The following is a 53,964-nucleotide window of genomic DNA, read 5'->3' on the forward strand; positions in this document are numbered from 1 at the left end:
GCAGCGAACACGGTCAGCAGATCGCCGGCCAGCGCTTCGCGGCGCAGCGCGCGCCACGCGTGACGCAGCAGCTTCATGCCTGCGCCCCGCGCTCGACCGGCAGCAGGCGGCCGTCATCGATGCGGTGGATGTACTGGCAGCGCTGGGCCAGGCGCAGGTCGTGGGTGACCAGGACGAGGGTGGTGCCGCTGCCGGCGTTGAGTTCGAACAGCAGGTCGCTGATGTGCTGGCCGGTGGCATGGTCGAGCGAGCCGGTCGGTTCGTCGGCGAACAGGATGCGCGGGCGGGTGACGAAGGCACGTGCCAGCGCCACGCGCTGCTGCTCGCCACCGGACAGCTGGCGCGGGTAGTGGCGGGCGCGATGGGCCAGGCCGACCTGGGCCAGCACCTGGTCCACCCGTGCGCGGTCCTCGCGTCCGGCCAGTTCCAACGGCAGCGCGACGTTCTCGGCGGCAGTCAGCGCCGGCAGCAGGTGGAAGCTCTGGAACACGAAGCCGACCTCGCGCGCGCGCAGCTGGGCCCGAGCTTCCTCATCCAGGTCGCCCAGGTTCTGGCCCGCCAGCGCGATGTGGCCGCAGCTGGGCAGGTCCAGTCCGGCCAGCAGGCCGAGCAGGGTGGTCTTGCCGGACCCCGAGGCACCGACGATGGCCACACTGGTGCCTTCATGGACGGTCAGGGTGATGTTGTCCAGTATGTGGACTTCACCCTCCGGGCCCTGCACGGACTTGCCGACCTGGTCGACGGCGATGGCGACGGGCGCGCTGCGGGGGGACAGGCTGTCGATGAGGAGACTCCAATGCGCAAGACGGGATGGAGCCGGCGAGCCGGCGCGATGATGGTGCTGCTGCTGGGATTGCTGCTGCCCGGGCTGGCCGGAGCCAAAGGCCCGGCGGGCACGGTGCTGGTCCTCGGCGACAGCCTCAGTGCTGCCCACAATATCCCCGCCGACGCCGGCTGGGTCAGCCTGCTGCAGCAGCGGGTCAGGCAACAGTCGAAAACGCCGCCGCGCATCGTCAATGCCAGCATGAGCGGAGAGACCACCGCCGGCGCGCTGACCCGCCTGCCGGGCCTGCTGGCGAAGGAAAAGCCGACGGTGGTGGTGATCGCGCTGGGCGGCAACGACGCGCTGCGCGGGCTGACCCCGGCACAGGTGCAGGGCAACCTGGAAAAGATGGTGCAGGCCAGCCAGAAGGCCGGCGCCAAGGTGCTGCTGCTGGGCATCGACGTGCCGCCCAACTACGGGCCTGCTTACCGCCAGCGCCTGGCTGCGGCCTACAAGGCGCTGGCCACGCAGTACAAGGTGCCGCTGCTGCCGTTCCTGCTGGAAGGCGTGGCCCTGCAGCCGGGCATGATGCAGGCCGATGGCCTGCACCCCACGGCGCAGGCGCAACCGAGGGTGCTGGACAACGTCTGGCCGCTCCTGCGGCCCCTGCTCTGAACGATTTACAACCCTCTTGACGGAACTTCACATCGCGTCCACCGTCGATCCGGCATGTTTCACAAAGCTGAAGTTAGAGGGAATCACATGCGTCAGACGAAGGAGACCTCCGGCTTGGTGCTGGTGGTCGAAGACAACCGCAACATCTCCGAGATGATCGGGGAATACCTGGAAGGTCGCGGCTTCGAAGTCGACTATGCACAGGACGGCCTGGATGGCTACCGCCTTGCGGCGGAGAACAGCTATGACGTCGTGGTGCTCGATCTCATGTTGCCGCGCCTGGATGGCATCGAAGTATGCCGTCGCCTGCGCAACGATGCGCGCAAGTCCACACCGGTGCTGATGCTCACGGCACGCGACACGCTGGACGACAAGCTCACCGGCCTCGGTTTTGGCGCCGATGACTACCTGACCAAGCCCTTCGCGATCCAGGAGCTGGAAGCCCGCCTGCGCGCGCTGATTCGTCGCGAACGCCGCCAGGTCGGTTCGGAAGTGCTGAAGGTCGCCGACCTGGTGCTCGACCCGGTCAGCATGCGTGCCACCCGCGCCGGCACCGAGCTGCAGCTGTCGCCGATCGGCCTGCGCCTGCTGACCATCCTGATGCGCGAATCGCCGCGCGTGGTCACCCGCCAGGAGATCGAACGCGAGATCTGGGGCAATGGCCTACCGGATTCGGACACCCTGCGCAGCCATCTGTACAACCTGCGCAAGATCATCGACAAGCCGTTCGACCGTCCGCTGCTGCACACCGTGCAGAGCGCCGGTTACCGCATTGCCGATATCGCCCAGCCGATGGCCTGATCGGGGCCAGGCCGGTGCAGCATCAGGCCCGGCCGGGCAACGACCCCGCACCGGGCACGGATGACCGGCCGGCGCTGCCGCCGGTCATCCTCCGTGCACGACTACGGCGCAGCGCGCTGCCTATAATCGCAGCGCTCTGACCGGGACCCCGCAATGCCGCACGGCCTGCCGCGCAAGATCCGTATCGCCTTCATCCTGCAGGCAGTTCTGGCCAGCCTGGGCATCCTGCTCGGTGCCTGGCTGGTTTCGCTGGTGATCAAGCACAGCCTGGTCGGCGCCGCCCTGCGCGAGGAAGCGGCCTATTACTGGACGCTGCACGAAGCCTCGCCGGTACAGCCACCGCCCAACACCCAGAACATCCGCGGCTACCTGCTGGAAAGCGGGCAGTCGGCGCTGTCGTTGCCGGCCAACCTGCGCAACCTGGAGCCGGGGTTCCACGAGCTGCGCGGGGACGACCAGCTGGTACTGGTCGATGTACGTCCGGCCGGCCGCCTGTACCTGGTGTTCCTGCGTTCGCGTGCGGAGATGCTGGCGTTCTGGTTCGGCATCGTGCCGGTGCTGCTGACCCTGTTGGCGGTGTATGGCGCCAGCTGGGTCACCTACCGTGCCTCCAAGCGCCTGGTGTCGCCGGTGAACTGGCTGGCACGGCGCGTCTCGCGCTGGGACCCGGGCCACCCCGAAGCGGCCGATCTGGAGCCGAACAAGCTGCCGGCGGACATGCAGGGCGAGACCCGGCAGCTGGCGGCCGCCCTGCATTCGCTGGCCAACCGGGTCAGCGCGCACGTGGCCCGCGAGCGCAACTTCACCCGCGATGCCAGCCACGAGCTGCGCACGCCGTTGACCGTCATCCGTGTGGCCAGCGACATGGCGTTGGGCGATGAGACCCTGCAACCACGCCTGCGCCGCAGCCTGCAGCGCATCCAGCGTGCCGGCCGTGACATGGAAGCGGTGATCGATGCGTTCCTGATCCTGGCGCGCGAGGCCGATGTCGAACCGCAGATCGAGCTGTTCGATGTCAACGACATCGTCCGCTACGAGGTGGACAACGCCAACGAACTGCTGGGCAACCGGCCCGTGTCGGTGCACCTGCACAGCGAAGGCCCGGTGCAGCTGCACGCACCGCCACGGGTGCTGCAGGTGGTGGTCAGCAACCTGGTGCGCAACGCCTGCAGCTACACCGACGAAGGACGCATCGACGTGCACGTGCTCAACGATCGCGTGGTGGTGCGCGACAGCGGCATCGGCATGTCCGCCGAGGCGCTGTCGCGCGCGTTCGAGCCGTTCTACCGCGCCGTGCCGAGCCGCCCGCAGGGAACCGGCCTGGGCCTGTCGATCGTACGCAGGCTGTGTGATCGCTTCGGCTGGAAGGTCAGCCTGGCCAGCGAGCCAGGGCAGGGCACCGAGGCCACGGTGATCTTCCGCTGATCCCCCGACCCCATTGCCCGTGATTCGGTAGATCCACGCCATGCGTGGATGGGGTTGCGGTAGCGCCGGGCCATGCCCGGCGTCCGCAGTCCCTCAGTTGCAGTTGACCTTCGGCGCCAGCGCCTTGGTCCAGATCGCGTAGCCGGCCGGGGTCATGTGCAGCATGTCTTCGCGGAACAGTGTCGCATCCGGCTGGCCGTCGGCGCCGAGCATCGGCGTGTAGATGTCGGTGAAGCCGGTGTTGGGCAGCCTGGCCAGCGCAGCCTTGATCAGCGCGTTGGCTTCCTTGATCGCCGGCAGCAGGTGCGCGCGCGACGGGCTCGGCTTGATGGACAGGTATTCCACCCGGGTCTTCGGCAGGTCGCGGTGCACGCGCTGCACGAAGGCGACCACATCGTCGCGCACCTGCACGGCGCTGCGGCCGCTGTTGAGGTCGTTGTCACCGGCGTAGAAGAACACCTTGCACGGCGCATACGGCACCACGATGCGGTCGGCATACCAGGTGCTGTCGCGCACTTCCGAACCGCCGAAGCCGCGGTTGAACACCGGCTGGCCGGGGAAATCGGTGGCCAGGCTCTCCCAGAAGCGGATGGAGGAGCTGCCGATGAACTCGATGCCACCGCGCGGCGGCGGGTTCGCCTGGTCCGCGCTGGCGAAGTGGGCCATGTCGCCGGCCCAGGCCACGTTGGAGACCTGTTCGGGCACCTGCGGCGGCCTGGCCGGGCCCAGGGCCTGGGCAAGCGGTGCGGCAGTCAGCAGGCCCAGCATCAGCAGGCAGGTGTGGCGACGGGACATCAGGCGCTCCAGCAGGCAAGGGAAGACCCATCATAGGAGCACGGCGCGGCCCGGTGCTTGCCCCTGGCAGGCCATTCGCCCGGGCCGCCGGGGATAGGGCCGGCGGCCTTGTGGCAAAATGGCGGCCGTCTGCCTATTCCTGTGCACCCATGATTCCCTGCCGTGCGTCTGAGCGGTTGCTGCGCCGCGCCCCTGTTGCTGGACGTTCCACCCGTGGCTGATCAGTTCGGTCATCTGCCGCGCGGCCCTCGCCGCATCTTCCAGGCCGCCCGCTGGTCCTGGCAGGGCCTGCGGGCCGCCTGGCTGCACGAGTCGTCGTTCCGGCTGGAGGTGTACCTGCTGATCCTGCTGACGCCAGCCGCGGTCTGGCTGGGCCAGACCCCGGTCGAACGCGCGCTGCTGATCGGCTCGATGCTGCTGGTACTGGCCATGGAGCTGGCCAACTCGGCCATCGAAGCGGTCATCGAACGCTACGGCAGCGAGATCCACGAACTGGCCGGCCGTGCCAAGGACATGGGCTCGGCGGCGGTGTTCGTGCTGATGATGAACGTGCTGCTGTGCTGGGCGCTGGTCGTGGTTCCGCACGCGCTGGCCGGCAGCTACGGCTGAAACCCCATTCCCCCACTGCCTTGAAGAGTTTCCATGTCCTTTGAGTTCCTCGCCGACCCCAATGCCTGGGTGACCCTGTTCACGCTCAGCGCGCTGGAAATCGTGCTCGGCATCGACAACCTGGTGTTCATTTCCATCGCGGTCAGCAAGCTGCCGGAAGAGCGTCGTCCGTTCGCACGCAAGCTGGGCATCGCGGTGGCCTGCATCACCCGCATCGGCCTGCTGGTCTCGCTGGCCTACCTGGCGCACATGGCGGCCAACCTGTTCACCGTGGCCGGCATGGGCATCTCCATCCGCGACCTGGTGCTGATCGTCGGCGGCCTGTTCCTGATCATCAAGGGCTGCATGGAGATCAAGGAGCTGATCAGCGGCGGCGAGGATGAAGACCCCAGCACCACCAAGGCCTCGGCCGTGTTCGGTTACGTGATCGCGCAGATCGCGGTGATCGACATCGTGTTCTCGCTGGACTCGGTGATCACTGCCGTCGGCATCGCCGACCACATCCCGGTGATGGTGGCCGCCATCCTGCTGTCGGTGCTGGTGATGCTGCTGGCCGCCAACCCGCTGGGCCGCTTCATCGACGCCAACCCCACCGTGAAGATGCTGGCGCTGGCCTTCATCCTGATGATCGGCGCGGTGCTGATCCTGGACGGCCTGGACGTGCACGTGCCCAAGCCCTACATCTACGCTGCGATGGGCTTCTCGGTGCTGGTCGAGTGGCTGAACCTGCTGATGCGCCGCCGCGCCCGCGAGCACAACGTGCCGGGTGCCGGCAACTGGTAAGCACGCCACCGGCGTACACGTTTCCCCCAGAACCCCCGGCCCCGGCCGGGGGTTCTGCGTTGTGGGGGCCCCGGCTCTGCAACCGCCCAGGGGTTTTTGCACGGATGGCGGATTTGCGGGGTCCACTTGTGAATCAGGATCAACAGTGTTTTCCCGGGCCGAGGCTTAATCCGGCGCAGCAAAGCGCGCAGGCTACGCACTCCCGATTCCCGCCCCCCAGGAAACCCCCATGAATTCCAGAGCCGCCTTGCTGGCGCTTGCCGTTGGCGCCTTCGCCATCGGAACCACCGAGTTTGCCCCGATGGGCCTGCTGCCGGTCATCGCCGACGGCGTGGGGGTGTCGATCCCCACCGCCGGCATGCTGATCACCGCCTACGCCGTGGGCGTGATGCTGGGCGCGCCGGTGATGACCCTGCTGATGGGCCGTTTCGGCAAGCGCACCGCGCTGATGCTGCTGATGTCGATCTTCGTGGTCGGCAACCTGCTGTCCGCGCTGGCCCCCAACTACGGACTGCTGCTGCTGTCCCGCCTGGTCACCAGCCTCAACCACGGCGCGTTCTTCGGCATCGGTGCGGTGGTCGCCGCCAGCCTGGTGCCGAAGGAAAAGCAGGCTGCGGCCGTGGCCACCATGTTCATGGGCCTGACCATCGCCAACATCGGCGGCGTGCCCCTGGCGACCTGGGTAGGCCAGCAGCTGGGCTGGCGCCTGTCCTTCGCGGGCACTGCGGCGCTGGGCCTGATCGCGATCACTGCGTTGGGCTTCGCGCTGCCGGCGTCCGCGCCGGGACCGCGCCCCGACGTGCGCCGCGAACTGAAGGCGATCCTGCAGCCGCAGGTGCTGCTGGCGATGGCCACCACCGTGCTCGGCGCCGGTGCGATGTTCACCCTCTATACCTACGTCGCACCGGTGCTGACCGAATTGACCGGCGCCTCCAATGCCTTCATCGCGATGTCGCTGGCACTGATCGGCATCGGCTTCACCTTCGGCAACGGCATCGGCGGGCGCATGGCCGACTGGTCGCTGGATGGCGCCACCCGCATCCTGCTGGCCGTACTGGCGGTGCTGATGTTCGTGCTGCCGCTGGCCTTCATGAGCCACGCCACTGCGGCGCTGGGCGTACTGCTGTTCGGTGCGGCGACCTTCGCCCTCGTGCCGCCGCTGCAGATCCGGGTGATGCAGGTGGCCAGCGAGGCGCCGGGCCTGGCGTCGTCGATCAACGTGGGGGCGTTCAACCTGGGCAATGCGGTGGGTGCGGCGCTGGGCGGTGCGGTGATCAGCTCGGGCTTGGGCTACGCCGCGATTCCGGTGGCCGGTGGCCTGCTGGCGGCATCGGGCCTGCTGCTGGCATGGCTGGGGCGTCCGCGCACTGCGGTGGCCGAGGCCTGCTGAGGGGGGGGGGGCCGGGGGGGGGGGGGGGGGGGGGGGGGGGGGGGGGGGGGGGGGCCGGCAGGGCTTGCAGCCCTGCACCCGCTACAGGCCAAGGCAACGGCCGAAGCAACAGCAACCGCAACAGCCGGCGCTGGTTTTCTGAGGGTTGGGCGGGGCGGTGTGGGTTGGCAGGACACGCCGTGAACCCATCCATGGGGGCTCGATGGCGCCATCCATGGCGCCAACGGTCCTGCCAACCCACACCGCCCCACCTCCGACAGATTGCCGCGATCGGTCGGAACGGCGTCCCGCTCTGGCAGGTGTCGACCTTGATCGACTCGAATGCCTGAAAAACCGGCTTTTGCTTTTGATTTTTTCTTTTGATCTTCCCGCGGTGTGCAGGAAATTGTCCGTGGCCGGGAGGGTGGGTTGGCTGGGGGCGTGAGCGCCATGGATGGCGCGACCGAGCCTACATGGACGTATTCACGGCGTCCCCCAGCTAACCCACCCTCCCGGCCGATCCCGATAGCGCTTCCTTGCCAACCACCGCGGAGGGGGCGGCGCCCGATGGCCGGTCTTTCACCCGGACCATGGCATGCTCGGCGCCAAGCCCACCCGGAACCTCCGCCATGCGCCTGTTCACCCGTGTCCTGCCCCTGATGCTGCTGGCCTCCCTGCTGTCCGGCTGCGGCTACAACGCCATCCAGCAGAAGGATGAGGCGGTCAAGGCCAGCTGGTCCGAAGTGCTCAACCAGTACAAGCGCCGCGCCGATCTGGTGCCCAACCTGGTGCAGACGGTGAAGGGCTTTGCCAGCCAGGAAGAGCGTGTCCTGACCGAAGTCACCAACGCCCGTTCGCGCGTCGGCCAGATCAACGTCAACGCCGACGACGAAGCCTCGCTCAAGCAGTTCCAGCAGGCCCAGGGTGAACTCGGCAGCGCGCTGTCGCGGCTGCTGGTGGTCACCGAGAACTACCCGGTGCTGAAGTCCGACCAGAACTTCCGCGACCTGCAGGCCCAGCTGGAAGGCACCGAAAACCGCATCACGGTCGCGCGCGGCCGCTACATCCAGCAGGTGCAGGACTACAACACCTACATCCGTTCGTTCCCGCAGGTGGTCACCGCCAAGATCTTCGGCTACAAGACCAAGCCGAACTTCACGGTGGACAACGAAGCGCAGATCTCCAACGCACCAGCGGTCGATTTCGGCAACGCGCCGCAGCAGCAGCCGGCACCGCAGCCGGGCCACTGACCGATGCGCCTGGCCACCGCGCTGCTGGCCCTGCTGCTGTGGCTGCCGCTGGCAGCGCAGGCACAGCCGCTGGCGCCGATCCCTGCGCTGGACTCGCCGGTGGTCGATACCACCGGCACGCTGGACGCCACGCAGAAGCAGGCGCTGGTGCAGCAGGCGATCGAGCTGCAGCAGCGCAAGGGCAGCCAGCTGCAGCTGCTGGTGGTGCCCACGACCCAGCCGGAGGACATCGCGCAGTACACCACGCGGGTCTTCGACCAATGGCAGATCGGCCGCAAGGGCGTGGATGACGGCGTGCTGCTGGTGGTGGCCAAGGATGACCGGCGCGTGCGCATCGAGCCGGGCTACGGTCTTGAAGGCGCCATCCCCGATGCCATCGCCAACCGGGTCATCCAGGAATACCTGGTCCCGCGCTTCCGCAGCGGCGACTATGCCGGCGGCATCACCGATGCCACGGCGGTGCTGGTCAAGCTGATCGACGGCGAACCGCTGCCGGCACCGGTCAGCGGCCATCGCGGGCGCGAGCCCGGCGCTGGCGGCGACACCTGGTTCCTGGCGCTGTTCATCGGCGTGTTCGCCGGCAGCATCCTGCGCGGCGTCTTCTCGCGCGTGCCGCGTCCGCTGCGCGGCCTGCTCGGCGGCGCGGGTGCGGCGCTGGCGGCGTTCCTGTTCACTTCCACGCTGCTGGCCAGTGGCCTGGCCGGCGTGGTCGGCCTGATCGTGGCGATGCTGTCCGGGCACCCGGGCCGCTTTGCCGGCGGTGGCGGTTGGGGCGGTGGCAGCTGGGGCGGGGGAGGCGGTTTCGGCGGAGGCGGTGGATTCGGCGGCGGTGGCGGCTGGGGCGGCGGCGGTGGCCGTTCCGGTGGCGGTGGCGCTTCGGGAGGCTGGTGATGATCCAACGTCTGTTCCGCCATGCATTCTCGCCCTCGGTGCGGCGCGCGTTCCCGCCGGCCACATTGCAGGCGATCACCGAGGCCATCGCGGCCGGCGAGCAGCGCCACGGCGGGCAGGTGATGTTCGCGGTAGAAGCGGATCTGCCGCTGGCAGCGCTGTGGCACAAGGTCACCCCGCGCCAGGCCGCCGAGCAGGCGTTCGCCCGGCTGCGCACCTGGGACACCGCCCACAACAACGGGGTGCTGATCTACCTGCTGCTGGCCGACCACGCGATCGAGATCGTCGCCGATCGTGGCCTGCACGGCCGGGTCAGCCCGGCGCAGTGGCAGCGGGTCTGCACCCACCTGCGCGAGGGCCTGCGCGGCGCCCATCCGGTCGAGGCATTGCAGGATGCGATCGACGAGGTCTCCAGCCTGATCGAAGGGCACTTTCCCGCTTCGACGCGGTCAGACGATGACGGCCTGCCCAACACGCCCCAGCTCCTTGGTTGAGCCGGGGCGGCACTGGCCCGAGAATAGGCGTTCAACCGCAAGGCACCTTCCATGATCTATTTCCACGACATCGACCCCATCGCCCTTTCGCTGGGGCCGATCAAGGTGCATTGGTACGGCATCATGTACCTGCTTGGCTTCACCGCGGCCTGGCTGCTGGGCCGCACGCGCATCGCCGCGGGGCGCCTGCCGGGCGTCGATGCCAACGGATTCTCCGACCTGCTGTTCTACGCCATGCTCGGCGTGGTGCTGGGCGGCCGCATCGGCTACATGCTGTTCTACGCGCTGGGTGATTTCCTGCACAACCCGCTGCTGCTGTTCAAGGTCTGGGATGGCGGCATGAGCTTCCACGGCGGCCTGCTCGGCGTGCTGGGTGCCTGCTGGTGGTGGTCGCGCAAGCACCGTCTGCACTTCTTCGACACCATGGATTTCATGGCGCCGCTGGTGCCGCTGGGCCTGGGCTTCGGCCGCATCGGCAACTTCATCGGTGCCGAGCTGTGGGGCAAGTACACCGACGGGACCTGGGGCGTGGTGTTCCCGTCGGGCCTGCCGGCCCCGCTGAACCAGCTCGACACTGCCACCCTGCAGGCGCAGTTCGCCACCGGCGCATTGAACCCGTACGCCCGCCATCCGTCGCAGTTGTATGAAGCGTTCCTGGAAGGCCTGGTGATGTTCGTGGTGCTGTGGACGGTGTCGGCCAAGCCGCGCCACCGCTATCTGGTCGGCGGCCTGTTCGCGCTGATGTACGGCCTGTTCCGCTTCGCCGTCGAATTCGTGCGCATGCCCGACAACGGTGTCTACGTGGCCTTCGGCTGGCTGACCCGCGGCCAGATCCTGAGCCTGCCGTTGATCGCCTTCGGCCTGGTGCTGCTGGTGATGTCGCGCCGCGCGCCGGTGCTGCAGCCGCAGCCGCCGGTGGCCGCCGGGGGCAAGGCATGAAGGCCTACCTGGACCTGCTGGCGCACGTGCTCGAGCACGGCGCCGAGAAGAGTGATCGCACCGGTACCGGCACCCGCAGCGTGTTCGGCTGGCAGATGCGCTTCGACCTCAACGATGGTTTCCCGCTGGTCACCACCAAGAAACTGCACCTGCGCTCGATCATCCACGAGCTGCTGTGGTTCCTGAAGGGCGACACCAACATCGGCTACCTGAAGGACAACCAGGTGCGCATCTGGGACGAGTGGGCCGACGCGAACGGCGACCTCGGCCCGGTCTACGGCAAGCAGTGGCGCAGCTGGGCCACCGCCGACGGTCGCGAGATCGACCAGATGCAGTGGCTGGTGGACGAGATCAAGCGCAACCCCGATTCGCGCCGGCTGGTGGTCAGCGCCTGGAACGTGGGCGAGCTTTCGCAGATGGCGCTGATGCCGTGCCACAACCTGTTCCAGTTCTACGTGGTGGACGGCAAGCTCAGCTGCCAGCTGTACCAGCGCAGCGGCGACATCTTCCTCGGGGTGCCGTTCAACATCGCCAGCTACGCGCTGCTGACCCACATGGTGGCGCAGGCCACCGGCCTGGGCGTGGGCGACTTCGTGCACACCCTGGGCGATGCCCACCTGTATTCGAACCACTTCGAACAGGCGCGCGAGCAGTTGTCGCGTGAACCGCGCGCGCTGCCGACGCTGTGGTTGAACCCGGAGGTGACCGACCTGTTCGGCTTCCAGTTCGACGACATCCGCATCGACGGCTACGACCCGCACCCGGCCATCAAGGCGCCGGTGGCGGTATGAGTGCCCTGAAGCTGTCGATGATCGTGGCGCTGGACCGCAACCGTGGCATCGGCCAGGGCAATGCCATGCCCTGGCACCTGCCGGATGACTTCAAGCACTTCAAGGCGCTCACCCTGGGCAAGCCGATCCTGATGGGGCGCAAGACGGCCGAGTCGATCGGTCGCGTGCTGCCGGGGCGGACCAACCTGGTGCTGACCCGCAGCGGCCAGGTGCCGTTCGAGGGCATGCGCGCGGTGGCGTCGCTGGACGAGGCGAAGGCCATTGCCGAAGCCGAGGGCGCCCGCGAGCTGTGCATCATCGGTGGCGGCGAGATCTTCCGTCAGCTGCTGGACCAGGCCAGCGACCTGTACCTGACCTGGGTCGATGCCGAAGTCCCCGCCGATACCCATTTCCCCGAAGTGGACGTGCAGGACTGGCAGGAAGTGAGCAGCGAGCCGCACCCGGCCGACGCACGGCACGCCCATGCGTTCCGCTTCGTGCACTACGTGCGCCGCTGATCGCGGAAGCAACGAAAACACCGACGGGGTAGAGTCGACTGTCAGTCGACTATCGCGCGCAGCGCGGGGTTTTCAGGGGGCGTCAGGAGCAGTCGACTAACAGTCGACTCTACCGGGACTGTCGCTGCGGCATCCGGTAATGCCCGATGATCGCGTGCTGGAACAGCAGGTTCTCTTCGCGCGTGCCGCGCGCGATGTTGTGCAGCACCAGCGGTGTGCCATTGGCCAGGCGCCGGTCAGAAACGATGCCCACGTGCAGCAGGCCGTTGCCATTGAGCTTCCAGGCAACGATGTCGCCGGCCGCGTAGTCGGTGGCGAGGGCCGTGACCGGTTGCTGCCAGCCCTGGCGCTCGAACCAGCGCATCAGGTTCGGTACACGACGATGATCGATGTTGCGGTCCGGCCGTGACAGGCCCCAGATCGCCGGATAGGCACTGAAGCTGCCGCGCATGTCCTCATGCACGCGTGCCTGCAGGTCCAGGCCCAGATCGCGCAGGGCGCGCACCACCACGTCCGTGCACACGCCGCGATCCAGTGGCACGTCGCCGCCGGGATAGGCCAGTACCTGGTAAGCAGGATCGTAACGGGTGGTGACGCCGATCTGCGCGCGGGCTGCGGCCACCAGTGGCGGCGAAGGGGCCTGCGGCTGCGTCGGCGCATGTGCAGCACCATCCGCAGCCGTGGGAGCAGGCGGCGAGCCGGGCTGGCAGCCGCTGGCCAGGGCCAGCGTCAGCAGCACCGTCCCTGGTGCCCAGCCGCGCCGCGTCACGCCTGCGGCGGGGGACTGTTGTTGGTGGCGCCACCCGCGCCGCCCCCACGGCGGCGACGTCGGCGCGGGCCACGGCTGCCGGGGTTTGCAGCGGCGGCGTTGCCGCCGCCCTGTTCCTTGCCCTGCGTCGCAGCGCCGGGGCGCTCGTGCGCCGGTCGCGCGGGTGGGCGGGCGTTGGGCACTGGTGCCGGTACATCGCGGCCCGGGACCTGCACCACGCGCAGCTCGTCGGTATCCAGCTGGAGCGCAGTCAGCTTGCCGCCCCAGACCGCGCCAGTGTCGATGGCGTGCACGCCCTGGGTGATGGTCAGGCCCAGCGCCGACCAGTGGCCGCAGACCACCTTGAGGTCGCGCTCGACCCGGCCCGGCACTTCGAACCAGGGATACAGCCCCTGTTCCTGCGTGCCCGGCGTGCCCTTGTCCTCGATGCCGATGCGCCCGCGCGGGGTGCAGTAGCGCATGCGGGTGAGCACGTTGATGATCGCGCGCGAGCGGTCGTAGCCGGACAGGTTCGGGGCCCAGCTCGGCTTGTCGCCGTACATGTTGCGGAACAGCTTGCGGTAGCCGGCGCCATGCAGCTGCACCTCGACCTCGGCGGCATGCTTCTCGGCCATCTGCGTGGTCCACTTCGGCGCCAGGCCGGCGTGCACCATCATCCAGCCCAGCTCGCGGTCCACGTGCACCAGCTTCTGCAGGCGCAGCCAGTCCAGCAGTTCGTCGCGGTCCTCGGCCTGCACGATGCGCAGCAGGTCCGGGTTGACCTTGCGCTGTTCCTCTTCGGTACGCGAACCGACGGCCAGCAGCGAAAGATCATGGTTACCCAGCACCACCACGCTGTGCTCGCGCAGCGAGTGCACCAGCCGCAGCGTTTCCAGCGACTGCCCGCCCCGGTTGACCAGGTCGCCGCAGAACCACAGGGTGTCCTGCGCCGGGTCGAAGCGGATCTTCTCCAGCAACCGCTGGGTGACGTCATAGCAGCCCTGCAGGTCGCCGATCGCCCACACACTCATCGTTCGGCCTCCGTGTCAGTGCAGGGTGCGCGGGACGGCCAGCACGAACGGTGCGACCGGCGCGGCGAATTCGGTGCCATCGTCGGCGACCATGTCGTAGTGCCCCTGCATGGTCCCGTGATCGGTCCCCAGCATGACACCGGACGTGTAACGGAAGTCTTCACCGGGGCGCAGCCGTGGCTGCTCGCCGATCACCCCGTCGCCGTCAACGTGCTCGACACGGCCATTGGCATCGGTGATGCGCCAGTGGCGTGCGACCAGGCGTGCAGCGACCCGCCCCTGGTTGTGGATGCGGATCGTGTAGGCGAACGCGAAGCGACCGTCTTCCGGGGCGGATTGATCGTCGAGGAAGCGCGGCGCGACTTCGACGGAGATGGCATATACGTCAGCGTCTTCCATACCGGCAGTGTAATCAGGAGGCATTGGCCAAAGCGATGAATTCAGCCACGTCCAGCTGTTCGGCGCGGGCATCGGGACGCACGCCGGCGGCGATGAACTGCTCGGCGGACACCACGTTGTTCAGGGCATTGCGCAGGGTCTTGCGGCGCTGCCCGAAGGCGGCCTTGACCACCTCGGCGAAACGCTTGTGGTCGTTGATGTTGATCGTGGCCGGGTCGCGCGGCACCAGCCGCACCACGGCCGAATCGACCTTCGGCGGCGGCCGGAACGCGCCCGGCGGCACCACGAACAGCGAGGTGACCTGGCAGTAGGCCTGCAGCATCACGCTGAGGCGGCCATACACCTTGCTGCCGGGGCCAGCGGCCATGCGGTCGACCACTTCCTTCTGCAGCATGAAGTGCATGTCGCGGATCACCGCGGCATGCTCCAGCGCATGGAACAGGATGGGCGAGGAGATGTTGTAGGGCAGGTTGCCGACCAGGCGGATCGGCTGGCCGCCGGCCAGTTCGGTGAAGTCCACGCGCAGCACGTCGCGGTGGACGATGGTCAGCTCGCCCAGCGGCTCGGCGGCGGCGGTCAGTGGCGCGATCAGGTCGCGGTCGAACTCGATCACCGTCAGCTTCGGGTGCACGCGCAGCAGCGGCAGGGTGATCGCGCCCTGGCCGGGACCAATTTCAACCAGGCGGTCGCCATCTTTCGGGTTGACCGCCATCACGATCTTGTCGATGTAGTGGCGATCGGCCAGGAAATGCTGGCCAAGCTGCTTCTTGGCCGGGGCGGTGAACACCGGGCCGGAGGGGGAATGCGGGGAATTCATGCGCTCAGTGTACGTTGCCGCGCAAGCTGCGCACACAGCGTCGCTGCCGCCTGCAGGCTGGAAGGATCGGCGATGCCACGCCCCGCCAGGTCCAGCGCGGTGCCATGGTCCACCGCCACGCGAGGGTAGGGCAGGCCCAGGGTCAGGTTCACGGCCTGTTCGAACCCTGAGTACTTCAACACCGGCAGGCCCTGGTCGTGGTACATCGCCAGCACGGTGTCGAAACCGGCCAGCTTGGCCGGCAGGAAGGCGGTGTCGGCCGGCAGCGGCCCGACCAGGTCCAGGCCCTCGGCGCGCAGCCGCTGCAGCAGGGGAATGACCAGGTCCAGTTCCTCGCGGCCCAGATGGCCGTCTTCGCCGGCGTGCGGGTTCAGGCCGAGTACGGCGATGCGCGGCGCGGGCAGGCCGAACTCGCGGCGCAGTGCCGCATGCACGGTGCGCAGGGTGTGCTCCAGGCCGGGGGCGGTGATCGCATCGGCCACCTCGCGCAGCGGCAGGTGGGTGGTGGCCAGCGCCACGCGCACGATGTGATTGGCCAGCATCATGACCACCTTCACCCCGGCTTGGTCGGCCAGCAGTTCGGTGGTACCGCTGTAGGCGATGCCGCCTTCGTTGATGACTGCCTTGTGCACCGGGCCGGTCACCACACCGTGCAGTTCGCCGGATAGGCAAGCCTGGCCGGCGCCAAGCAGGGCGTCGATGACCGCGCCGGCATTGGCCGGATCGGCCTGGCCGAAGTGGCTGGGCGCAGCGTTGCGGACGGCGCGCAGGCGCAGATCGCCGGGCACGCGTGCTTCGGCGTCCTCGGGCAGCAGTTGCAGCGGCAGGTTCAGCGCGGCCGCGGCCGCGCGCAGGGTGTCCGGGTCGGCAAAGGCCAGCAGCCGGCAATCCTCACGTGGCTGCTGGACGAGGCGGACACACAGTTCCGGGCCGATCCCGGCGGGCTCGCCCGGTACCAGCGCGAGCTCGGGGCGCATCGGTCAGGACTGCGGCGGGGTGGCGGTGTTTTCCGCGCGGTCGCCGCTGCGGAAGCTGACGTAGGCTTCGCCACGCAGTTCCTGCAGGAAGCGGTTGTACTCGTCTTCCAGCTTGCGGCGGCCGATGGTCTCGCGGACCTGGGCACGCTGGTTGTCGGTGGTCACGTCGGTCTGGCGGGTCGCCACGCGCTGCACGATGTGCCAACCGGCGTCGGTGCGGAACGGCTGGCTGACGCCACCGTCCTGCAGGCCTTCGACCTGCTGGCCGAACGCCGGACCGAACGCGTCGGCCGGGAACCAGCCCAGATCACCGCCCTGGCCCTTGCTGTTGTTGTCCTCGGAGGACTCCCGGGCCACGGCCTGGAAGTCGGCACCGCCGGCAATGCGGGCACGCAGGGTGTCGATCTTGGCCTTGGCGGCGGCGTCGGTCTGGTGGTCGTCCACGCGCACCAGGATGTGGCGGCCGTGGAACTCGGTGACCGTGTGCTCACCGGTGGCGGCGCTGGCATCGCGCACTTCCACCAGCTTCAGCAGCTGGAAGCCGCTCGGGCCGCGGATCGGGCCGACCACTTCGCCGGGCTTCATCTTTTCCATCAGCTGGGCGAACGCGGTGGGGATCTCGTCCAGGCTGCGCCAGCCCAGGTCGCCGCCTTCCAGTGCGTTCGGGCTGTCCGAATAGCGCACGGCTGCAGCGTTGAAGTCCAGCTCGCCCTTGTCCAGCAGGGTCTTCACGCCATCGGCCTTCTTCTGGCCGGTGGCGATCTGGTCTGCATTGGCGCCGTCGGGCAGGGCGATCAGGATGTGCGCCAGGTGGTACTGGTTGCCCACCGTGGCCTGCTGCTTCAGCGCGGCGTCGACTTCACCCTCGCTGACGCTGATGCGGCTCTGCGCGAAGCTCTGGCGCAGGCGCTGCACGGTGATCTCGTCACGCACCGAAGCGCGGAAGTCGTTGAAGTCGATGCCGTCATGGGCCAGGCGCTGGCGCAGGGCGTCCAGGTTCGACCCGTTCTGTTGGGCGATGGAATTCATCGCCTGGTTCAGCTCCTGGTCGCTGACCCGGATGCCGCTGCCCTGGGCGCGGGCCACCTGCAGCTTGACCAGCACCAGGCGCTCGAGCACCTGGCGGCTGAGCACGTCTTCCGGCGGCAGCTGGTTTTCACGGCCGGCGTACTGCGCCTTGATGTTGGCGATCGCACGCTGGAGCTCGCTCTGCAGGATCACGTCCTCATCGACGACGGCGGCGATGCGGTCAAGCGGCTGCGCCTCCTGGGCAAGCACCTGCAGGGGGGCGGACACGCTGGACACCGCCAGCAGCGAGGCGAGAAGAACGGGGAAGCGCTTGGTCATGGGATCAGGTTCGGATCGTAGTCATCCCGGGTCGCCCCGGTGTTGCTCGGCGGCACGAGATAGAGGTCGTCGCGGTTGTAGCCGAGGATAGCACGGCGCAGGGTACGGTCCGTGTCCTGGCCCAGGGAGCTCAGACCCTTGAGCACGAACTCCAGCTGGATGGCGTTGTTCATCTCGCCTTCGCGGTTGCGGACGTAGCGGCGGGCGACCGCACGCACGGCCAGGCAGCAGCTGTCCCACTGGACGCCGGCGATGATTTCCAGCGGTTCCTTGTCCTGCAGCGAGTAGTAGTAGCGGCCGACCAGGCTCCAGCGCGCATTCAGCGGGTACAGGAACGACAGGTCGGCCTGTTCCAGCAGCGTGCGGTCATGCTTGTTGGCAGTGGCCGGCGCGCCGGAGTTGATGCGGTAACGGTAGCTGAGGTTGATCACGCCATCGTTGGGCATCAGGTATCGCGCACGGACGCTGGCCAGATCCTCGCGCTTGTACTTGGGGTCCCACTGGTAGGTGGCGCCCAGGGTCCAGCGGTCGTTGATCATGTAGTTGCCGTCGGCGATCCACGCCGACTTGCCCTTTTCCACCGGCGCACCGCCCGGGAGTGTCACCCGCGACTCGTCGAAGTACTGGATCTGGCCGATGGCGGCCGAGAACCGTTCCTTGCCGGTGTTCTGGTCGATGAAGCGGGTACCCAGTGCCAGGGTCAGCTGGTTGGCATCGTTCTGGCGATCAGCGCCGGTATACCGCGAGTCGCGGAACAGCTGGCCCCAGCTGAAGGTGAAGTCACGGGTATCGAAGATCGGCAGTTCGTCCTGGTTGCGGTACGGCGTGCGCAGGTAGAACAGGCGGGGTTCAAGGGTCTGCAGGAACGACTTGCCGCCGATCCTGGTCTCGCGATCGAAGAACAGGCCGGCATCGATGCTGCCGATCGGCAGGCTGCGGCTGGGCGAGGTGTTGCCGCGCAGCTGTTCCGGTGTGGCGGTGGCCGGGTCGATGCCCTCCGAACGCAGGATCTGGCCGCGGATGCCGTCGACGCCGTCGGCCAGCCCGCGATCCAGCTGGTAGGCCGTATAGCGGTAGGCCAGGGTCGGGGTGACGTACCAGGCTGCACCGCTGATCGGGAACGACACGTAGGGCTTCAGGTCCAGGCGTGAACCACCGCTGACATTCAGGCCCTTCGTCTTCCGATCACCATTGCGCGTGTACTGAAGGTCCGTACCGGCGCTGGCGTCGTATTTGTAGTTGATGTCGTCGTGGGTGAAGCGCACGGCTTCGGCGTAGATGCCGGTTTCCAGCCACGGCAGGACCGGTTTGTCCCAGTTGAAGTACAGGCGCGGCTGGCGGTTGTACGGCAGCGCCCCTTCATTGAGCGTGTAGTCGGTCAGCTGCCAGCGGTCGGCCATGATGCCGGCCGTCCAGTTCTTGCCGGTGCCGTACAGGCCCACGGTGCTCTGCAGGTTCGAGGCGGTCACCCCGACCAGGCGGTTGGCGAAGTCCTCGACATAGCGCTCGTCGCTGACCCAGGCCAGGTTGGCGCGTGCCTGCCACTGTTCGTTCACGTTGTGGTAGCCGCTGAACATGACGCGGCCGCGGTCGCGGTCGCGCAGCTTGTCGTTGGGGATGTAGGCGGTCAGCAGCTCGCCGCGGCCGCCGTTGTAGAGGTAGCGGAACTCGTTGTCGAGCATCAGGCCACGCCGGCTCATGTAGCGCGGCATCAGCGTGTCGTCGTAGTTCGGCGCCAGGTTCAGGTAGATCGGCTGGGTGTAGTCGAAACCGTTGCGGCCGGACATGCCCAGCTGCGGGAACAGCAGGCCGGTCTTGCGGCGGTCATCGATCGGGAACTTGAAGTACGGCGCCCACAGCACCGGCACCTTGCCGATGCGCAGCACGGCATTGCGCGCGGTGCCGAAGCCCTCGTCGTTGTCCACTTCGATCTGCGGCGCCGACAGCTTCCACACCGGCTGCGACGGGTCGCAGGTGGTGTAGGTGGAGCGGTGCATCTGGCCGACCGCACCCTGCAGGTCGACCGACTCGGCATCGCCGTTGCCGCGGCGCGACACCAGCTGGTACTTGATGTCGGTGATCTTGTGGGTATCGCTTTCCTGGTTGCCCTCGGCGCGCTTGGCGACCATGCGGATCGAGGAGTCCTGGTAGCGGACATTGCCGTCGGCGATGTAGTTGCCGCTCTCGGTATCGAAGCTCAGCTTGTCGGTGCCGACGAACTGGTCGCCCCGGCGCAGTGCCACGTTGCCTTCGTACTGGGGCACGGTGGTGGTGCCCAGCAGCTGGTCGCCCTCGATGTCGGTCGGCTGCTGCTCGCGCGCCGCGCTGGCGGCGGCCTTGTCCTGCCCGGGGACCGGGGTGGGGGCATCGGTGAACGCGGGAATCACGTCGGTAGCCGGGCACAGGCCCCAGTTGAGCGGCTTTTCATCGGCCATTGCCGGCAGGCAGATGGCGATGCTCAGAGGCAGGGGAAGCAGGCGGAGGGCTCGGCGCACGCGGTTCGGATTCGGGCGAAAACGGACGGTAGCTTGCCCCATCCCTTGCATAGGGGCAATGAAGGCGGACGGATCCCGCCGGTTCGGGTTCATCCGGCGGCGGTCCCGGCAGGGTCCGGCATCAGGGCCCGGACATGGGCCACGCTGCATTCGGCAAGGGCCTGCAGGTCGTAGCCGCCTTCTAGCATCGAGACCACCCGGCCGGCCGCATGGCGACGCGCCAGCGCATGCAGTTCGCGGGTGATCCAGGCGAAATCGTCGGTTTCCAGCATCAGGTCGGCCTGCGGGTCGCGCAGGTGGGCATCGAAGCCGGCCGAGATCAGCAGCAGCTGCGGGCGGAAGTCGTCGATGGCCGGCAGCATCTCGTCGGCCCACACATTGCGGAAGCGGAAACCGCCGCTGCCCGGGGGCAGCAGGATGTTCATCAGGTTGCCCGCACCGCGGTCGCGGCGCAGGCCGGAATTGGGGAACAGCCCGGCCTGGTGGGTGCTGTAGTAGGACACCCGGGCGTCGTGCTGGAAGATGTCCTGGGTGCCATTGCCATGGTGGACATCGAAATCGACCACGGCGATCCGCTCCAGGCCGTGGCGGTCACGGGCGTGGGCGGCGGCGATGGCGATGTTGTTGAGCAGGCAGAAGCCCATCGCCGTGCTGCTGGTGGCGTGGTGGCCCGGTGGCCGCACCGCGCAGAATGCCAGCGGGTCCCCGCCCAGCATCACCGCGTCGACCGCCGCCACGCCGGCGCCGGCGGCATGCACGGCGGCACTGGCCGAGCCGGGCGAGGTCCAGGTGTCCATGTCGAGCTGGCGCAGCGGCGCGGTCTGCGGCTGCAGCACGAAGTCGAGCAGGGCGCTGTCGTGGACGCGGGTCAGATCGCCGAACTTGGCCGGCGGCGCCTCGCGCCAGTCCAGCTGGCCGGGGAACGCGGCGTGCAGGGCGTCCAGCACATGCTGCAGGCGTTGCGGGCATTCCGGATGACCGGCGCCGGGGTCATGCAGCAGGCAGGACGGATGGGTGAAGACCAGCATCGTGCCGACTCAGCGCTGGCGCTGCTGCGGCTGCCACAGCGCTTCGCCGTGGCCATCGGCGCGGGCCAGCACCCGGGCCAGCACGAACAGCAGGTCCGACAGCCGGTTGAGGTACTGCAGCGCCTCGCTGCGCACGGCCTCGTGGCGGGCCAGGGTGACCGTCTCGCGCTCGGCGCGGCGGACGATGGTGCGGGCCAGGTGGCAGCGGGCGGCGGCCTCGCCGCCGGCCGGCAGGATGAATTCCTTCAGCATCGGCAGGCCGGCGTTGTAATGGTCCAGCTGCTGCTCCAGGGCGGACACGTCGGCGGCGTGGATCGCGGCGTGGCCGGGAATGCACAGCTCGGCGCCCAGGTCGAACAGCTGGTGCTGCAGATGCACCACCAGCGCCCGCACGTCGTCGGGCAGCGCCGTGGCCAGCAGCAGGCCGAGCGCGGCATTGGCTTCGTCGACGGTACCGTAGGACGCCACGCGGGCGTCATCCTTGGCCACGCGCTGGCCGTCGCCAAGGCCGGTGCTGCCGTCGTCGCCGGTGCGGGTGTAGATGCGCGAGAGGCGATGGCCCATGGCGTGGCTCAGTGACGGATGTCGCGGCGGGCCTGCTGGAGCTTCAGTACCTGCTCCACGGCCAGCTGCAGGGCGGCGGCCAGCGCCACGTAGATCGCCGTCGTACGCAGGTACGGCCCGAACCACTGCGCGTAGTTCTGTGCCCAGCCGGCCAGCGTCGGTTCGGCCACGTTGCGGCTGGTCCAGTAGAAGCCGCCCTGTGCCAGCAGGTGACAGACCGCCACCGAGGCCACCAGCAGCAACGTGCCCTTGGCCAGCACCGGCCAGCGTGCGCCCTGGTAGTTGCGGCCCAGCAGCATGCCGCCGGCCCACAGCGAGAAATACGCCGGCAGCAGCAGCCAGTAGCCCGGCGACACGCAGTAGTGCTGCCAGAAATCCAGGCCGCTGCTGCGGATCACGATCCAGTCCACCAGCACGGCGAACACCATCAGCAGCGGGAAGGCCCAGCGCGTCCAGGTGGCCAGGTAGAAGCCACCGATGAAGAACACGGCCCAGGAGGCATCGGGGATCGCCGCGAAGTGGTTGACCCGGGTCGCCGCCAGCACCAGCACGAGCACGGACAGGACGAAGGCGCGGTTGGCGGTGGCGGACATGGCAGCGGGCCCGGAGCGGATTCAGGTTTCATTCTAGCCCGCCGCGCCGGTTGGCGCAGGTCGGGCGCCGTTGGGTGTTCGGGCGGGGCGAGCGCGTATCATGAACACCATGAGTGAACGACATGACGTGCTGATCGTCGGTGGTGGCCTGGTCGGTGCCAGCCTGGCCATCGCCCTGGACCGGCTGGGCCGCGACGTGGGCCTGCTCGAAGCCAGCCCGGCCGGCGAGCTGCCGGCGGTGTTCGACCAGCGCAACCTCAGTTTCGCCGCTGCCACGGTCAACGCACTGACCGCCCTGGGGGTCATGCAGAAGCTGGCGATGGCGCCGGGCCCGATCCGCCGCATCCATGTCAGCCGTGCCGGCGATTTCGGCCGCGTGCAGCTGGAGGCGGCCGACTACGACCGGCCGTGGTTCGGCCAGGTGGTGGTGGCGCGTGACTTCGGCCAGGCGCTGGAAGCGCGCCTGCAGGAGCTGCCGCGACTGCGGCGCTACCGGCCGATGCGGTTCCTGGGCCTGGGCGAGGTGGTCGACGGTTACCGCCAGGTGCGGGTGGCCGACGAGGCCGGCGAGCGCGTGCTGCAGGCGCGGCTGGTGGTGGGGGCCGATGGCACGACCAGTGGCGTGCGCGACGCGCTGGGCATCGAGGTCGATCGCCATGATTTCCAGCAGACCCTGTTCGTGGCCCGGGTGCGCAGCCAGCGCGCGCCGGACGGCACCGCCTGGGAGCGCTTCACCGATACCGGCCCGACCGCGTTGCTGCCGCGGGGTGACCGTCATTTCGGCTGCGTGCACGGCGTGGCACGCGAGCAGGCCGATGCGGTGATGGCGCTGGACGATGCCGCCTGGCTGCAGCGCCTGCAGAACGCGATCGGCTGGCGTGCCGGTCGCTTGCTCGAATCCGGCCCGCGCAGCGCGTATCCGCTCATCCAGGTGCTGGCGCGCGCGCTGGCCGGTGAACGCACGGTGCTGCTCGGCAATGCTGCGCAGACCATCCATCCGCTGGGCGCGCAGGGCTTCAACCTGGGCCTGCGCGATGCACTGACCCTGGCCGAACTGCTGGAGGATGCGCAGGACGATGCCGGCAGCGATGCTCTGCTGCAGGCCTACGTCGCGCGCCGCGAGGAAGACCGCCGGCAGACGGTGGCGTTCTCCGGTGGACTGGCGCGCCTGACCAGCAATCCGGCGCCGCTGATGCGGCCGTTGCGCAGCCTCGGCCTGGTGGCCGCGCAGCGCGCGTCGGTGCAATCGATGCTGGTCGGTGGCGCGATGGGCTTCCGCGGCGAAGTGCCACGCCTGTGCCGCGGAGAAGCCGCATGAGCCGGCGCGCCCGTCTTGATGTGGCCGTCGTCGGCGGTGGCGTGGTCGGTGCCGCGTGTGCGCTGGCGCTGGCCGATGCCGGACTGTCGGTGGCGCTGGTCGAGGGCCGCGAACCGGCGCCGTGGCAGGCTGCACAGCCGGACCTGCGCGTGTTCGCCTTCGCCGCTGACAATGTTCAGCTGTTGAACCGCCTCGGCGTGTGGCCGGCCATTGCCCAGGCCCGTGCCTGGCCCTACCGGCGCATGCAGGTGTGGGACGCGGCCGGTGGCGAGGATCTGCTGTTCGATGCCGATCGCTTCGGTCGACGCGAGCTGGGCTACATCGTCGAGAACGGCCTGCTGCAGGATCGCCTGTGGTCGGCATTGCCGGCGGCGGGCGTGCAGCTGCACTGCCCGGCACGGGTGGACGCGCTGGAGCAGGACGAGGACGGTGTGCGCCTGCGCTTGGATGACGGGCGTCGCCTGGAAGCGGCGTTGGCGGTGGCCGCTGACGGCGCCGAATCGACCCTGCGCCAGCTGGCCGGTATCGAGGTCGAGCGCCACGACTACCACCAGCGAGGCGTGGTGGCCTACGTGGACAGCGATCTCCCCAACCAGGCCACGGCCTGGCAGCGCTTCCTGCCGAGCGGGCCGCTGGCGCTGCTGCCGGTGGCCGAGCGCCGCAGCTCGATCGTCTGGACCCTGCCCGAGGACGAGGCGGCGCGCGTGCTGGCGTTGGACGAGGACAGCTTCAACCGCGAACTGACCCGCGCCTTCGCGGCACGCCTGGGTGAGCTGCGCTTGGCATCGCCACGTGCGGCATTCCCGCTGCGCCGCCAGTTGGCCCGTCACTACGTGGCCGGTCGTGTGCTGGCATTGGGAGACGCCGCCCATGTGGTGCATCCGCTGGCCGGGCAGGGCGTGAATCTGGGGCTGCGCGATGTCGCCGCCCTGCAGCAGTGGCTGGCGCCATCGGCAGAGCGTCGTGGCCAGCCGCGGCTGTCACCGCAGCGCCTGCAACGCTGGGCACGCGAACGCCGCAGCGACAACCACGTCGCTGCCTACAGCTTCGATGCGATCAACCGCCTGTTCTCCAACGACGAAATGCACCTGACCCTGGCGCGCGGCCGCGCGCTGGGCTGCGTCGGCAAGTGGCCGCCGCTGGTGCAGGCGTTCTGGAAGCGCGCCGCCGGCGTCTGAAGCAAAAAGGGGACGGAGGGGATTAAGTCGTATGTGCACATGCGACTTAATCCCCTCCGTCCCCTTTTTTCAGTCAACCAGCCATCCGGCCAGGTCGGTGCGGTCCAGCTTGCCGCGATGCCTGCGGTCCAGCGAGTTGAATTCGTCGGCCAGCGCTGGGTTGGCCTGTGCTTCCTCGCGGCTGATGAAACCATCGCCGTTCACGTCGAGGTCGCTGAAGCGGATGCGGTACTGGCCGACCACGCTGCTGGGCTCCAGCGAGCGCACGGTCACCTGGGCCTCGCCGGCCGGCTGTGCAATCTCGACGCTGCCGGTCACCCGCCCGGCATCCAGCGGTTGCTGGCGGATGGCACCGCCGGTCGGGCCCAGCGGCTGGCTCTGCGCGGGGGTCGATGGGCCGTGCTGGGCCATGGCCGGTACCGCAGCCAGCAGGGTGGCTAACAGCACGGCGGAACGTGGAATGTCCATGACAGGCTCCTTGCCAAGGGGTACCGGGAGCGTACTCCCGGCACCCTGTGCCGCCGATGACGGATCAGCGCAGCGGCGAGGCCAGCACGGTGATCTCTTCACGATCGTGATAGAGCTGCTTGGCGCGCACCACCAGCGGCTTGCCGGCCTGGTCCTGGAACAGGTCCAGGCACAGCCGGGTTTCGTCCCAGCGCTTCTTCATCGGCAGCTTCAGGTTGAAGATCGCGTGCCGGCACCAGCCTTCGCGGAACCAGGTGGCCATGCGTTCGGCGACGCGACGCGGCTGCTCGACCATGTCGCAGACCATCCAGTCCAGCGGTTGTTCCGGGTGCCAGTGGAAGCCGTCGGCGCGCAGGTGCTCGACCAGGCCGGTGTCCAGCACGTGCTGGCGCAGCGGGCCGTTGTCGATGCTCAGTACGTGCATGTGCTGGCGGGTCAGCACCCAGGTCCAGCCGCCGGGGGCGGCGCCCAGGTCGGCCGCGCGCATGCCAGGCCTGGCTAGCGCCTCGCGTTCCTCCGGCGTCAGCAGGGTCAGCAGTGCTTCGTCCAGCTTCAGCGCCGAACGCGAGGGCGCTTCGGGCAGCAGTTTCAGGCGCGGAATGCCCAGCGCCCACGGCGCGCTGTCGGCCGGGTCGGCCACGCAGACGAACGCGTGGGTGCCATCGACGAACACCACGTGCAGGCGCGGCAGGCGGTTGTTCGGCTTGTCGCTGAGCTTGCCGGCCTTGCGCAGCGCCGGGCGCAGTGCATTGCCGAAGGCTCGCGCCAGCCCGGACAGCGGCTTGCCGGCGTCCGAATCGGGGTTCTCCACCCACAGGTCGCCGAAGCGCGGCGCATCGGCCAGCACCTCCAGCATCGGGGTGATGCGATCGCTCGGGTCCAGCTGCGGCAGCTCGGCCAGCACGACCAGCTTCTGCCGCGCGAAGATCAGTTCACGCCAGCGCAGGCGTGGCGCCAGTGCTGCAGCATCGTCGCACATGAAAAGCACATAGCCGTCATTGCGCTGGGTGCGCGCATAGCCAGCGAAACCGGCTTCACCGGCGCGGAACTGCAGCTCGCCGGCCAGCTCGGGTTCGAAGCCCTGCCGGCACAGGCACAGCAGGCCGATGCCGGTCTCAGTAACGGGCGCCATCGCTTTCCCCATAGGTTCGCAGCACGCTGCGCGCGGCGTCGCGGTCCAGGCCCTGCACCACTTCGATGCCGCGCTTGTTGAGTTCGCCCACCCAGTCGGCCGGCAGCGGGCCTTCGTCGAACGGCGTCAGTTCCTCGACGTCGGCCGCACTGGCACCGATCAGCAGCCGGTCGATGCCGGCCCAGACGGTGGCGCCGTAGCACTGGCAGCAGGGCTGCGAGCTGGTGGCCAGGGTGACCGGCGACAGCACCGCGTTCAGGCGCGGGGTCTGCAGGCGCTGCTGGGCCAGCATGTAGGCCATGTTCTCGGCGTGCGCCAGCGAGGTTGCGTGCGGCATCACCCGGTTCACGCCTGCGGCGATCACCTTGTCATCCGGACCGAACACCACGGCGCCGAACGGGCCGCCGCTGGCGTGTTCGACGTTCAGCCGCGACAGCTCGATCGCCAGCGCGACCTTGGCCTCATCGCCTGGATATCGACGATCCAGGTCGATCTGGTCGTGGATCCAGGCGGGAAGGGTCAGGTGGACTTGCGCGTACAGCATCGCGGGGGTGCCTCGTAGGGATGGAAGAAGGTGCGGTTGCTTGGGAAACCGGCGCGCAGTGTAGCTGCACCGGCCTGTATCGGGTGTGGCGGTGGGTCAGCCCGGCGAGCCAGTGCGGATCACCACGTACTGCTTGCGGAACTCCAGCCCGGCCTGCGGCCAGCTGGCCGCGTAGGCGCGCAGCAGGGGCAGGGCGGCGGCGAAGTCGTGGCCGTTGACCCGGCAATCGGCCTCGCACAGGCCATCGGCATCGCGCGAGGCGAACAGGCGGATGGCCAGGAAAGAACGCGTCTTCAGCAGCGCATCGAATGCATCGATGCTGCGGGTGAACAGGCAGCAGGGGCAGGAGCCATGATCGTCTTCGCTGCGGGGGCCGGTGTCCATCTCATGCTCGCGGTAATGCGCCAGTGGACCGAGCACCACGGTGCGTTCGAGTTCCTGGCCGTCATCGCCAGCCGGATAGGTCAGGCCCATCATCGGCAGCCCCTGCGCGTCTTCGGCGCCGATCGCGGTCTGCAGGGTCGCAAGGTCTACCCGTACCCAGGCCTGGAAGCCGGACAGCAGCGATGCCTGCTCATCGGTACCGTTGGCATGCTGGTACTCGAACAGGCCATCGGCGAACAGCACGGGATGCTGGCTCTCGATGACGGTGGAAGTCTGCCAGCCGCCGTTGTCGCGCGCGTGCGCGGCCACCGCATGCGGGGTCAGGCGCAGGCCGCTGTCCAGCAGCAGCGCGCCGCCGTCGACGCGGCTGGCGGTGCCGGCGTCCTGCAGGACCTGCTGCAGCAGCGGGAGGAGGGCGGCGGAGGTCGTGGTCATGTCAGGCCTGTGGGTGGATGGGGTGGAGCATCCAGGCAGGGCCTGGGGATCTAGCGGTCGAGCGCGTCGAGTTCGGCGCGATATCGCTGCGCGTCGGGTTGCTGCTGCGGATCGTTGCCGTGGTCGCGCAGCCAGCTTTCCAGCTCGCGGCGATAGGCGGCGCGGAACTCGGCATTGCCCGGGCTGAAGTGCAGCTTGCGCGCCGCCACCTCCACCCGCTCGCGCGCGCTGGCCCGGGCCTGGGCCAGCCCGTGCGGGGATTCGTTGGTGAGGATGACGAAGTTGCGCGGGAAACCCGGCGTGTACTTGACCACGAACGGCTGCTCGCGCGCCGGGATGCGGATGGCGTTTTCCAGCGGCCACAGCGAGGCGGTGTTGGTGTGGAACACCACGTCCACATCGCGGCCCTCGGCGGTACGCAGCACCCCTTCGTAGCGCCAGATGTACTGTTCGTTGAGCGTGGAGCTGGTCCGCTCGGCCTTGACAATCACCGCTTCACCGCGCTCGCCCACCATGTTGAGGAAGGTGGCGTTGAGGAAGTGGCCGAGGAACATGTTGAGCATCGCCAGCGGGAACACCACGATGGCGTAGCCCGGAAAGCGCCGCCACCACGAGACCAGCCCGGCCAGCACCATCGCTGCAAAGAACGTCAGCAGCGGATGCTGCGAGATGAACCAGAGCAGGACGGAAAGGGCGGTGATCATCGTCGCGGTCGTGCGGGCGCCATCCAGGCGCCCGCGCAGGTCCTCAGGCCGACCAGGTGTCGCGCAGGGTCACGCTGCGGTTGAACACCGGCTTGGCCTCGCTGTGATCGCGGCGGTCGGCAACGAAGTAGCCGGTACGTTCGAACTGGAACGACTGCTCCGGCGCGGCGCTGGCCGCGGCCGGCTCGACATAGCCGGTGACGGTACGGCGCGATTCCGGATTGAGGTAGTCGCGGTAGGTCTTGCCTTCCGATTCGTCGTCCGGGTTCGGGACCGAGAACAGGCGGTCGTACAGGCGGATCTCGGCCGGCACGCCATGCACGGCGCTGACCCAGTGAATGGTGCCCTTGACCTTGCGGTTGGCGCCTTCCATGCCCGGGCGCGATTCCGGATCCAGCCAGCCGCGCAGCTCGGTGATGGTGCCATCGGCATCCTTGATCACTTCGTCGCAGCGGATGATGCCGGCGCCGCGCAGGCGCACTTCGCCACCCGGCACCAGGCGCTTCCAGCCCTTCGGCGGCACTTCGGCGAAGTCCTCGCGGTCGATCCACACCTCGCGTGCGAACGGCACTTCGCGGCTGCCGAAGCTTTCGTCCTTCGGGTGGTTGCTGAAGGTCAGCTGTTCTTCGTGGCCTTCCGGCAGGTTGGTCAGCACCAGCTTGACCGGATCGACCACCGCCATGCGGCGCGGCGCGGCGCTGTCCAGGTCTTCGCGCAGCGCGCCTTCCAGTACGCTGAAGTCGATCAGCGAATTCTGCTTGCTGATGCCCACGCGCTCGGCGAACAGGCGCATCGCGGCCGGGGTGTAGCCGCGTCGGCGCAGGCCCTGCAGGGTCGGCATGCGCGGGTCTTCCCAGCCGTCCACCAGCTGTTCGGTGACCAGCGCCATCAGCTTGCGCTTGCTCATCACCGTGTAGTTGATGTTCAGACGCGAGAACTCGATCTGGCGCGGCTTGGCGGCTTCGCGCGGCAGGCCGGCATCGACCAGCGGCTGGGTCAGCGCGTCGTCATGGGCGAAATCGACGTTGTCCACGCACCAGTCATACAGCGGGCGGTGGTCTTCGAACTCCAGCGTGCACAGCGAGTGGGTGATGCCCTCGATCGAATCACCCAGCGCGTGGGCGAAGTCGTACATCGGGTAGATCGGCCACGCATTGCCGGTGTTCTGGTGCTCGACGTGCTTGATGCGGTACAGCGCCGGGTCGCGCAGGTTGATGTTGCCGCTGGCCATGTCGATCTTGGCGCGCAGGGTGCGCGCGCCATCCGGGAATTCGCCGGCGCGCATGCGGCGGAACAGGTCGAGGTTCTCCTCGACGCTGCGGTCGCGCCACGGCGACGGACGGCCCGGCTCGGTCAGGGTGCCGCGGTAGGCGCGCACTTCCTCGGCCGACAGGTCGCAGACATAGGCCTTGCCCTGCTCGATCAGCTTTTCGGCGGCCAGGTAATAGGCCTGGAAGTAGTCCGAGGCGTGGCGCAGCTCGTTCCACTCGAAGCCCAGCCAGCGCACGTCGTCCTGGATCGCAGCCACGTATTCCGGATCTTCCTTGGCCGGGTTGGTGTCGTCGAAGCGCAGGTTGCAGACGCCGCTGAACTCACCGGCGATGCCGAAGTTCAGGCAGATCGACTTGGCGTGGCCGATGTGCAGGTAGCCGTTCGGCTCGGGCGGGAAGCGGGTCTTGATCGCCTGATGCTTTCCACTGGCCAGGTCCTCGCGCACGATCTGGCGGATGAAATCGCGCTTCTCGTGGCTGTCGGCGGGGGTCTCGGGGCTGGCGGGGGTGTGCTCGGACATGAGTCGGCGAAAAGAAAGGCAGAAAGACCAACAGTCTAGCGCGTACGGGGCAGGGCTGCCCGGTGGCGGATGGGGATGTAGGCCAGCGGCACACTACCCGCCCATCTTCCGGTAGTGCCGCCGCCGCGGCGGAATGTGGATCGACGCGCAGGTCGGTAGCGCCGGCCGCTGGCCGGCGGAAATGTGGATCGACGCGCAGGTCGGCAGTGCCGGCCGCTGGCCGGCAGAATGGCCATGCGCCGTCACCACTACCATTCAGCCCCCGGGCGTATGCTGGAACCCTGTCCCACGGAGCCGCCGCATGCACATCGTGTACAAGGCCGACAACCTGTTCGACGCCCATCTGGTCAAGCACGCGCTGGAAAACGCCGGCATCCCGGCCTTTGTGTTCGGAGAGCAGCTGCTGGGCGGCATGGGCGAGCTGCCGTTGTTCGGCGTGCTGCGGGTCGGCATCCCCGACGCGGCGCGGCCGCAGGCGGAGGACATCATCGCCGCGCTGGACTTGGGCCCGGCCGCGGACGCCCCCATTTCCGATGCAGACGATTGGGCCGGACAGCCGGCGTAGGAGTGCATCATGTTGGGAATTGGCCAGGGCATCCTCGGCATCGGGGCCTTCAAGCAGCGCCTGCCGCGCCCGGAAGAGGCACTGCCGGGACGCGAGCAGCCGCTGCCGCTGCACAGCAACCAGCACTTCGTGAACAGCCATCCGCTGAAGGACCGCTTCGCCGGCCTGCAGCAGATCCGTTTCGCGCTGGGCTGTTTCTGGGGCGCCGAGCGCAAGTTCTGGACCGAGCCGGGCGTGTACAGCACCTCGGTCGGCTACGCCGGCGGCATCACCCCGAACCCGACCTATGAAGAGGTCTGCTCGGGCCTGACCGGCCACACCGAAGTGGTGCAGGTGGTGTTCGACCCGGCGGTGGTGAGCCTGGAACGGCTGCTGCAGCTGTTCTGGGAAAGCCACGACCCGACCCAGGGCATGCGCCAGGGCAACGACACCGGCACCCAGTACCGTTCGGCGATCCATGCCACTGACGAGGCACAGTACGCCGCTGCGCTGGCCAGCCGCGAGGCCTACCAGGCACAGCTGGATGCGGCCGGCTACGGCCCGATCACCACCGAGATCGTGTACCCGGCACCGGCGTACTACTACGCCGAGGACTACCACCAGCAGTACCTGGCGAAGAATCCGAACGGCTACTGCGGTATTGGTGGCACCGGCGTGAGCTGCCCGATCGGGCTGGATGTGGAGGCGCCGCGCTGACGCGCGGTGGTCCGCCTGCGGCGGGCATAAGCCAAGGCCAAAGCCAAAGCGGCTCTGGGTTGCTGATGGTTGGGCGGGACGGGGGCGGCCGGCAGGACACGCCGTAAACCCGTCCATGGGGGCTCGATGGCGCCTTGCTCGTGTGCGCTGTCCTGTGCACACGGCAAGACCTGGGTTGGGCGTCCTGCCCAACCCGCCCGAGGCATGCCTCGGGCCCATGGCGCCAACGGTCCTGCCAGCCGCCCCCGTCCCACCATCGACAGTTTCCCGGTGACGGCGGGCAAGAGCATGGGTTACTGACGACTGAAGGAAAACAAAAAGGACGCGGCCTTCGCCGCGTCCTTTTTGTTTGGTCCTGCAGCGCATTCTGTAGAGCGGAGCCATGCTCGGCTCCGAGCGAGCGAAGCGCGCGACCCGCTGTTGCTCTTCTTTCTTTCTTCCGTGGCGGGCGGCCACAGGAAACTGTCAGAGGGCGGGCGGGTTGGGTTCGCGGGAGTGTCCGCCGCATGGATGCGGCGGCCAAGCCTCCAGGGATGGATTCACGGCGTCTCCTGCGAACCCAACCCGCCCGACCCAGCACGGCTGTTGCTTCATGCCTTTCGCGACCAACCGACCCGCCACGAGGGGCTCAGCCGTTGGCCGGAATCACAGTGCCGCGCGGATCCGCTCGCGCAGTGCTTCCAGATCCTTGGCAAACGCCTCGATACCCGTCGCCAGCTTCTCGGTGGCCATCGGATCGGCCGCCAGGTCCGCCGCGAACGTCGCCGCGTCGATCAGGGTCACCGCCGCGCCATCGGCGGCGCCGGCCACCAGCTTGCGCGGCAGCTCGCCGTGGTCGGCGTCCAGCTTCTCCAGCAGGTCCGGCGAAATCGTCAGGCGGTCGCAGCCGGCCAGCGCTTCGATCTGCGCGGTCGAACGGAACGAGGCGCCCATCACCACCGTCTTCGAACCACGGCGCTTGAATTCGGCATAGACGCCGCGCACGAACTTCACGCCCGGGTCTTCGTCGATGGTGGCCGGGGTCTGGCCGTTGGCCACGTACCAGTCCAGGATGCGGCCGACGAACGGGGAGATCAGAAACGCGCCGGCCTCGCTGCAGGCCAGCGCCTGGGTCGGGTTGAAGATCAGGGTCAGGTTGCAGTCGATGCCTTCGGCCTGCAGCACGCGCGCGGCTTCCACGCCTTCCCAGGTCGCGGCGATCTTGATCAGGATCTTCTCGCGCGGCACGCCGGCATCGGCGTACATCTGGATGAACTGGCGCGCCTTGGCCACGGTGGCAGCGGTGTCGTGGGCCAGGTCGGCATCCACCTCGGTGGACACCCGGCCCGGTACCAGCGTGCTCAGCAGCGCGCCGACGCCGATGGTCAGGCGGTCGGCCACCGCGTGCACCACGGTTTCACGGTCGCCACCCTGCTGGCGGCCCCAGGCCAGTTCACGTTCGATCAGGTCGGCATAGACCGGCAGGTCCAGCGCCTTCTTCACCAGGGTCGGGTTGGTGGTGCAGTCCACCGGCTGCAGGCGCTTGATCGCCTCGTAGTCACCGGTATCGGCAACGACCACGGACAGTTCGCGCAGCTGGGACAGTTTGGACGGGGTACTCATTACGGCTCCTGGTGCAAGGGAATCGAATCGCGCGCGGTGCGCAGCGGTAATCAGGGGTGATCGTTGTGGACAGCCGTCACGCGCAGGCGCAGCTTGCGGCCGCCGGGCGCGTTCCAGTCGATGCTCTGGCCGATCGACAGGCCCAGCAGGGCGGTGCCGACCGGGGCCAGCACGGAGACCTTGCCTTCATCGACATTGGCTTCGCGGGGGAAAACCAAGGTCAGGACGTGCTTTTCGCCCGACACTTCATCTTCGCACTCCACGCGCGAATGCATCATGACGATGCCTTCGGGAATCTGGTCCGGCGCCAGCACGGTGGCCCGGTTGAGTTCTTCAGCAAGCGCGAGCGCGGCAGGCGTCTGGCTCAGCGCAGGGGACTCGAGCATGGCGTCCAGGCGGTCCATGTCGAAGGAAGAAACGGTGATCGACGGCGGCAGGCCGCTGGCGGTGTTCATGGTGAAGCTCCTTGGTTGAAAGCCATGCAAAAGGCGGCACCTGCTGGCGCCGCCTGTCTGTATTGTGGGGACAAATGCGGCCGGAATCGACTCCTGCCGATTCCGGGCCGGTGCTGCGGGGGCTCAGCCGTTCAGCGCGGGGCCGGGCAGGGCTGCCGCATCGGACGTGGCGTGCAGCGCGTCCAGGGTGAACAGTGCCTGCGGCAGGCGCTTGAACTGGTCGGCCAGCTCCATCAGGAAGTCGTTCATGGCCGAGCTGCGGCGCCAGATCATGGCGATGCGGCGGCTGGGACGGCCCTCGCCGGTGAAATCGAGCAGGCGGATGTTGTTCGAGCGCGGCACCGGCGGCTGCACCGACAGGCTCGGCAGCAGGGTGATGCCGACGTCGGCGGCGACCATCTGGCGCAGGGTTTCCAGGCTCGTGGCGCGGAATTCGGACTTCTCGTTGGCGCCGAACAGGCGGCAGACTTCCAGCGCCTGGTCGCGCAGGCAATGCCCGTCTTCCAGCAGCAGCAGCTTCTGCGTGGCCAGCTCCTGCACGTCCAGGTGTTCGCGACGGGCCAGCGGGTGGCGCCCGGAGACGGCCAGCAGGAACGGTTCCTCGAACAGGAACTCGGCATGCAGCTGGTCATCGATCACCGGCAGCGCCAGCAACGCAGCATCCAGCTTGCCTTCGCGCAGGCGGTCCAGCAGCACGTCGCTCTTTTCCTCGACCAGCAGCAGTTCCAGCTCCGGGAAGCGCTCACGGATGCGCGGAATCACATGCGGCAGCAGGTACGGGCCGAGGGTCGGGAAGATGCCCAGGCGCACCGTGCCGGCTTCCGGGTCGCGGCTGCGTCGCGCCGCTTCCTTCAGTTGTTCCACTTCGGACACGATCACCCGTGCCCGTGCCGCCGCTTCCTGGCCGGCCGGGGTCAGCATCACCTTGCGCGGCGCGCGTTCCACCAGCGGCAGGCCCAGTTCCTCTTCCAGCTTGCGGATCTGGGTGGACAGCGTGGGCTGGCTGACGAAGCAGGAGGCGGCAGCCCGGCCGAAATGCTTGTGGTCGGCCAGGGCTACCAGGTACTTCAGATCACGTAGGTTCATCCTTACACCCCAAGGGTAACGGACCGGCTGACGGCGTGGTTACCCGACAGGCAGACAATGTTCCCGGTGATCTGGGAACGGTGGATCAGGCCGCTTCAGCAACGGCACCGCTGCTGTTGCTCACCGACGAGCGGATCAGGTGGTCGAACGCGCTCAGTGCGGCGGTCGAGCCGGCGCCCATGGCGATGATGATCTGCTTGTAGGGCACTGTCGTGCAATCGCCAGCAGCGAACACACCCGGCAGGTTGGTCTGGCCGCGGTCGTCGATGACGATTTCGCCACGCGGCGAAAGCGCCACCACATCCTTCAGCCACTCGGTGTTGGGCAGCAGGCCGATCTGCACGAAGATGCCTTCCAGCTCGACACGGTGGGCATCGCCGCCGATGCGGTCCTTGTACACCAGGCCGGTGACCTTGCTGCCGTCGCCCAGCACTTCGGTGGTCTGTGCGCTGGTCAGCACCGTCACGTTGGCCAGGCTGCGCAGCTTCTTCTGCAGCACTTCGTCGGCACGCAGGCTGGAATCGAACTCCAGCAGGGTTACATGCGACACGATGCCGGCCAGATCGATGGCCGCTTCCACGCCGGAATTGCCACCGCCGATCACCGCCACGCGCTTGCCCTTGAACAGCGGGCCATCGCAGTGCGGGCAATAGGCCACGCCCTTGTTGCGGTACTGGTCTTCGCCCGGCACGTTCATCTGCCGCCAGCGCGCGCCGGTGGACAGGATCACCGAACGCGACTTCAGCACCGCGCCGTTCTCCAGCTGCACCTGCACCAGGCCGTCTTCGCCGGCCGGCACCAGCGCGCTGGCACGCTGCAGGTTCATGATGTCCACGTCGTACTCGCGCACGTGCTGTTCCAGCGCCGTGGCCAGCTTCGGGCCCTCGGTCTCCTTCACCGAAATGAAGTTCTCGATGGCCATGGTGTCCAGCACCTGTCCACCGAAGCGCTCGGCGGCGATGCCGGTGCGGATGCCCTTGCGCGCGGCGTAGATCGCCGCTGCCGCACCGGCCGGGCCACCGCCGACCACCAGCACGTCGAAGGCGTCCTTGGCGGCGATCTTCTCGGCGTCGCGCTTGCCGGCATTGGTGTCCAGCTTGGCCACGATCTGCTCGAGGGTCATGCGGCCCTGGTCGAACACTTCACCGTTGAGGTACACAGTCGGCACCGACATGATCTCGCGCTTCTCGACTTCGTCCTGGAACAGGGCGCCGTCGATGGCCACGTGCCGGATGCGAGGGTTGAGCACCGCGGCCAGGTTCAGCGCCTGCACCACGTCCGGGCAGTTCTGGCAGGACAGCGAGAAGTAGGTTTCGAACGCGTACTCGCCTTCCAGGTTCTGCACCTGCTCGATCAGCTCGGCGGTGGCCTTGGACGGATGACCGCCGACCTGCAGCAGCGCCAGCACCAGCGAGGTGAATTCATGGCCCATCGGCAGGCCGGCGAAGGTCAGGTGGATATCCTGGCCCGGCGTGCCCAGGTCGAAGGACGGCACGCGGCCCTGGCCATCGCGCAGGACCTGCAGCGAGATCTTGTCCGACAGGCTTTCCAGGGTCTGCAGCAGCTCCAGCATTTCCTGCGACTTGGCGCCGTCGTCGGCGTGCGCGGTGATCTGGATCGGGCGGGTCACGCGCTCCAGATAGGTCTTCAGCTGCGACTGCAGGTTGGCGTCCAACATCGGTCTTCTCCTGGCTTCAGGCAAACAGGGGGCGTGGCACCGCTGTACAAGGTAGCGGACCAGCTGGGGGTAGGGGTGAACCCAAGACAGCGACCGTGGAAGGGGCTGGCTGGCCAAGGCGGGCGAGCGTTGGCTGTCTTGGGTTCACCCCCACGCCGGCAGAGCACCGGCATGGGGATGAAGGGCGCGCCGTGGCGTGGGGCCATGGCAGGCCGGTACCGCGTTAGATCTTGCCGACCAGGTCCAGCGACGGGGTCAGGGTCTTCTCGCCTTCCTTCCACTTGGCCGGGCACACCTGGTTCGGGTTGGCGGCGGTGAACTGGGCAGCCTTCAGCTTGCGCAGGGTCTCGGAGACGTCACGGGCGATCTCGTTGGAGTGGATCTCCAGGGTCTTGATCACGCCTTCCGGGTTGATGATGAAGGTGCCGCGCAGGGCCAGGCCTTCTTCCGGAATGTGCACGCCGAAGGCGTTGGTCAGCTGGTGGGTCGGGTCGCCGACCAGCGGGAACTGGGCCTTGCCGACGGCCGGCGAGGTTTCGTGCCACACCTTGTGCGAGAAGTGGGTATCGGTGGTGACGATGTAGACCTCGGCGCCGGCCTTCTTGAACTCGGCGTAATGGTCAGCTGCGTCCTCGATCTCGGTCGGGCAGTTGAAGGTGAAAGCGGCCGGCATGAAGATCAGGACGGACCACTGGCCCTTCAGGCTGGCGTCGGAAACCTTGATGAACTCGCCGTTGTGGTACGCGTTGGCTTCGAACGGCTGGATCTGGGTGTTGATGAGAGACATCATTTTTCCTCTTGGTGAAGGGGAGCGGGTGAATCGACAGGAGCTAGGTTACCCATTCGCTCGCGATAAGAACAATGCATTGAGTGCATCTATTTAATAGACGTAGTCTATCATTAGGCCATGAGCAGGCACTGAACCTTGCCGTGGCCATCTTGCAACTGACTGTGTGCCAAGGAAAATCTTCCGCAGCAGGGGAAGACGGCCGATAGCCCGTACTTATCCCGTGGACGGGAACCTGAACGGATTCCGGTTTTGTGGAGCCGAGCCCGTGCCCGGCTGCTCCAGAAGCAGCCGAGCACGGGCCCGGCTCTACAATTGCGGAATGTCCTTCCAACCCGAACCCTCCCTGCGTCAGGTCGTGGCCGACGCCAGCGCCCGCCTTGGCGGCATCGACGCCCGCCACGAAGCCGAACTGCTGCTGCTGCATGTGCTGGAACGCCCACGCAGCTGGCTGTTCGCGCATGCCACCGATCCGCTGGCTGCCGCCGACCAGGCCGCCTTCGAAACGCTGTTGGCCCGCCGCATGGCCGGCGAGCCGGTCGCCTACCTGACCGGCCGCCGCGGTTTCTGGACGCTGGACCTGGAAGTCGACCCGGCCACGCTGATTCCGCGCCCGGAAACCGAGCTGCTGGTCGAGCTGGCACTGGAGCGCTTGCCGTCAGACCAGTCGCTGCAACTGGCTGACCTCGGCACCGGCAGCGGTGCGATTGCACTGGCACTGGCCAGCGAACGGCCGCAGGCGCAGGTGCTGGCCACCGACGCCAGCCCGGGCGCGCTGGCGGTGGCTGCGCGCAACGCGGCACGCCATGAACTGCGCAACGTCCGCTTCGCCGAGGGCGGGCACGACTGGTATGCGCCGCTGCAGGGGGCACGCTTCGACCTGATTGCCAGCAATCCGCCGTACATCGCCAGCGACGACCCGCACCTGGAGCAGGGCGACCTGCGTTTCGAACCGGCCTCTGCGCTGGCCTCGGGCGTGGACGGCCTGGATGACATCCGCCGCATCGTCGACGGCGGCCAGGCGCATCTGCGGCCCGGTGGCTGGTTGCTGATCGAGCACGGATGGGACCAGGGCGCGGCGATCCGCGCGTTGTTCGACGCCGCCGGTTTCGCGGAGGTGCAGACTGCGCAGGACCTTGAGCAGCGCGATCGCATCACCCTGGGCCGGCGACCGGCCTAGAATGGAGGTTCTCCTGCCCCGGCAGGGCATCACCCTGGAGCTGCAAGCATGCGTACGCTGTACCCCGCCATCACCCCCTACGACGTCGGCACCCTGAAGGTCGACGACCGCCACACGCTGTACTTCGAGCAGTGCGGCAACCCGGACGGCAAGCCGGTGGTGATGCTGCATGGTGGCCCGGGTGGCGGCTGCAGCGACAAGATGCGCCAGTTCCACGACCCGTCGAAGTACCGCATCATCCTGTTCGACCAGCGCGGCGCCGGTCGCTCCACCCCGCACGCGGATCTGGTGGACAACACCACCTGGGACCTCGTTGCCGACATCGAGAAGCTGCGCGAGCACCTGAAGGTCGATCGCTGGCAGGTGTTCGGCGGCAGCTGGGGTTCGACCCTGGCCCTGGCCTACGCCGAAACCCATCCGCAGCGCGTGACCGAACTGGTCCTGCGCGGCATCTTCATGCTGCGTCGCTGGGAGCTGGAGTGGTTTTACCAGGAAGGTGCCAACCGCCTGTTCCCGGATGCGTGGGAGCACTACCTCAAGCCGATTCCGTCGGTGGAACGCCATGACCTGATCTCGGCCTTCCACCGCCGCCTGACCAGCGAAGACGAAGCCACCCGCCTGGAAGCGGCCAAGGCGTGGGCAGTGTGGGAAGGTGCGACCAGCTTCCTGCACGTCGATGACGACTTCATCAACAGCCACGAAGACCCGCATTTTGCGCTGGCGTTTGCCCGCATCGAGAACCACTACTTCGTCAACGGCGGCTTCTTCGAGGTGGAAGACCAGTTGCTGCGCGACGCGCACCGCATCGCCGACATCCCGGGCGTGATCGTGCACGGCCGCTACGACGTGGTCTGCCCGCTGGCCAACGCCTGGGACCTGACCAAGGTATGGCCGAAGGCAAAGCTGGAAATCACCCCGGCGTCGGGCCATTCGGCATTCGAGGCCGAGAACGTGGACGCGCTGGTGCGCGCGACCGATAGCTTCGCCTGATCGGTAGTGCCGGCCGCTGGCCGGTAACGCCTTACCTGTCCGTTCCGCCGCTCGCCGGCCAGCGGCCGGCGCTACCCGACAGCCAAGGCGTCGGGCCATTCGACGTTCGAGGCCGAGAACGTGGACACGCTGGTGCGCGCGGCCGATAGCTTCGCCTGATCGGTAGTGCCGCCGCTGGCCTACAACGCCCTACCTGTCCGTTCCGCCGCTCGCCTACCAGCGGCTCTACGCTACCCGACGGCCAAGGCGTCTGGCCATTCGGCGTTCGAGGCCAAGAACGTGGACACGCTGGTGCGCGCGACCGATGGCTTCGCCTGATCGGTAGTGCCGGCCGCTGGCCGGCACCGCCTTAGCGGTCCGTTTCGCCGCCGCCCGAGGTGGCTCGCCGGCCAGCGGCCGGCGCTACCCGATAGACATGGGTGCTGCATGGCGTGGATTTACCAATCCCCGGCCAGCAACGCGTCGCCCAGCACCTGCAGCTTCGGCGAGTGCTGGCGCGACGGTGGGTAGATCAGCGACAGCGCACGGCTGCGGCCCTCGAACGGCTGCAGCACACGTTGCAGGCGGCCGTCAGCCAGCGCGTCGGCCACGGCGAAATCCATCACCTGCACGATGCCGATACCGGCGATGGCCGCTTCCACCAGCGGATCGCCGCTGTCGAACACCATCCGCGTCGGTGGCGTGAACTCACGCAGTTGCCCGTCCTGCAGGAACTGCCAGTCCACCAGCCGGCCACTGCGCAGGTTGCGTACCGCCAGGCAGGCATGATCCCGCAGGGCGGCCACATCGTCGGGCGCGCCACAGCGGTCGAGGTAGTCCGGGCTGGCCACCGTCACCCATCGCAGCGGACGCAGCGGGCGCGCGACGATGCGCTGGTCGGCGATGGCGCCGGTGCGCAGCGCGGCGTCGAAACCTTCCTCGACCAGATCGACCAGGCGGTCGCTGAGCACCGCCTCCACCTGCAGTTGTGGATGCCGTTGCAGCAGCGGCCCCAGCAGCGGCACCAGCACCTTGCGCCCGAACATCGAGGGTGCGCTGATCTTCAGGGTGCCCGAGGGCGTGCACGGACGATCGGCCAACTGGCGTTCGGCATCCTCCAGGCCACACAACAGCGGCGCCACCTGATCGACGAACTGGCGGCCATCCGGGGTCAGCGCCACGTTGCGGGTGTTCCGCTGCAGCAGCTTCACTCCCAGCGTGGCCTCCAGCCGGCCGATCGCGCGCGAAAGCCCGGACTGGCTCAGGCCCAGCTGACCGGCGGCCACGGTGAAACTGCGCGCTTCGGCCACCTGCACCAGCATGCGCACCGCATTGAGGTCCATCGAGGTTCCATTCATGCCGAAAATCATGACAGATATGGTGGGTCGGGGGTTTATTGATTGCCCTGCATCAATGAGACTGCGCTCCCCCACCGCACCAGACCGCCGATGCCTCCCCTCAAGTACCCGCGCTGGGCGCTGACCCTGCTGGCCACTGCCCAGCTGATCATCGCCCTGGATGCCACCATCATCTTCGTCGCCCTGCATGACATGGGCCGCGCGCTGCAGATCAACGCGCAGCAGCTGCAGTGGGTGGTCAGTGCCTACACCGTAGCGTTCGGCGGCAGCCTGCTGCTGGGTGGCCGCGCCGCCGACCTGATCGGCCGCCGCCGCTTCTACCGTCTGGGCATGCTGCTGTTCGCCCTGGCATCGCTGCTCGGCGCGCTGGCGCCGAATGCCACCCTGCTGATCATCGCGCGCGCGGCGCAGGGCATCGGTGCGGCACTGCTGTTCCCGGCCACGCTGGCGCTGATCAACACGCTGTACGCGGAAGGTCCGGTGCGCAACCGTGCGCTGGCGATCTGGAGCATGGCCAGCGCGGTGGGCCTGGCGCTGGGCACGCTGCTCGGTGGCGTGCTGACCCAGGCGTTCGGCTGGCCGGCGGTGCTGGCCGTGATCGTGCCGCTGGCCACCGCCTGCGCGGTCGCGGCCGGTGCCTGGCTGCCGGCCGACGGCCCGCGTGCGCACGGCCGTTCGTTCGACCTGGCCGGGTGCATCACCGTCACCCTCGGCGGCAGCCTGCTGGTGACCACGCTGGTGCAGGGCCCGGAATGGGGCTGGACCGCACCGGCCACGCTGGGCTGCCTGCTGCTGTCGGCGCTGCTGCTGGTGGCGTTCGTGCAGATCGAACAACGCAGCCGCGATCCGCTGATGCAGTTCGCGCTGCTGCGCCTGCCCGGCCTGCGTGCCGCGCTGGGCCTGACCTTCGCCTTCATGAGCAGCTACGGCGTGCAGTACTACTTCATGGCGCTGTATTTCCAGGACGGCTACGGCTGGAGCCCATTGCAGGCCGGCCTCGCCTTCCTGCCCGCCACCGCGGTGTGCACGGTCGGCATCCAGCTGGCGGAGTGGACATTGCAGCGCTGGAGCGCGCGCAGGGTGCTGGTGGCCGGGCAGCTGGCCGGCGCCATCGGCATTGCCTGGGTCGCAGCGTCGCTGCCGCATGCAGCGAACTTCTGGCCGCTGCTGCCGGGTGTGGTGGTGATGAGCATCGGCCAGGGCATGACCTGGACCGCGATGTGGATCGTGGCCGGGCAGGGCGTGCCGGCTGCGCAGCAGGGCGTGGCCTCCGGCATGGCAGCCACCGCGCAGCAGATCGGCGGTGCGCTGGGCCTGGCGGTGCTGGTGATGGTGGCCAACGCCGATGCCGGCGCCGTCGGTTCGCCGAGTGCACTGGCCGGGCTGGTGCGCGCCGAATACGGCGCCGCGTTGTTCGCCCTGCTGGGTGTGGCGATCGCACTGGGCCTGCGCCCGGCGCCGGTAGACTCGGCAGCGACTGCTTGCCTGAGCACTGACGCGTGATCGAACTGCTGGACCTGCAACAGACCCTGCATGCCTTCGCCGCCTGCAACGATGACGATGAGGTGCGGGACACCTTCGGCTGGGTGATGGCCAGCGATGAGAACCTGCTGGAGGCGCGGCTGTGGCTATCTTCGTCCAGCGATGAAGCGCTGGATGACGACGGCGAGCGATCGGCCTCTTCGGCAGCGATGGGGCTGTTTCCGTACCTGGAACCAGCCACGTTCGCCGACGTGCTTGACGTGCAGAAGCGGCAGCGCCCGCTGTCATCCTTGCAGGACTACGCGCAGGCGCTGGCGTACTACGCTGAATTCGATGCGTTCCAGCAGGTCGATGGCATCGACGTAGCCCTGGGAGAGGCGACGGCCGAAGACCAGGCAGTGGCGCGGGAGGCAGGCGTCGGCGCAGACATCTTTGCGTCCTTCGACCTGGTGCTGGGCGCCTGTCTGGAGCTGCAGGTCAAGGCAGCAGCCCAGCGCGTGGCGCGCCTGCTGGAGATTCCGGTGGGCGAGGCGTTGGCGCGCTGCCGCGCGTTGCCATTGGTGCTGGGTGAAGCGCTGGATCGTCGCCGCGCGCAGGCGATCAAGGATGACTTCGACGCCATCGGCGCGACGCTGCAGGTGCGCGGCTACAAGCCGTTCCCGTGGATGGACGCGCCCGTACTGCGGTAGTGCGCGCCGCTGGCCGGCAACGCAATGATCCAGCTACCCTGAGGTTGCCGGCCAGCGGCCGGCACTACCGGTTCGGCATGGATACACGCGCGTTCAACCCAGCGCCAGCAGCTCCGGTCGCAGCGCACTGAAGATCCGCGCCAACCGCTCGGCCCAGGCCTGCTGCCCGGCGACGCCGGCGATCAGGTCCTGGCGGATCTCCAGTTCCACGTGCACCAGGCCACGGCCTTCGCCATGCACCGGTACCGCGTAGTCGCTGGTACTGCTGACCGAATACGGTTCGTTGTCACCCACCACCAGGTCGCCTTCGTCACGCAGCGCCTGCAGCAGGGCATGCGCGAAGCGCGTGTCCCGGTGGTACAGCACGCCGGCATGCCACGGCCGCTGCGTGCCGTTCATCGCCGGGGTGAAGCTGTGCATCATCACCAGCAGGGTGGGGCGGCCGGCATCGCGGCGTACATCCAGCTCTGCGTCGATGCGCGCGTGGTAGGGCGCGTGGATCGCATCGATGCGCTGCTGGCGCTGCGCCGCCGACAGTCCGGCATTGCCCGGGACCACGGTGTGGTCGCTCACCTCCGGGATCAGCGTGGGCGAGGCCAGCGGGCGGTTGCAGTCGATCAGCAGCCGCGAATAGGTCTGTTCGATCGCCCACGCATCCAGCCGTTCGGCCAGTGCACGGGTAGTGCCGGCGATGCCGATGTCCCAGCCGATGTGGCGATCCAGCTCGGCCTGCGCCAGGCCCAGGCCGGCCAGCGCGCGCGGCACCTGCTGCCCGGCGTGGTCGGCCAGCAGCAGGTACGGCGAAGCGCCCTGCGGCCGGTGCACGGTGTAGACCGCAGGATCGCCGGCCCCGAGCAATGTCGGCACGGGGAGCAGGTCGGCATCAGCCACGCGGGCGCCCGTCCAGGTGGTGCTCGATCATCCACAGCCCGGCCCAGAGCTTGGCATCCAGCTCGTAGCCTTCGCCCATCTTCTGTACCAGCCAGGCGGCGGCCTGGCTGCGCGGAATCTCGTGCACGGTGATGTCTTCGCTGTCATCACCGCCACCGTCGCCGATGCGGCGCAGGCCGGTGGCGCGCACGAAGGCGATCTTCTCGCTGCTGGCGCCGGAGGAGGTGGGGCCGATCATCAGCACTTCGGCATGGCCGGCGGTCCAGCCGGTTTCTTCTTCCAGCTCGCGCACGGCCGAGACTTCGATCGACTCGCCGGCGTGGATGTCGCCGACCAGGCCGGCCGGCATCTCGATGGTGGGGGCCTGCAGCGGCACGCGGAACTGTTCGACGAACAGCACCTTGTCCTCCGGGGTCACCGCGATGATGATCGCGGCCAGGCCGCCGGCATGGGTGCGTTCGCTGTATTCCCAGGTGCCACGCACCACCATGCGCTGGTACTTGCCTTCATAGACGACACGCGGGGCTTCGGTGTTGCGCTGGCTCATGCGGGCTCGCTGGAATTGGAAAAGGAAGGAGTGGGAACGGGGTCGGCCACGCCGGCGGCACCGAACAGCCGGCGGCGGGTCATCGGGCCGAAGCGCAGGGTCTGGCACAGGCCATCGAGCAGTTCCGGGTCGGCCGGCTGGCGCAGCAGGCCGGGTTGGCTGCCCTCCAGCGGCGCGTCCAGCGCGATGGTGGTCAGCTGGCGCCAGAGCTGGGCGTGCTCGCGCTGCTCGCGCAGGCGCACGGCCATCTGTGCAGCGCCACGCAGGCGCAGGAACGGCACCTCGTCCAGGCGTTCGAACAGCGCATCCATGCTGCCGAAGTGAGCCAGCAGCACGGCGGCGGACTTGCTGCCGACACCACTGACCCCGGGAATGTTGTCAACGGCATCACCGCACAGCGCCAGGTAGTCGGCGATCTGGTGCGCGTGCACGCCGTGCCGGGCCTTCACCCCGGCCACGTCCCAGCGCTGGTTGCGGGCGTAGTCCCACTGCTCGTCGTGGTCGGCCAGCAGCTGCGACAGATCCTTGTCGGCGGAGATGATCACCCCGCGATGGCTGCTGCGGTGGACGTGCAGGGCACTGCCGATCAGGTCGTCGGCCTCGTAGTCGTGATGGGCCAGGACCGCCAGGCCCAACGCCGCGCACAGCGCCTTGCAGTGCACGAACTGGCGCTTGAGCGCCTCCGGTGCCGGATCACGGTTGGTCTTGTAGGCCGGATACAGGCGGTGGCGGAAACCGCTGTCGAGCGCTTCGTCGAAGGCGATGGCGATGTGCTGCGGGCGCTCGCGTTCCAGCAGGTCCAGCAGGAAGCGGGCGAAGCCGTGCACGGCATTGGTCGGCCAGCCCTGCGCGTCCTGGAACTGGTCCGGCAGCGAGTGCCAGGCGCGGAACACGTAGATGCTGGCATCGACCAGGTACAGCGACGGCGGCGGTGCCGGCAGGGTCATGCCGGCGGCGTCCAGTCCCGCAGCAGGGTTGCCGGATCGGGGCGCTCGCGCTCGGGCACGTCGGCCTTGGCGGTGCCGATGTGGATGAAGCCAGCGATGCGTTCGCCCTCGACCAGGCCCAGGTGGGCCTGCACGACCGGATCGAAGGCCATCCAGGCCGTCAGCCACTGTGCGCCAAAGCCCAGCGCCTGCGCGGCCTGCAGCAGGGCGAAGCAGACGCAGCCGGCGGTCATCAGCTGCTCCTGCTCGGGCACCTTCGGGTCCGGGCGCGGGCTGGCCACCACCACGATCACCAGCGGGGCGTGGCTGAAACGCTGGCGGTCCTTCTCGAACACGGCCTCGCCGGCATGCGGGTCGCGCTGGCGGCTGCGTTCGGCCAGGAAGTCGCCCAGAGTGTGACGTGCATCGCCGGCGATCTTCAGGAAGCGGAACGGTACGCGCTTGCCGTGGTCGGGCACGCGTACGGCCGATGCCAGCATCCGCTGCAGCGTGGCCGGGTCCGGGCCGGGCTCGCCCAGTTGCCGCGAAGGCACTGAGCGGCGGGCATCCAGGGCGAGCAGGGCAGCGGGGTCGGGCATGGAGTCTGAACCGGTCATCACGGGGGTTTGATTATAGTCGGGGTGGTCAATGACGCCGTCTGTGTCGCGTCCGGCCTCTGAATACCAAACTGTGATGAACGTCATGCCACTGACGGGGAATGAACGATCGCTTCCCCTCGCCTCGCAGGCCTTGCACGGCTTACGATACCCCTCTTGCCGGGCCGCCGGTCATGAGGTTTGAAGTGAGGACTGTTTCACTGTCCGTGACGGGCTGGCCGGCCTACCATCGACGTACCGGTACATGGGGTGTGCCGGTCGTCGCGATGTCCATGGTGTCTGTCGTACCAGAGAAGGTGGGGAGCCTTCCCGAATGATGAGCGTGCCCACACCGATGGGATCGCCGGGCCGTGACCCGGCCCAGCTCCAGCTTGCCCGGGACATGGTCCTGCCCGCGCTGTGCCAGGCCTTCGGGGCCGCACTGGCGCGTTTCGACGATGCCCTGTTCGACCGTGCCGGCAATGCCGGCTCGTCGCAGTTGCTGTTCCTGGATGCGATGCGCGAGCTGCGCCGGCGTCGCGAGGACATCGCCGGCGCCTTCGCCGGCCACCTGCAGCAGGCCTGGGCGGCATTGGCCGCCGGTGAGCCGCTGTCGGCCGAGGCGACCCTGTCCGGGCCGGCCGAGGACGGCTTGAGCCTGCTGGCCGAGCATGTGCTGGAATCACGGTTGGCGGTGCGCAATTTCGCCACCGTACTGCTGCGTGACTTCAAGCCGGTGCTGGCACGGCTGGACCGCCGCCTGGGCCGCTTGATCGGCGGCGTCGAACTGGACGCGGACCATAATCCGATCAGCCCCGAGCATCTGGGCGTGGCCATCCACGAAGCCTTTGCCGGCTGTGAACTGGCCCCGGAAGTGCATCTGGTGCTGATCAAACTGTGCGAGCGCGACCTGCGCGCACCGGTCGGCCGCATCTACGAGAAGCTGGACGAGCAACTGGCTGCGGCTGGCGTGATGTCGCAGTTGGGCACTCCGCAGCGCCCACCGCCGCCGGCGCCGGATCCGCGCATGGCCGGGATGCTGGATGACCTGGTCGAGCAGCGCCACGGCGCGGGCTTCGATCCGGGCTTCAGCGATGACGAGCAGGCGGCACCGGCCTGGGCGCAGCGCTTCGCTGCCCGCTGGTCCGAGCGCCGCGGGCATATGCAGCAGCACCTGGGCGGCGATGACGGCACCACCGGCGAGGCCTACGCCGGCCAGCAGGGCATGCTGCTGGAAGCGCTGCACGAACTGCTGCAGCAGACCCGCCACGTGCGTGAGGACGCCACGTCTGCGGCACAGGTGGCGGTCGGCCAGCAGCGACCGCTCAGCCAGCGCGAAATGATGTCGGTGCTGTCGCTGCTGCAGGCCACGCCGAGCGCGACCCTGCGCGCGGCCATCGGCGAGGACGGCGAATCGCTGGCGCAGCGGCTGAAGAGCGAAGTTCTATCCAGCGCCACCCAGCTTGGCGTCGATCCGGGCCAGACCCGGCTGGACCCGCAGGACGAGGACGCCATCGACCTGGTCGGCATGCTGTTCGACGTGATGCTGGACGAGCGTGAACTGGAGGGCCGCTCACGCAAACTGATCGGCCGCCTGGTGGTGCCTTTCGTCAAGGTGGCCATGCTCGACCGCCGCATGTTCGTGCAGAAGACCCATCCGGCGCGCAAGCTGCTCAACTCGCTGGCCGAGGCCTGCGAGGGCAACACCGGCGAAAGCCAGGCCGAGCGCATGCTGATGGCCAAGGTCGAAGAGATCATCGAGCGCCTGGTGGCCGAGTTCAACGAGAACCTGGCGATCTTCCTGACCCTGGAAGAGGAATTCCGCGAGTTCCTGGTGCAGCATCGCCGCCGCGTGGAAATCGCCGAGCGCCGTGCCGCCGAAACGCAGCGCGGCCAGGAAAAACTGGAAATGGCCCGCGCCCGCGCCGGCGCCGAGCTGGACCGCCGTATCGGCGATGCCAGCCTGCCGCCGGCCATTGCCGAATTCCTGCGCCAGCCGTGGCAGCATCACCTGACCCTGGCGCTGCTGCGCGAGGGCGAAGAAGGCGCCTCGGTGGCCGAGGCATTGAGCCTGGGCGACGGCTTGCTGGAGGAAGTGGCCGAGGCGCGCCGCCAGATCGTCGGCAAGCCGTGGCTGCAGGCCTGGCAGCCGGTGTTGGCCAAGGTGTTTGCCAGCGTCGGTGTGCACGGCGATGCGGCCACCGGGGCGATTGACGCCCTGCATGACACGCTGCAGGGCATCGCTGAGTCGCGGCCGGAACTGCAGCGCGCGCTGCCCGAGCTGCCGCAGGTGGCGCTGCCGGCGCCGCCGGTCGCTGAATCGCCAGCGGTGGAACTGGGTGGCCAGATCGACGCCGATGATTTCGACAATGCCGATGCCGACCGCTTCCGCCGCATGGAAATCGGCAACTGGCTCGACTTCGTCGACAAGGACGGCAAGGTGCAGGCCGGCAAGCTGTCCTGGGTCAGCCCGATCTCTTCGCGCCTGCTGTTCGTCAACCGTCGCGGCGTGCGCTTCTGCGTGGCCTCGCCGGAAGAACTGGCGGTGATGGTGCGGCTGGGCCGCCTGCGCGCCCATGTGGATGATGGTGCCTTCGACAGCGCCATGCAGGGAGTGATCGACCGCCTCGACCCGGGCAGCGCCACGCTGCACTGAGCGCGGGCCGCCTGCTAGGATCGGGAAAACTCACCGATCAGCGGGGACCTGCATGGCCGTGGCGTTGCTGGGGATCAAGGAGACCGCGCCGGGCGAACGGCGCGTGGCGTTGACGCCGGAAACCGCGCGCAAACTCGGCGCGCTGGGCATAACGGTCTGGTACGAGGCTGGCGCCGGCCTGGCCGCCGGCTTCACCGATGCGGCCTATGACGATGCCGGCGCACGCGTCTTTGATGCAGGGCGCTGGCCCGAGATCGATATCCTGCTGTGCGTGCAGTCACCTGCGGCGGCAGTGCTGGAGCAGCTCAAGCCCGGGGCCAGCGTGGTCGGCCTGTTGACCCCGGCCAGTGATCCGGCGCTGGCGGCGCTGGCGGACAGCGACCGCCTGTACCTGTTCCCGCTGCAGCAGCTGCCGCGCACCACCCGCGCGCAGGCAATGGATGTACTCAGCTCGCAGGCCGGCATGGCCGGCTACAAGGCGGCGCTGATCGCCGCCGAGCGCGCGCCACGCTTCTTCCCGATGTTGACCACTGCCGCCGGCACCGTGCGCCCGGCCAAGGTGCTGGTCATCGGCGCCGGCGTGGCGGGCCTGCAGGCCATCGCCACCGCACGCCGTCTCGGTGCGCAGGTGGAAGGGTTCGACGTGCGCCCCGAAACCCGTGAGCAGATCCAGTCCCTGGGCGCGCGCTTCCTCGATCTCGGGGTGAGTGCGGCGGGCGAGGGCGGGTACGCGCGGGCGCTGACCGATGACGAGCGCGCCGAGCAGCAGCGTCGGCTGTCCGACCACCTGCGCGGCGTGGACGTGGTGATCTGCACGGCTGCCGTGCCGGGCCGCCCGGCGCCGACGATCGTGACTGCCGCGATGGTGGAAGGCATGGCCACCGGCAGCGTGATTGTCGATCTGGCCGCCGAGAGCGGCGGCAACTGTGCACTGACCCGGCCGGGGCAGTGCATCGAGCACCAGGGCGTGACCATCGATGGCCCGCTGGGCCTGGCCAGTCGCGGTGCGACGCAGGCCAGCGAGATGTATGCGCGCAACCTGCTCAACTTCGTTGCGCTGTTCGTGCGCGAAGGCCAGCTCGGGTTCGACTGGGACGACGAGCTGCTGGCGAAGACCCGCTGGCAGGCGTGAATGACAAGGGTCAGATCCCTTTGCCTCTGGCAAAGGGCTCTGACCCCGAACGTGCGGCGGGTCATCCCGGGGTCGGATCCCTTTGCATCAGCAAAGGGCTCTGACCCCGTCCCCGGGGCCTTACCGCGGCTTCGCTGGCGGCGGGTTGTCGCGCACCCAGTCCCGGCGCTGCTCCGGCGTCATCTGCGACCATCGCTCGCGTAGCGCGTCGCGCTGGGCCGGCGGCATGTCGCGCATCTGCCCGAACAGGGCGCGTGCCTGCTCGCGCTGTTCCGGGCTCATGTGCTCGAAGCGGCGCAGGCCGCGGCGGGCCTTGTCGCGTTCCTCCGGGCTCATCGATTGCCAGCGCTGGCCATGCGAGAGCATGCGCTGGCGCTGGCCGGCATCGGCACTGTTCCAGCGGTCGCGCAGCGGCGCCAGCAGGGACTCACGCTGGGATTCGCTCAGCTGCTCCCACGCAGGCAGCGTGGCGCCCGGCGCAGGGCGTGCAGCAGGCGCGGGCGCTGCGCTCTGCGCCAGCGCCGGGACGGCCGGCAGCAGCGACAGGGTCAACAGCAGCGGCAGGGTAGGCAGTCGGGACATGATTCACTCCATCGCCAGGTCGGTATCGCCCAGCCACAGGTACAGATCGGGATTCTCGTCGTACAGCGCGCTGTTGTCTTCCACCGCCGCCGTCGGCGCTACGGTCGCGGGCCCGGAATGCAGGCCCAGGCCGCTGAACTGCACGCCGACAGCCAGCGCCACCACCAGCGAACAGGCGCTGGCCAGCCACCAGCGCCCGCGCCCGCGGTGGATGGCCGTGGCGCCGTGGCGCGCCTGGCGCAGCCGCGCCAGCGTGGCCGGCGACAGCGCCTGCAGCGACTGCGCGTGCAGGCGGCGCAGGGTGTCATCGGATGGCAGGGAGCGGTTCACGGTCGGGTCTCCAGATAGTCCTGCAGCGCCTGCCGGGCGCGTGCCAGATGGGTCTTTACCGCGCCTTCGCTGCAGCCCATGGCGCGGGCGGTGGTGGCGCCGTCCAGGTCCTGCAGCACGCGCAGGGTGAAGGCTTCGCGCTGGCGGGCGGGCAGGGTGCGCAACGCCTCCACCAGCTGCTGGTACTGCTGGCGCTGTTCGTGCGCCTGCGCCGGGTCCGGGCCGGGGTCGGCCCAGTCGATCCCGCCACCGTCGGCGTCCGGGGTGTCGCGCCAGAACGGCAGGCGGAAGCGGCGCCGGCGCTGCATGTCGATCACGCGGCGGCGCAGGATGCTCCAGAACAGCGGCGCCCATTCGGCAGCCGGCTTGTCGGCGTAGTCCAGCATGCGCAGCAGCGCATCCTGCACGGCGTCCATGGCGTCTTCGCGCTGGCGCAGGCCGGCCTCGGCAAAGCGGAACGCTCGCGGGCCGACACTGGCCAGGAACGCTTCCAGCGATGCCGGCAGGGCATCGGTCTCGGCGCTCGGGGGGACAGGGCTGCTCACCAGCACAGGGTACGGCTCCTTGCTCGGGGTCACCATCGACAACGCGTGAGCACCGCCACGGTTGACGCCGGATGCGCAGGGGTTCAGCCCGTGGTTATGATGGGGCGACGAAGACAGAGCAGGAGCGTTGCCGGTGAGTGACGGGTTCGTGGCGCTGTACATCTTCATGCTGGCGGCCATCGCCGGCCACGTGATCATTTCGCGGGTGCCGGTGATCCTGCACACCCCGCTGATGTCGGGCTCCAACTTCATCCACGGCATCGTGCTGATCGGTGCGATGGTGGTGCTGGGGCATGCGCAGACGCCGCTGGAAAAGGCGCTGGGCTTCCTGGCCGTGGTGCTCGGCGCCGGCAACGCCGCCGGTGGCTACGTGGTCACCGCGCGCATGCTGGAAATGTTCAGGCCAAGCGCGCCGAAGGGCGGCAAGGACGAACCGAAGGAGCCGCAGGCTTGAACATCAGCACCGTCGAACTGCTCGATTGGCTGGTCAAGGCCAGCTACCTGGTCGCCGCCACGCTGTTCCTGCTCGGCCTGCAGCGCATGGCCTCGCCGCTGACCGCGCGCAGCGGCATCCGCTGGGCCGGGCTGGGCATGCTGCTGGCCACCGCGGCCACCTTCTTCCTGCCCGAACTGCACAACGTGCCGTTGATCCTGGTGGCACTGCTGCTGGGCGCGGGCCTGGCCTGGTGGTCGGCCGGCAAGGTTGCCATCACCGACATGCCGCAGATGGTGGCGCTGTACAACGGCATGGGTGGTGGCTCGGCGGCGGCGATCGGTGCGGTGGAACTGCTGCGCTATGCCTTCCTGGCCCACCGCGATACCAGCCACTGGAGCGCGCAGGCGCTGGCCGACCTGGCCGCGCGCCAGCCGTCGGGCACGATGCTGCTGCTGGCGGTGGTCGGCGCGGCGATCGGTGCTGTGTCGTTGTCCGGTTCGGTGATCGCCTGGGCCAAGCTGGATGGACGCCTGGACAAGCGCGTGACCTGGCCGGGCCAGCAGGTGATGAACCTGCTGGTGGCCCTGGCGGTGGTGGTGCTGGCGATCATCGCTGCCAGTACGCTCAGCACCTGGGCGATCGTCGCTTTCTTCGTGCTGGCGCTGGCACTGGGCGTGCTGATGACGTTGCCGATCGGTGGCGCCGACATGCCGGTGGTGATCTCGCTGTACAACGCGTTCACCGGCCTGGCGGTGTCGTTCGAAGGTTATGTGCTCGGCAACGAGGCACTGATCATCGCCGGCATGATGGTCGGCGCGGCGGGCATCCTGCTGACCCGGTTGATGGCCAAGGCGATGAACCGGCCGATCCGCAATGTGCTGTTCTCCAACTTCGGCGGCGGCGCCGGTGGCGAAGCACAAGCGATCACCGGTTCGCAGAAGCCGATCGAAGCGGCAGACGTGGCTGCGATGATGGCCTTCGCCGAACGCGTGGTGATCGTGCCCGGTTACGGCATGGCCGTGGCGCAGGCCCAGCACAAGATCTGGGAACTGGCGCAGCGGCTGGGCCAGCGCGGGGTGAAGGTGAAGTTCGCCATCCACCCGGTCGCCGGCCGCATGCCCGGGCACATGAACGTGCTGCTGGCCGAAGCGGGCGTGCCCTACGACCTGATCGCCGACATGGACGACATCAACCCGGAATTCGCCAACACCGACGTGGTGCTGGTGATCGGTGCCAACGACGTGGTCAATCCGGTGGCGCGTACTGATCCGGCCAGCCCGATCTACGGCATGCCGGTGCTGGACGTGGTCAACGCGCGCAACGTGGTGGTGATCAAGCGCGGCAAGGGCACCGGCTTCGCCGGCATCGAGAATGCGCTGTTCTATGCCGACAACACCCGCATGCTGTATGGCGATGGTGCCGAAGCGGCCGGCTCGCTGGTGAGCGAACTGAAGGCGCTCGACGGCGGGCATTGAGGACCGGGGTCGGTTCCCTTTCCGCAGGAAAGGGCTCTGACCCCTTTGCCGGCCAGCGGCCGGCACTACCGGATCCACGCGTGGTGGCCGCACCTGGCAGGTGCGGACCTGGGTCCGCACGCTTTTGCCGGCCAGCGGCCGGCGCTACCCGCCCATCCGCGCGTGGCGTGGATCTACGCGATCAGCGCGCCAGCCAGGCGCCTACGGCAACGGCCACGGCCAGCCACAGCCATTCGATCGTGCCGTTGGCGAGGGTGATCAGGGTCCAGGCCAGGTGCGGACCCATCCGCATAGTGGCGTCCCACAGGTCCAGCCCGATCGAACCGCCCATCCAGGCGCTGGCGATGGCCCAGTTGGCCACCGCGGCCACCAGCAGGGTGCCCAGCACGACCAGGGCGACGCGCAGCCGGCCCGGGCCCAGCGTGCCCAGGCGCAGCATGAACACCAGTTCCAGGGCGGCCAGCACCGCCATCCAGCCAACCTGGCGGCCGGTGATCAGCGCCAGCACCATCCAGGCGAGGGGAGCAACAAGCAGGCCCAGCAACAGCATGAGGGGCCAGAGCCAGGTCACGGTCCTGGCACGCGCGGCATTGGAGGACATCGAAGCTCCCTGAAGATCACCCACAGGATACTGTGGTTTGCCGCAGTGCACCGGCGGTGCCGGGGCGGCTGGGCTAGAATGCCGTCTTGCGTGGCCATGGCCACGGCCCCATATCGGTCCCCATGTATTCCCGTAGCAGCGAACCTGTCCACTTCGAACGCGATTGCGAGGCCGTGATGGTCCCGCAGGGCGACACCGTGACCCTGCCCGCCGGCAGCTATGGGTACATCACCCAGGCGCTGGGCGGCAGTTATTCGGTGTTTGTCGAGGGCAACCTGTTCCGCATCGCCGGCAAGGACGGCGACGCCATCGGCAAGGAAGCACCGGCACCACTGGAGCTGCCGGCCGACGCCACCGATGAACAGGTGGAACAGCTGGTGTGGCAGCAGCTGCGCACCTGTTTCGACCCGGAAATCCCGGTCAACATCGTCGAACTGGGCCTGGTCTATGAAGTCGAGATCAAGCACCTGGACGAGGGCAAGCGCGAGATCGACGTGAAGATGACCCTGACCGCGCCGGGCTGCGGCATGGGCGAGATCCTGGTCGACGACGTGCGCAGCAAGCTCGAGATGATCCCGACGGTGGCCGAGGCCGACGTCGACCTGGTGTTCGACCCGCCGTGGAACCAGCACATGATGTCCGAGGCGGCCCGGCTCGAGACCGG

At 68.4% G+C, this 53,964-nt stretch carries 57 protein-coding genes and 1 pseudogene (2 of these 58 only partly in view); 25 read left to right on the forward strand and 33 right to left on the reverse strand.

What is annotated here, in order from left to right; all coding sequences use genetic code 11:
- Together NSQ78_RS03625 and NSQ78_RS03630 are read right to left on the reverse strand one after the other, a co-directional pair.
- A protein-coding gene (locus NSQ78_RS03625; protein WP_064237685.1) for an FtsX-like permease family protein crosses the window boundary here: on the reverse strand, positions 1–77 show its 5' portion. The gene continues 2,434 nt to the left of window position 1, outside the view; 77 of the gene's 2,511 nt are visible here — the first part of the coding sequence; the start codon lies at positions 75–77; the stop codon falls past the left edge of the window.
- Positions 74–721: an ATP-binding cassette domain-containing protein gene (locus tag NSQ78_RS03630; protein ID WP_057494315.1), complete on the reverse strand. Its 648-nt coding sequence runs from the start codon at positions 719–721 to the stop codon at positions 74–76. The genes NSQ78_RS03625 and NSQ78_RS03630 overlap by 4 nt, the downstream gene beginning before the upstream one ends.
- Before the next feature lie 75 nt (positions 722–796).
- On the opposite strand from NSQ78_RS03630, the gene NSQ78_RS03635 reads away from it, so the two are divergent.
- From NSQ78_RS03635 to NSQ78_RS03645, 3 genes are all read left to right on the forward strand, one after another.
- Positions 797–1,438: an arylesterase gene (locus tag NSQ78_RS03635; RefSeq protein WP_049466546.1), complete on the forward strand. Its 642-nt coding sequence runs from the start codon at positions 797–799 to the stop codon at positions 1,436–1,438.
- 87 nt (positions 1,439–1,525) lie between these two features.
- Positions 1,526–2,239, forward strand: coding sequence for a response regulator transcription factor (locus NSQ78_RS03640; RefSeq protein WP_002811889.1), 714 nt, complete (start codon positions 1,526–1,528; stop codon positions 2,237–2,239).
- Positions 2,240–2,392: 153 nt separating this feature from the next.
- Positions 2,393–3,664, forward strand: coding sequence for a HAMP domain-containing sensor histidine kinase (locus NSQ78_RS03645; RefSeq protein ID WP_064237686.1), 1,272 nt, complete (start codon positions 2,393–2,395; stop codon positions 3,662–3,664).
- Positions 3,665–3,757: 93 nt separating this feature from the next.
- Here NSQ78_RS03645 and NSQ78_RS03650 read toward each other — a convergent pair whose 3' ends face one another.
- On the reverse strand, positions 3,758–4,459 hold the full coding sequence (locus NSQ78_RS03650) for an SGNH/GDSL hydrolase family protein (RefSeq protein WP_064237687.1): 702 nt from the start codon (positions 4,457–4,459) through the stop codon (positions 3,758–3,760).
- A gap of 213 nt (positions 4,460–4,672) precedes the next feature.
- Between NSQ78_RS03650 and NSQ78_RS03655 the strand changes: the two genes are divergently transcribed.
- The 9 genes from NSQ78_RS03655 (at position 4,673) to NSQ78_RS03695 (ending at position 12,082) form a co-directional block, all read left to right on the forward strand.
- Positions 4,673–5,068 (forward strand): diacylglycerol kinase, encoded by a 396-nt coding sequence (locus NSQ78_RS03655; RefSeq protein ID WP_064237688.1) that lies wholly within the window; start codon positions 4,673–4,675, stop codon positions 5,066–5,068.
- Positions 5,069–5,101: 33 nt separating this feature from the next.
- Positions 5,102–5,851, forward strand: coding sequence for a TerC family protein (locus NSQ78_RS03660; protein ID WP_005408127.1), 750 nt, complete (start codon positions 5,102–5,104; stop codon positions 5,849–5,851).
- A gap of 229 nt (positions 5,852–6,080) precedes the next feature.
- Complete coding sequence (locus NSQ78_RS03665) at positions 6,081–7,241, forward strand: MFS transporter (RefSeq protein ID WP_053462198.1); 1,161 nt, start codon at positions 6,081–6,083, stop codon at positions 7,239–7,241.
- Between the two features lie 608 nt (positions 7,242–7,849).
- Positions 7,850–8,470 (forward strand): LemA family protein, encoded by a 621-nt coding sequence (locus NSQ78_RS03670; protein WP_049404134.1) that lies wholly within the window; start codon positions 7,850–7,852, stop codon positions 8,468–8,470.
- 3 nt (positions 8,471–8,473) lie between these two features.
- Entirely contained in the window at positions 8,474–9,361 is an 888-nt protein-coding gene (locus NSQ78_RS03675; RefSeq protein WP_064237689.1) for a TPM domain-containing protein, read from the forward strand.
- Positions 9,361–9,855 (forward strand): TPM domain-containing protein, encoded by a 495-nt coding sequence (locus tag NSQ78_RS03680; protein ID WP_049470590.1) that lies wholly within the window; start codon positions 9,361–9,363, stop codon positions 9,853–9,855. Before NSQ78_RS03675 ends, NSQ78_RS03680 begins: the two co-directional genes overlap by 1 nt.
- A 51-nt stretch (positions 9,856–9,906) precedes the next feature.
- Positions 9,907–10,794 (forward strand): prolipoprotein diacylglyceryl transferase, encoded by an 888-nt coding sequence (lgt, locus tag NSQ78_RS03685; RefSeq protein WP_053506405.1) that lies wholly within the window; start codon positions 9,907–9,909, stop codon positions 10,792–10,794.
- On the forward strand, positions 10,791–11,585 hold the full coding sequence (locus tag NSQ78_RS03690; RefSeq protein WP_064237690.1) for a thymidylate synthase: 795 nt from the start codon (positions 10,791–10,793) through the stop codon (positions 11,583–11,585). Before lgt ends, NSQ78_RS03690 begins: the two co-directional genes overlap by 4 nt.
- A 5-nt stretch (positions 11,586–11,590) precedes the next feature.
- Positions 11,591–12,082 carry a dihydrofolate reductase gene (locus NSQ78_RS03695; RefSeq protein WP_064239611.1) on the forward strand — a complete coding sequence of 164 codons (492 nt, stop codon included), beginning with the start codon at positions 11,591–11,593 and terminating at the stop codon, positions 12,080–12,082.
- A gap of 109 nt (positions 12,083–12,191) precedes the next feature.
- On the opposite strand, the gene NSQ78_RS03700 is transcribed toward NSQ78_RS03695, so the two are convergent.
- The 10 genes and pseudogenes from NSQ78_RS03700 to NSQ78_RS03745 all read right to left on the reverse strand — a co-directional run bounded on the left by NSQ78_RS03700 (position 12,192) and on the right by NSQ78_RS03745 (position 22,081).
- Positions 12,192–12,851 (reverse strand): DUF1287 domain-containing protein, encoded by a 660-nt coding sequence (locus NSQ78_RS03700; RefSeq protein WP_064237691.1) that lies wholly within the window; start codon positions 12,849–12,851, stop codon positions 12,192–12,194.
- The gene (locus tag NSQ78_RS03705) at positions 12,848–13,861 is read right to left on the reverse strand and encodes a symmetrical bis(5'-nucleosyl)-tetraphosphatase (protein WP_064237692.1); all 1,014 of its coding nucleotides are present in this window, start codon (positions 13,859–13,861) and stop codon (positions 12,848–12,850) included. Before NSQ78_RS03705 ends, NSQ78_RS03700 begins: the two co-directional genes overlap by 4 nt.
- Positions 13,862–13,876: 15 nt before the next feature.
- Positions 13,877–14,260 carry a Co2+/Mg2+ efflux protein ApaG gene (gene apaG / locus NSQ78_RS03710; RefSeq protein ID WP_008268668.1) on the reverse strand — a complete coding sequence of 128 codons (384 nt, stop codon included), beginning with the start codon at positions 14,258–14,260 and terminating at the stop codon, positions 13,877–13,879.
- A gap of 13 nt (positions 14,261–14,273) precedes the next feature.
- Positions 14,274–15,077: a 16S rRNA (adenine(1518)-N(6)/adenine(1519)-N(6))-dimethyltransferase RsmA gene (gene rsmA / locus NSQ78_RS03715; protein WP_049470573.1), complete on the reverse strand. Its 804-nt coding sequence runs from the start codon at positions 15,075–15,077 to the stop codon at positions 14,274–14,276.
- Entirely contained in the window at positions 15,074–16,054 is a 981-nt protein-coding gene (gene pdxA, locus NSQ78_RS03720) for a 4-hydroxythreonine-4-phosphate dehydrogenase PdxA (RefSeq protein WP_053506410.1), read from the reverse strand. The genes rsmA and pdxA overlap by 4 nt, the downstream gene beginning before the upstream one ends.
- 18 nt (positions 16,055–16,072) lie before the next feature.
- Positions 16,073–17,401, reverse strand: a pseudogene (locus NSQ78_RS03725) (peptidylprolyl isomerase); the annotation flags it as partial.
- The gene (lptD, locus tag NSQ78_RS03730; protein WP_188238365.1) at positions 17,398–19,896 is read right to left on the reverse strand and encodes an LPS-assembly protein LptD; all 2,499 of its coding nucleotides are present in this window, start codon (positions 19,894–19,896) and stop codon (positions 17,398–17,400) included. The pseudogene NSQ78_RS03725 and the gene lptD, both read right to left, overlap by 4 nt.
- An 89-nt stretch (positions 19,897–19,985) precedes the next feature.
- The gene (locus NSQ78_RS03735) at positions 19,986–20,924 is read right to left on the reverse strand and encodes a histone deacetylase family protein (RefSeq protein WP_049470560.1); all 939 of its coding nucleotides are present in this window, start codon (positions 20,922–20,924) and stop codon (positions 19,986–19,988) included.
- A gap of 9 nt (positions 20,925–20,933) precedes the next feature.
- Entirely contained in the window at positions 20,934–21,488 is a 555-nt protein-coding gene (locus NSQ78_RS03740) for a cob(I)yrinic acid a,c-diamide adenosyltransferase (protein ID WP_049470556.1), read from the reverse strand.
- Between the two features lie 8 nt (positions 21,489–21,496).
- Positions 21,497–22,081 carry a hypothetical protein gene (locus NSQ78_RS03745; RefSeq protein WP_049470553.1) on the reverse strand — a complete coding sequence of 195 codons (585 nt, stop codon included), beginning with the start codon at positions 22,079–22,081 and terminating at the stop codon, positions 21,497–21,499.
- Between the two features lie 109 nt (positions 22,082–22,190).
- Here NSQ78_RS03745 and ubiH point away from each other — a divergent pair, with 109 nt between their 5' ends.
- Together ubiH and NSQ78_RS03755 are read left to right on the forward strand one after the other, a co-directional pair.
- The gene (gene ubiH, locus NSQ78_RS03750) at positions 22,191–23,399 is read left to right on the forward strand and encodes a 2-octaprenyl-6-methoxyphenyl hydroxylase (protein ID WP_064237694.1); all 1,209 of its coding nucleotides are present in this window, start codon (positions 22,191–22,193) and stop codon (positions 23,397–23,399) included.
- Positions 23,396–24,577, forward strand: coding sequence for a UbiH/UbiF family hydroxylase (locus NSQ78_RS03755; RefSeq protein ID WP_064237695.1), 1,182 nt, complete (start codon positions 23,396–23,398; stop codon positions 24,575–24,577). Before ubiH ends, NSQ78_RS03755 begins: the two co-directional genes overlap by 4 nt.
- Positions 24,578–24,646: 69 nt before the next feature.
- On the opposite strand, the gene NSQ78_RS03760 is transcribed toward NSQ78_RS03755, so the two are convergent.
- The 6 genes from NSQ78_RS03760 to NSQ78_RS03785 all read right to left on the reverse strand — a co-directional run bounded on the left by NSQ78_RS03760 (position 24,647) and on the right by NSQ78_RS03785 (position 30,036).
- Positions 24,647–25,045 (reverse strand): hypothetical protein, encoded by a 399-nt coding sequence (locus tag NSQ78_RS03760; RefSeq protein ID WP_064237696.1) that lies wholly within the window; start codon positions 25,043–25,045, stop codon positions 24,647–24,649.
- Positions 25,046–25,109: 64 nt separating this feature from the next.
- On the reverse strand, positions 25,110–26,177 hold the full coding sequence (rlmM, locus tag NSQ78_RS03765) for a 23S rRNA (cytidine(2498)-2'-O)-methyltransferase RlmM (RefSeq protein ID WP_064237697.1): 1,068 nt from the start codon (positions 26,175–26,177) through the stop codon (positions 25,110–25,112).
- Complete coding sequence (locus NSQ78_RS03770) at positions 26,161–26,721, reverse strand: nucleoside deaminase (protein ID WP_019661129.1); 561 nt, start codon at positions 26,719–26,721, stop codon at positions 26,161–26,163. The genes rlmM and NSQ78_RS03770 overlap by 17 nt, the downstream gene beginning before the upstream one ends.
- Positions 26,722–26,817: 96 nt before the next feature.
- Positions 26,818–27,540: a DUF6348 family protein gene (locus tag NSQ78_RS03775; protein ID WP_064237698.1), complete on the reverse strand. Its 723-nt coding sequence runs from the start codon at positions 27,538–27,540 to the stop codon at positions 26,818–26,820.
- Positions 27,541–27,590: 50 nt separating this feature from the next.
- Positions 27,591–28,244, reverse strand: coding sequence for a hypothetical protein (locus NSQ78_RS03780; RefSeq protein ID WP_064237699.1), 654 nt, complete (start codon positions 28,242–28,244; stop codon positions 27,591–27,593).
- Positions 28,245–28,287: 43 nt separating this feature from the next.
- Positions 28,288–30,036, reverse strand: coding sequence for a glutamine--tRNA ligase/YqeY domain fusion protein (locus tag NSQ78_RS03785; RefSeq protein WP_053506418.1), 1,749 nt, complete (start codon positions 30,034–30,036; stop codon positions 28,288–28,290).
- Between the two features lie 301 nt (positions 30,037–30,337).
- Here NSQ78_RS03785 and NSQ78_RS03790 point away from each other — a divergent pair, with 301 nt between their 5' ends.
- Both NSQ78_RS03790 and msrA read left to right on the forward strand, forming a co-directional pair.
- Entirely contained in the window at positions 30,338–30,601 is a 264-nt protein-coding gene (locus NSQ78_RS03790; RefSeq protein ID WP_049467989.1) for a DUF2007 domain-containing protein, read from the forward strand.
- Between the two features lie 30 nt (positions 30,602–30,631).
- Positions 30,632–31,297, forward strand: coding sequence for a peptide-methionine (S)-S-oxide reductase MsrA (msrA, locus tag NSQ78_RS03795; RefSeq protein WP_032956996.1), 666 nt, complete (start codon positions 30,632–30,634; stop codon positions 31,295–31,297).
- A gap of 645 nt (positions 31,298–31,942) precedes the next feature.
- Here msrA and NSQ78_RS03800 read toward each other — a convergent pair.
- From NSQ78_RS03800 to ahpC, 5 genes are all read right to left on the reverse strand, one after another.
- Positions 31,943–32,899, reverse strand: coding sequence for a transaldolase (locus NSQ78_RS03800; protein ID WP_064237700.1), 957 nt, complete (start codon positions 32,897–32,899; stop codon positions 31,943–31,945).
- Between the two features lie 50 nt (positions 32,900–32,949).
- Positions 32,950–33,354, reverse strand: a complete 405-nt coding sequence (rnk, locus tag NSQ78_RS03805) for a nucleoside diphosphate kinase regulator (protein WP_053462222.1) — start codon at positions 33,352–33,354, stop codon at positions 32,950–32,952.
- Positions 33,355–33,477: 123 nt separating this feature from the next.
- Positions 33,478–34,440, reverse strand: coding sequence for a LysR substrate-binding domain-containing protein (locus NSQ78_RS03810; protein ID WP_053506907.1), 963 nt, complete (start codon positions 34,438–34,440; stop codon positions 33,478–33,480).
- 85 nt (positions 34,441–34,525) lie between these two features.
- The gene (gene ahpF, locus NSQ78_RS03815; RefSeq protein WP_049466519.1) at positions 34,526–36,118 is read right to left on the reverse strand and encodes an alkyl hydroperoxide reductase subunit F; all 1,593 of its coding nucleotides are present in this window, start codon (positions 36,116–36,118) and stop codon (positions 34,526–34,528) included.
- Between the two features lie 223 nt (positions 36,119–36,341).
- Positions 36,342–36,905, reverse strand: a complete 564-nt coding sequence (gene ahpC / locus NSQ78_RS03820; protein ID WP_005408159.1) for an alkyl hydroperoxide reductase subunit C — start codon at positions 36,903–36,905, stop codon at positions 36,342–36,344.
- Between the two features lie 322 nt (positions 36,906–37,227).
- Here ahpC and prmC point away from each other — a divergent pair, with 322 nt between their 5' ends.
- Together prmC and pip are read left to right on the forward strand one after the other, a co-directional pair.
- Complete coding sequence (gene prmC / locus NSQ78_RS03825) at positions 37,228–38,085, forward strand: peptide chain release factor N(5)-glutamine methyltransferase (protein ID WP_064237701.1); 858 nt, start codon at positions 37,228–37,230, stop codon at positions 38,083–38,085.
- A 48-nt stretch (positions 38,086–38,133) separates the two neighbouring features.
- Positions 38,134–39,075, forward strand: a complete 942-nt coding sequence (pip, locus tag NSQ78_RS03830) for a prolyl aminopeptidase (RefSeq protein ID WP_053462225.1) — start codon at positions 38,134–38,136, stop codon at positions 39,073–39,075.
- Between the two features lie 437 nt (positions 39,076–39,512).
- Here the strand turns inward: pip and NSQ78_RS03835 are convergent, their stop codons facing one another.
- Positions 39,513–40,397 carry a LysR family transcriptional regulator gene (locus NSQ78_RS03835; protein WP_064237702.1) on the reverse strand — a complete coding sequence of 295 codons (885 nt, stop codon included), beginning with the start codon at positions 40,395–40,397 and terminating at the stop codon, positions 39,513–39,515.
- A gap of 105 nt (positions 40,398–40,502) precedes the next feature.
- On the opposite strand from NSQ78_RS03835, the gene NSQ78_RS03840 reads away from it, so the two are divergent.
- The gene (locus NSQ78_RS03840) at positions 40,503–41,915 is read left to right on the forward strand and encodes an MFS transporter (RefSeq protein WP_064237703.1); all 1,413 of its coding nucleotides are present in this window, start codon (positions 40,503–40,505) and stop codon (positions 41,913–41,915) included.
- Complete coding sequence (locus NSQ78_RS03845) at positions 41,912–42,583, forward strand: hypothetical protein (protein WP_064237704.1); 672 nt, start codon at positions 41,912–41,914, stop codon at positions 42,581–42,583. Before NSQ78_RS03840 ends, NSQ78_RS03845 begins: the two co-directional genes overlap by 4 nt.
- A gap of 93 nt (positions 42,584–42,676) precedes the next feature.
- On the opposite strand, the gene NSQ78_RS03850 is transcribed toward NSQ78_RS03845, so the two are convergent.
- The 4 genes from NSQ78_RS03850 to NSQ78_RS03865 are packed head-to-tail and all read right to left on the reverse strand — an operon-like array spanning position 42,677 to position 45,546.
- On the reverse strand, positions 42,677–43,474 hold the full coding sequence (locus NSQ78_RS03850; protein WP_064237705.1) for an N-formylglutamate amidohydrolase: 798 nt from the start codon (positions 43,472–43,474) through the stop codon (positions 42,677–42,679).
- Entirely contained in the window at positions 43,467–44,021 is a 555-nt protein-coding gene (locus tag NSQ78_RS03855; protein WP_064237706.1) for an NUDIX hydrolase, read from the reverse strand. The genes NSQ78_RS03850 and NSQ78_RS03855 overlap by 8 nt, the downstream gene beginning before the upstream one ends.
- Positions 44,018–44,968: a 5'-3' exonuclease H3TH domain-containing protein gene (locus NSQ78_RS03860; protein ID WP_064237707.1), complete on the reverse strand. Its 951-nt coding sequence runs from the start codon at positions 44,966–44,968 to the stop codon at positions 44,018–44,020. Before NSQ78_RS03860 ends, NSQ78_RS03855 begins: the two co-directional genes overlap by 4 nt.
- A complete protein-coding gene (locus tag NSQ78_RS03865; RefSeq protein ID WP_064239612.1) occupies positions 44,965–45,546 on the reverse strand; it encodes a nitroreductase in 582 nt (193 codons plus the stop codon). The genes NSQ78_RS03860 and NSQ78_RS03865 overlap by 4 nt, the downstream gene beginning before the upstream one ends.
- 331 nt (positions 45,547–45,877) lie before the next feature.
- Here NSQ78_RS03865 and NSQ78_RS03870 point away from each other — a divergent pair, with 331 nt between their 5' ends.
- Positions 45,878–48,199, forward strand: a complete 2,322-nt coding sequence (locus tag NSQ78_RS03870) for a DUF1631 domain-containing protein (RefSeq protein WP_339207909.1) — start codon at positions 45,878–45,880, stop codon at positions 48,197–48,199.
- 52 nt (positions 48,200–48,251) lie between these two features.
- A complete protein-coding gene (locus NSQ78_RS03875) occupies positions 48,252–49,331 on the forward strand; it encodes an NAD(P) transhydrogenase subunit alpha (RefSeq protein ID WP_064237709.1) in 1,080 nt (359 codons plus the stop codon).
- A gap of 120 nt (positions 49,332–49,451) precedes the next feature.
- Here the strand turns inward: NSQ78_RS03875 and NSQ78_RS03880 are convergent, their stop codons facing one another.
- From NSQ78_RS03880 to NSQ78_RS03890, 3 genes are read right to left on the reverse strand one after another with little or no spacing between them, the layout of a single operon-like run.
- Entirely contained in the window at positions 49,452–49,913 is a 462-nt protein-coding gene (locus NSQ78_RS03880) for a DUF3106 domain-containing protein (RefSeq protein ID WP_057493434.1), read from the reverse strand.
- Positions 49,914–49,916: 3 nt separating this feature from the next.
- Positions 49,917–50,243, reverse strand: coding sequence for a hypothetical protein (locus NSQ78_RS03885; RefSeq protein WP_049465754.1), 327 nt, complete (start codon positions 50,241–50,243; stop codon positions 49,917–49,919).
- On the reverse strand, positions 50,240–50,824 hold the full coding sequence (locus NSQ78_RS03890; protein ID WP_080473102.1) for an RNA polymerase sigma factor: 585 nt from the start codon (positions 50,822–50,824) through the stop codon (positions 50,240–50,242). The genes NSQ78_RS03885 and NSQ78_RS03890 overlap by 4 nt, the downstream gene beginning before the upstream one ends.
- A 97-nt stretch (positions 50,825–50,921) precedes the next feature.
- Here NSQ78_RS03890 and NSQ78_RS03895 point away from each other — a divergent pair, with 97 nt between their 5' ends.
- Positions 50,922–51,242, forward strand: a complete 321-nt coding sequence (locus NSQ78_RS03895; protein ID WP_049465758.1) for an NAD(P) transhydrogenase subunit alpha — start codon at positions 50,922–50,924, stop codon at positions 51,240–51,242.
- Positions 51,239–52,699, forward strand: coding sequence for an NAD(P)(+) transhydrogenase (Re/Si-specific) subunit beta (locus NSQ78_RS03900; RefSeq protein ID WP_064237711.1), 1,461 nt, complete (start codon positions 51,239–51,241; stop codon positions 52,697–52,699). The genes NSQ78_RS03895 and NSQ78_RS03900 overlap by 4 nt, the downstream gene beginning before the upstream one ends.
- Positions 52,700–52,880: 181 nt before the next feature.
- On the opposite strand, the gene NSQ78_RS03905 is transcribed toward NSQ78_RS03900, so the two are convergent.
- Positions 52,881–53,300, reverse strand: coding sequence for a hypothetical protein (locus tag NSQ78_RS03905; RefSeq protein WP_049465762.1), 420 nt, complete (start codon positions 53,298–53,300; stop codon positions 52,881–52,883).
- Between the two features lie 122 nt (positions 53,301–53,422).
- Between NSQ78_RS03905 and sufT the strand changes: the two genes are divergently transcribed.
- Positions 53,423–53,964, forward strand: the 5' portion of a protein-coding gene (gene sufT, locus NSQ78_RS03910) for a putative Fe-S cluster assembly protein SufT (protein ID WP_005415385.1). The gene runs 10 nt beyond the window's last position; 542 of the gene's 552 nt are visible here — the first part of the coding sequence; it begins with the start codon at positions 53,423–53,425; the stop codon falls past the right edge of the window.

It is taken from the genome of Stenotrophomonas sp. FSL W7-1447 (assembly GCF_037966425.1).
GTDB classification, from domain to species: Bacteria; Pseudomonadota; Gammaproteobacteria; order Xanthomonadales; family Xanthomonadaceae; genus Stenotrophomonas; species Stenotrophomonas pavanii.

What these genes read in the sequence shown, in the direction of transcription:
- NSQ78_RS03635 (WP_049466546.1), top strand. Translation starts at nt 797, where the DNA reads ATGCGCAAGACGGGATGGAGCCGGCGAGCCGGCGCGATGATGGTGCTG.
- NSQ78_RS03640 (WP_002811889.1), top strand. Translation starts at nt 1,526, where the DNA reads ATGCGTCAGACGAAGGAGACCTCCGGCTTGGTGCTGGTGGTCGAAGAC.
- NSQ78_RS03645 (WP_064237686.1), top strand. Translation starts at nt 2,393, where the DNA reads ATGCCGCACGGCCTGCCGCGCAAGATCCGTATCGCCTTCATCCTGCAG.
- NSQ78_RS03650 (WP_064237687.1), bottom strand. Translation starts at nt 4,459, where the DNA reads ATGTCCCGTCGCCACACCTGCCTGCTGATGCTGGGCCTGCTGACTGCC.
- NSQ78_RS03660 (WP_005408127.1), top strand. Translation starts at nt 5,102, where the DNA reads ATGTCCTTTGAGTTCCTCGCCGACCCCAATGCCTGGGTGACCCTGTTC.
- NSQ78_RS03665 (WP_053462198.1), top strand. Translation starts at nt 6,081, where the DNA reads ATGAATTCCAGAGCCGCCTTGCTGGCGCTTGCCGTTGGCGCCTTCGCC.
- NSQ78_RS03670 (WP_049404134.1), top strand. Translation starts at nt 7,850, where the DNA reads ATGCGCCTGTTCACCCGTGTCCTGCCCCTGATGCTGCTGGCCTCCCTG.
- NSQ78_RS03675 (WP_064237689.1), top strand. Translation starts at nt 8,474, where the DNA reads ATGCGCCTGGCCACCGCGCTGCTGGCCCTGCTGCTGTGGCTGCCGCTG.
- NSQ78_RS03680 (WP_049470590.1), top strand. Translation starts at nt 9,361, where the DNA reads ATGATCCAACGTCTGTTCCGCCATGCATTCTCGCCCTCGGTGCGGCGC.
- lgt (WP_053506405.1), top strand. Translation starts at nt 9,907, where the DNA reads ATGATCTATTTCCACGACATCGACCCCATCGCCCTTTCGCTGGGGCCG.
- NSQ78_RS03690 (WP_064237690.1), top strand. Translation starts at nt 10,791, where the DNA reads ATGAAGGCCTACCTGGACCTGCTGGCGCACGTGCTCGAGCACGGCGCC.
- NSQ78_RS03705 (WP_064237692.1), bottom strand. Translation starts at nt 13,861, where the DNA reads ATGAGTGTGTGGGCGATCGGCGACCTGCAGGGCTGCTATGACGTCACC.
- apaG (WP_008268668.1), bottom strand. Translation starts at nt 14,260, where the DNA reads ATGGAAGACGCTGACGTATATGCCATCTCCGTCGAAGTCGCGCCGCGC.
- rsmA (WP_049470573.1), bottom strand. Translation starts at nt 15,077, where the DNA reads ATGAATTCCCCGCATTCCCCCTCCGGCCCGGTGTTCACCGCCCCGGCC.
- pdxA (WP_053506410.1), bottom strand. Translation starts at nt 16,054, where the DNA reads ATGCGCCCCGAGCTCGCGCTGGTACCGGGCGAGCCCGCCGGGATCGGC.
- NSQ78_RS03735 (WP_049470560.1), bottom strand. Translation starts at nt 20,924, where the DNA reads ATGCTGGTCTTCACCCATCCGTCCTGCCTGCTGCATGACCCCGGCGCC.
- NSQ78_RS03740 (WP_049470556.1), bottom strand. Translation starts at nt 21,488, where the DNA reads ATGGGCCATCGCCTCTCGCGCATCTACACCCGCACCGGCGACGACGGC.
- NSQ78_RS03745 (WP_049470553.1), bottom strand. Translation starts at nt 22,081, where the DNA reads ATGTCCGCCACCGCCAACCGCGCCTTCGTCCTGTCCGTGCTCGTGCTG.
- ubiH (WP_064237694.1), top strand. Translation starts at nt 22,191, where the DNA reads ATGAGTGAACGACATGACGTGCTGATCGTCGGTGGTGGCCTGGTCGGT.
- NSQ78_RS03755 (WP_064237695.1), top strand. Translation starts at nt 23,396, where the DNA reads ATGAGCCGGCGCGCCCGTCTTGATGTGGCCGTCGTCGGCGGTGGCGTG.
- NSQ78_RS03760 (WP_064237696.1), bottom strand. Translation starts at nt 25,045, where the DNA reads ATGGACATTCCACGTTCCGCCGTGCTGTTAGCCACCCTGCTGGCTGCG.
- rlmM (WP_064237697.1), bottom strand. Translation starts at nt 26,177, where the DNA reads ATGGCGCCCGTTACTGAGACCGGCATCGGCCTGCTGTGCCTGTGCCGG.
- NSQ78_RS03770 (WP_019661129.1), bottom strand. Translation starts at nt 26,721, where the DNA reads ATGCTGTACGCGCAAGTCCACCTGACCCTTCCCGCCTGGATCCACGAC.
- NSQ78_RS03775 (WP_064237698.1), bottom strand. Translation starts at nt 27,540, where the DNA reads ATGACCACGACCTCCGCCGCCCTCCTCCCGCTGCTGCAGCAGGTCCTG.
- NSQ78_RS03780 (WP_064237699.1), bottom strand. Translation starts at nt 28,244, where the DNA reads ATGATCACCGCCCTTTCCGTCCTGCTCTGGTTCATCTCGCAGCATCCG.
- NSQ78_RS03785 (WP_053506418.1), bottom strand. Translation starts at nt 30,036, where the DNA reads ATGTCCGAGCACACCCCCGCCAGCCCCGAGACCCCCGCCGACAGCCAC.
- NSQ78_RS03790 (WP_049467989.1), top strand. Translation starts at nt 30,338, where the DNA reads ATGCACATCGTGTACAAGGCCGACAACCTGTTCGACGCCCATCTGGTC.
- NSQ78_RS03800 (WP_064237700.1), bottom strand. Translation starts at nt 32,899, where the DNA reads ATGAGTACCCCGTCCAAACTGTCCCAGCTGCGCGAACTGTCCGTGGTC.
- rnk (WP_053462222.1), bottom strand. Translation starts at nt 33,354, where the DNA reads ATGAACACCGCCAGCGGCCTGCCGCCGTCGATCACCGTTTCTTCCTTC.
- NSQ78_RS03810 (WP_053506907.1), bottom strand. Translation starts at nt 34,440, where the DNA reads ATGAACCTACGTGATCTGAAGTACCTGGTAGCCCTGGCCGACCACAAG.
- ahpF (WP_049466519.1), bottom strand. Translation starts at nt 36,118, where the DNA reads ATGTTGGACGCCAACCTGCAGTCGCAGCTGAAGACCTATCTGGAGCGC.
- ahpC (WP_005408159.1), bottom strand. Translation starts at nt 36,905, where the DNA reads ATGTCTCTCATCAACACCCAGATCCAGCCGTTCGAAGCCAACGCGTAC.
- prmC (WP_064237701.1), top strand. Translation starts at nt 37,228, where the DNA reads ATGTCCTTCCAACCCGAACCCTCCCTGCGTCAGGTCGTGGCCGACGCC.
- pip (WP_053462225.1), top strand. Translation starts at nt 38,134, where the DNA reads ATGCGTACGCTGTACCCCGCCATCACCCCCTACGACGTCGGCACCCTG.
- NSQ78_RS03835 (WP_064237702.1), bottom strand. Translation starts at nt 40,397, where the DNA reads ATGGACCTCAATGCGGTGCGCATGCTGGTGCAGGTGGCCGAAGCGCGC.
- NSQ78_RS03840 (WP_064237703.1), top strand. Translation starts at nt 40,503, where the DNA reads ATGCCTCCCCTCAAGTACCCGCGCTGGGCGCTGACCCTGCTGGCCACT.
- NSQ78_RS03855 (WP_064237706.1), bottom strand. Translation starts at nt 44,021, where the DNA reads ATGAGCCAGCGCAACACCGAAGCCCCGCGTGTCGTCTATGAAGGCAAG.
- NSQ78_RS03860 (WP_064237707.1), bottom strand. Translation starts at nt 44,968, where the DNA reads ATGACCCTGCCGGCACCGCCGCCGTCGCTGTACCTGGTCGATGCCAGC.
- NSQ78_RS03865 (WP_064239612.1), bottom strand. Translation starts at nt 45,546, where the DNA reads ATGCCCGACCCCGCTGCCCTGCTCGCCCTGGATGCCCGCCGCTCAGTG.
- NSQ78_RS03870 (WP_339207909.1), top strand. Translation starts at nt 45,878, where the DNA reads ATGATGAGCGTGCCCACACCGATGGGATCGCCGGGCCGTGACCCGGCC.
- NSQ78_RS03875 (WP_064237709.1), top strand. Translation starts at nt 48,252, where the DNA reads ATGGCCGTGGCGTTGCTGGGGATCAAGGAGACCGCGCCGGGCGAACGG.
- NSQ78_RS03880 (WP_057493434.1), bottom strand. Translation starts at nt 49,913, where the DNA reads ATGTCCCGACTGCCTACCCTGCCGCTGCTGTTGACCCTGTCGCTGCTG.
- NSQ78_RS03890 (WP_080473102.1), bottom strand. Translation starts at nt 50,824, where the DNA reads ATGGTGACCCCGAGCAAGGAGCCGTACCCTGTGCTGGTGAGCAGCCCT.
- NSQ78_RS03905 (WP_049465762.1), bottom strand. Translation starts at nt 53,300, where the DNA reads ATGTCCTCCAATGCCGCGCGTGCCAGGACCGTGACCTGGCTCTGGCCC.